This window comes from Caballeronia sp. M1242, assembly GCF_017220215.1.
In the GTDB taxonomy this organism is placed as follows: Bacteria; Pseudomonadota; Gammaproteobacteria; order Burkholderiales; family Burkholderiaceae; genus Caballeronia.
This window is the reverse complement of record NZ_CP071129.1, coordinates 2,100,874-2,158,002: the sequence shown is the minus strand read 5'-3', so window position 1 is coordinate 2,158,002 and position 57,129 is coordinate 2,100,874. Positions and strand designations below refer to the sequence as shown.

Sequence of the window (57,129 nt, the reverse complement as noted above, 5' to 3'; positions counted from 1 at the left end):
TGGTGCTTCAGAGACGACTAGAACAATATGCACCGAGCGTCTCTGCCAAAGCGGCCGTAGTCCATAACAACGGAAAACCCATGTCTTCACTCGTTGCAGCGCAGAGGCGCGGCATTTCGCTTGATCTGTCGGAAGCCATCGTCGGCGCTTGCTTGCTCTGTGGCCTGACGTTCATCGCACAATGGAAATACGGCTTCGGTTGGTCGGACGAGGGACTACTCTGGTACGCCTCGCAGCGGACTGCATTGGGCGAAGTGCCACTGCGCGACTTCTTCAGCTACGATCCCGGCCGATATTACTGGACCAGCGCAATATTCCGTTTGACAGGGCATGACGGTCTTTTCACGTTGCTCGCGTCCTGCGCCGCGTTCGGCGCCGTCGGACTTGCGGCGATATGGTTCGTCCTATGCCGTGCTCGCATGCGGGGCGGCTTGCGAATAGCATGTGCGGTGCTAATCGCTCTGGCGCTCGGCTATCCACGGCACAAGGTCTTCGAGCAAACGGCATCGCTCGTCTTGGTTGCGATGCTGTTCTTCGTGCTGCTTAGACCGAGGGCGGCAATGCGTTGGTCTGCTCTCGGCATCGCGACAGGGCTGGCGGCTATTCTGGGGCGCAACCACGGTGTGTTCTACGTTATCGCTGCTGTTTTCTGTATGGGCTTCTCGGCGTTCAGCGAGAAAAGGTTGCCCGGGATCAAGATCATCGCCGCCTACGCAGGCGGCGTCGTGCTCGGCTATTTGCCTCTGCTCTTGGCGATTCTGGCGGTGCCTGGGTTTCGCGATGCTTTTATGACGTCCGTGCTGTTCACCAAAGACTGGCAATTGGCCTTGCCCATCCCGTTTCCATGGCGGCTGGAGCTTCGACATCTGCCTCTCGTGGATGCATTGCAGGCGGAGTCGATCGGTATTGCGTGCCTGGTCTTCCCCGCCATCTACTGTTTCGGGATCGCGTCTGCTGCGTGGGCCGAGCGCAAGCAACAAGAGCGCGATCCGTCGATGGTCTTGTTGCTCGCGTCATCGCTTGCCGGCATTCCTTATCTTCAGCAAGCATTCGATCGCGCAGACTTCGGGCATATCGCACAGGCAACACTCCCCGTCTTTCCCGCAGCGTTTGCGGCCGCCAATTTCTATTGGTCCAACGCAAGACTGAGGAGCGTCGTTTCGGGAGCCGTCGTGGCCTTCGCTGTCTTGTGCGTGATCGCCTGGTTGCCGAGCGAGCCGGCAGTCGCGTACCGGCGAATGATGGCCGAGGCCCCCGATGCCGTCGAGTGGGTGCCGATCAGCGGGAAGCAGTTCGCAGTGCCCAAATACGAGGCGGACGTCCTTCGAGCGGTACGCAAAACCGTGCAGTCGTGCAATATAAAAAGCGACGAGTTTATGACCGCGCCGCATTTTCCCGGTATCTATGCGTACCTGAACGCGAAGGCGCCGTTCTGGGAGTTATATTATCTGTACCCTCGGTCGCCCGAATTTCAGCGCAGGCATATCGCGGCGATGTCGAGAACGCGGCTTATTTTGCTGGCTCCGGACGCGACCGTGGACGGTCTCGAGCGGCTTAAGCTGCAAAACACGTATGGCTTGCTCATGCGGGACATCGCGCAGCGGTTCACAGAGCTTCAGATACCGGGGCTACCGCAAGGCATGAAAATGGTCGGCTTGAACGGGGCGCTTCATTGCCAATAGAGATCGCATGAAGAGGCGTTAATCGCCGCCGCATTCGACGGATCAAGCAGCACAGGGCCGGCTCCATGGTCATGCGCTTACCGTCGAGAAAACTTCCACATGTGCGTCGCCTGATCAGTGCAGCCGCCAGAACCGCTTCGAGAATGCAGTCCAAAACAAGCACGGGCGTGAATCCCGACATCACTTCGCTAACCGTTTCGCTCGTGGTCTATCGGCCGAATGCGCAACTTCTGGAGCGCACCCTCAGTACATTGAACGCTGCGGCGCAAGGGCTGGGCGCGAAGTCGTCCGGCGATGGCATGCAGCTTTATCTCGTGGATAACGGCGGACTGGAGCGTACGCCGGGTTGCGTGATGCCGAAAGCCACCGTCATCCAAGGCCAAGGCAACGTCGGCTACGGCCGCGGCCACAATCTCGCCATCGAGCGCGCATCGAGCCGTTACCACTTGATCCTGAACCCCGACATCGAACTGGACGCCGACGCGCTCACTCACGCGCTGACTTTCATGGATGCGCATCCAGAAGTCGGGCTCCTCTCACCGCTGATCCTGGAAGAAGACGGCAGTCAACAATTTCTTTGCCGCCGCTATCCCACGGTTCTGGACCTTTTCATTCGGGGCTTCCTCCCGCGCAGCATGAGAAAACCGTTCGAAGCGAGGCTCGCAAGATACGACATGCGCGACGTCATCGGGACCAAGGACATCGTCTGGGACCCGCCCATCGTCAGCGGCTGCTTCATGCTCTTTCGCACCGAAGTCCTGAAAAAGCTCGGCGGCTTCGATCCGCGCTATTTCCTCTATTTCGAAGACTACGACTTGAGCCTGCGCACGCACGACGTCGCGCGCGTGGCCTACGTGCCGTCCGTGCGCGTGCTGCATCACGGCGGCGACGCGGCCGGCAAGGGCTGGACGCATATCAAGCTCTTCATCGCGTCGGCGTACAAGTTCTTCAGCCGCTTTGGGTGGAAATGGCTATGACCGGGCGCATTGCCGTCACGGGCGCCAACGGCTTCGTCGGCCGCGCGGTCACGCGTGCGCTGATTGACGCGGGCAGGGAACCGCTCGGCATTGTCCGTCAGGGAGCGGGGCCGCATACCGTTCAAATAGCATCGCTCGATGCCATCACGCCCGCCGTCTTCGAAGGCTGCGATTCGGTGATTCACCTCGCCGCGCGCGTGCATGTCATGCGCGACGCCGCCGCCGATCCGCTCGCCGCGTTCCGCGTGGTCAATGTCGACGGGGCGCTGAAGACCGCCGACGCCGCCCGTCGCGCCGGCGCGACGCGCTTCGTCTTCGTGAGCAGCATCAAGGCGCTCGCGGAGTTCGACCACGGCGAGCCGCTGAAGGAAACAGACGAGCGTCGTCCGCCGGACGCGTATGGCGTCTCCAAAGCGGAAGCCGAAGTCAGGCTCCAGGAGTTCGGCGCGCGCACCGGGCTCGAGATCGTGATTGCGCGTCCGCCGCTCGTGTATGGGCCCGAGGTGCGCGCCAACTTTCTGGCGCTGATGCGGGCCATCGCGAAGGGCATGCCGCTGCCGATCGGCGCGGTGACGGCGCAAAGAAGTCTCGTCTATGTCGATAACCTCGCGAGTGCGCTCGTCGAATGCGCGACGAACCCGCGCGCGGCCGGCCAGATTTTCCACGTGACCGACGGCGACGATCCGGGCGTCGCCGAACTCGCGCGCCGGCTCGGGCATCATCTGAAGCGTCCGGCGCGTCTCTTGCCCGTACCCGTCGGCCTGTTGCAAGCGGCGGGGCGGCTCACCGGCAAGACCGCGCAAATCGAGCGGCTCACCGGCAGCTTGCGTGTCGATTCGGCGCATATCCGCGATGTGCTAGGCTGGCGCCCCTCGTACTCGCTGGAGGCGGGTCTCGCGGCCACCGCCGCGTGCTTTCTCCAGCAGAGTGCGGCAGAAGGACGCTAGTTCCCGCCGGGTCGCGGCGAGTTAACGTCCCGTAACAACCGATAAGTGCCGGTAACACGCGGGTCAGCGCGGAACCGGCATCATCGGCTTAGCTTAAAAAACGTACACAAGGCCAATCGGGAAATGAGTGCCTCGCTGTTTCCTTTCCTCGTGCATTCGCCGTGGACAGCAGCCGTATGGGTCGCGGCTGCGTCGCTTGGAGTCTGCGCGTTGATTCTGTTTGCGCTGCTGCGCACCGGTCTCGCGTGGCGGCTCGCCACCGATATCCCGAACGATCGTTCGCTGCACACGCGCCCGACGCCGCGCGTCGGCGGCTGGGGCATCGTGCCGGTCGCCGTCATCGCGATGCTGCTGCTCACGCGGTCGATGTGGCTCGCCGCCGTGCTTGCCGCGGCGCTCGCCGCCGTGTCGCAGATCGACGACCGCCGCGGCCTGCCTGCGCGCGTGCGGTTCGGGGCGCATGTCGCCGCCGTCGCATTGTTGATCGGGCTGTACCCGGCTCCGGTGCCGGGGTGGGCGCTCGTCGCGGTCGGCTTTCTGATGGTCTGGCTCGTCAATCTTTACAACTTCATGGACGGTTCGGACGGGCTTGCGGGCGGCATGGCGCTCATCGGCTTCGGCGGCTACGCGGTCGCGGCGCTGTCCGGGCCCGTGCCGCAGATCGATCTCGGCATCGCGAGCGTGGCCATCGCGGGCGCGGCGGCGGGGTTTCTGCTCTTCAACTTCCATCCGGCACGAATATTTCTAGGCGATTCAGGGTCGATTCCTCTAGGATTCTTCGCAGGCGCACTCGGTTATTGGGGCTGGCTGAAGGGCACGTGGCCGGTCTGGTTCCCGGCGCTCGTGTTTGCGCCGTTCATCGGCGATGCATCGGTCACGCTGCTGCGGCGCCTCGCGCGCGGCGAGCAGTTCTGGCAGGCGCATCGCGAGCATTACTATCAGCGGATGGTGCGGCTCGGCGTCGGCCACGCGCGCACCGCGCTCGCATGGTACGCGCTGATGCTGGCGGGCGTCGTTCTCGCCAACCTCGCGCTCGCGTTTGCGCCGGTGGCGCAGTGGGTCGCCGTCGCGGGCTGGGCTATCGTTCTGGTGGTGGCGGGACTCGCAGTCGATACATGCTGGCGGCGCCAAGCGGCGCTTGCCTCCGAACACTCTCGAGGTAGTCGCGGATGATTCGATTCAAAGCTTCATGGCTTTCCGCAGGCGCCTTCACGTTCGACCTGTGCGCGGTCGCGGGCACCTGGCTTGCCGCTTATCTGATCCGCTTCAACGGCACCGTGCCGCATGACTTCCGGCACGGCGCGCTCGTCGCGCTCACGTGGGTGCTGCCCGTGTACGGCGTCATGTTCCGCGTCTTCGGGCTGTATCGCGGCATGTGGGTGTTCGCGAGCCTGCCGGATTTGATGCGGATTTCGAAGTCGGTGGTGGTCGGCGCGCTCGTCGTGATGATCGGCGCGGTGATGGCCCAGCCCACGCCCGTCATTCCGCGCTCCGTGCTGATCGTCGCGCCGCTGCTGCTGTTTCTGGCGATGGGCGGCGCGCGGGCGCTGTATCGCGCGGGCAAGGAGTTCTATTTGTATGGCGGGCTTGTCGGGCAAGGCAAGCCGGTGATCGTGCTGGGCGCGGGCACCGCCGGCGCGATGCTGGCGCGCGAACTCGCGCGGTCGTCGGAATGGCGTCTCGTCGGCCTGCTCGACGACGATCCCGCCAAGCAAGGCCGCGAAGTGCTCGGTCACAAGGTGCTCGGCTCGTTCAGCGACTTGTCGAAGGTCGCGGAGCAGTACAAGACCGACTACGCGATCATCGCGATTCCGTCTTCGTCCGTCGACGAGCAGCGGCGCGTCGCGACGCTTTGCGTGCGAGCGGGCGTCAAAGTCATGGTGCTGCCCGCGCTCAATCAGTTGACGCAAGGCGAGGGCGGTTTCCTCTCGCGCGTGCGCCAGATCGACCTCGAAGATTTGCTCGGCCGCGAGCCGGTGAAGATCGACATGCCGCACGTCGAGCAACTGCTGCACGGGCGTGTGGTGATGGTGACGGGCGCGGGCGGTTCCATCGGATCGGAACTGTGCCGGCAGATTCTGCGTTTCTCGCCGGCGCAACTCGTCGCCTATGATTTGAGCGAATACGCGATGTATCGCCTGATCGAAGAGTTGCACGAGAAGTTTCCGGACTTCTCCGTGGTGCCGGTGGTGGGCGACGCGAAAGACTCGCTGCTGCTCGATCAGACGATGGCGCGCTTCACGCCGCATATCGTGTTTCATGCGGCGGCCTACAAGCACGTGCCGCTAATGGAAGAGCAGAACGCGTGGCAGGCCGTGCGCAATAACGTGCTCGGCACGTTACGCGTCGCGCGCTCGGCGATCCGCCATGACGTGCGGCATTTCGTGCTCATTTCCACCGACAAGGCCGTCAATCCGACCAACGTGATGGGCGCGAGCAAGCGCCTCGCCGAGATGACGTGTCAGGCGTTGCAGCAAACCGCGCCGCGCACGCAGTTCGAGACCGTGCGCTTCGGCAATGTGCTGGGCAGCGCGGGCAGCGTGATCCCGAAGTTCCAGCAGCAGATCGCGAAGGGCGGCCCGGTGACGGTCACGCATCCGGAGATCACGCGCTTCTTCATGACGATTCCCGAAGCCGCGCAGCTCGTGTTGCAGGCATCGAGCATGGGGCGCGGCGGCGAAATCTTCATTCTCGACATGGGGCAGCCGGTGCGCATCGTCGATCTCGCGCGCGACCTGATTCGCCTCTATGGCTACAGCGAAGAGCAGATTCGCATCGTGTTCACGGGCTTGCGTCCGGGCGAAAAGCTCTACGAAGAACTGCTCGCCGACGACGAAACCACCACGCGCACGCCGCATCCGAAACTGCGCATCGCGCAGGCGCGGGGCGTGCCGGACGGGTTCATCGACGAACTGTTGCCGTGGCTCATGCAGCACCGCGTGCTGTCGGACGACGAAGTGCGCCGCGATCTGCGCAGATGGGTGCCGGAGTATCAGACCGCCGCCGCGCCGGTGCTGCAAAGCGTGCAGGTGACGAAGGCGAAGGCGGCGAACTGATCGTTCGACGGCTAGGACGGCTAGGACCGCTAGGACCGCGCCTCGCTTTCCTGAAATGTCGGCAAGCGCGCGTACAAATCCGCGACCCAGTCGATGAACACGCGCACGCGCCGCGGCTGATGCCGGTTCGCCGCGTACAGCACCGACACGACGCGCGGTTGCGCCGGATAGTCCGCGAGCACGCGGCGCAACGCGCCGCTTTTCAGATGCGGATCGAGCGTATAGCTCGAACTCTGGATCAGCCCGAGTCCCGATAGACCACACGCGATATATGAATCGGCGTCGTTGACGGCGATCTTGTACTTGAGCGCGACGGCGCGCGTTTCGCCGTCCACGAGAAATTCCCAGTTGCGCACGCGTCCGGACTTGTTGAGCACATAGCCCACGGCGAGGTGCCGGTCCAGGTCGTCGAGCGTCTGCGGCTCGCCGTATTGCTCGATATAAGCCGGCGACGCGCACGTGATCTGCGTATAAGCGCCGATGCGCTTCGCCACCAGTCCGACATCGCCGATCGCGCCTACGCGCACGACGCAATCCACGGCTTCTTCGACCAGATCCACCTGCCGGTCCGTGAGCACCAGTTCGATGCCGATATCCGGGTACGCCGCGAAGAACTCCGGCAGCGCGGGAATGATGGTGTTCTTCGCCATCACTTGCGGCAGACTCACCTTGACGTTGCCCTTGGGACTCAGCTTGGAGCGCGAGAGCGACGCCTCCATGTCGTCGACTTCGCCGAGCACGCGCACGCATCGCTCGTAATAGGCTTCGCCGTCTTCGGTGATGCTGATGCTGCGCGTCGTGCGATTGAGCAGGCGCGCGCCGAGATGCGCTTCGAGCGCCTGGAGCGTTCTCGACACGCTCGCGGGCGGCAGGCGAAGCGCGTCGGCGGCTTTCGAAAAGCTGCCCGCCTCGACCACGCGCGCGAACACTTTCATTGCAAGGAAGCGGTCCATCCCGAGATCCCGAATCGTGAATATGAGCCTGTAATCAACAGAGGATCATACTTGGGATCGTTTCCCACGCGCGAAGAAGGGATGCTCGGGCGCCGCAGCCGCGTCAGAGGCCGAGCCCCTTGCACAGCCACCACGAGTAATGTTCGATCAGCCGCTGAAACGGCGCGTGATGTCCGTAAGCGATGGACGACACCGCGAGCAGGCCGACGCCCGCCACGACGGCGCGCGGCATCTTGCGCGGCTGCTCGAACACGCGCACGAGCAGCATGGTCGCGATGGCCGCGCCCAGCAGCCAGCCCACGACGACTTCACTCGGCGTATGCGCGTCCTGGATGATGCGGCTTGCTCCGATCAGCGCCGCGAGCCCGAGACCGCCTGCCGCGCCCAGCCGATACCACCAGCCACCGAGACTGCCCGCGAGTAGTCCGCCCGCCACCGTGTAGATGGAAGCGGCCAGCATGGTGTGCCCGCTGATCATGCGAAAGTTGACCGCGGACAACTCCAGCCCGCAGCCCGCATAGAGAATCTTCGAGAGTCCGACGAGGCCCATGCCGAGGCCGAGCAACACGGCCCAGCGCACGGCAAGGCGCATGTCCACCGAGCGCAGCCAGAGCGCGCAGACCAACGCGAGCGGCAGTAAAAGCGCCGCATCCCCGAGATTCGAAAAAATCCACAGTACCCGTTCTTGCATACGTATCCGTTCTAGGTATCCGTCGATGTGACGATATTGTTATGAACTGTCCGCCTGCTTTCTGCGGCCGGCGAGCCGATATTCGGTCGGCGAAATCGAAAGGCGCTTACGGAAAATCTTTGCGAGGCCGTCGCCGCTGCCCGCGCCGCAACGCCGCGCAATCTTGTCCACCGGCAAGTCCGTCGCGGCGAGCAGCATGCAGCTTGCATCCAGACGCGCGCGCAGCAAGTATTCCGACGGCGTGAGCCCGATCTGCGCCTTGAAGCGCCGCAGAAAATTGCGTTCGCTCATGGCCGCGACGCGCGCCGCATCCGTGATCGAGATCGGCTTCACGTAGTTCTCGCGAATCCAGCGCGCGGCAGCATCGATTTTCTGACGCACGCCGACGCTGTCGGTGTCGTCGAGCACCATGGCGAGCTTCTGCCACGCGCCGGGAATAGACCGCTCCGAGACTTCGCGCGCCACGGCCGCGCCGTAATCGCGCTTGACCATCGAGAGCGCCGCGGCGATCGGGCCTTTCGGATCGTCGAGCGTGAGCGTCTGCTCGGCGATGCACAGCGCATTCGATAACGCCGGCGACAGCGCCGACGACAACGCCTGCGCGCCCGGCTCTTCGTTGAAATCAAGAGACCGGTTCTGCAGCGTCAAGTTCGCCGCCGCGAGAATATGCGCGCCTTCGCCGATGGCCTTGATGAACGGGATCTTCGGCGCGACGCGGCCCAACTGCTTTCTGAGGAGCGCGTCCTGCCGAGCCAGCCGCGCGCCCGCGCCGCCTGCGATGAAAAGCGCATCGCATTCGTTCATCCAGCGCGCTTCGATGCTTTCGGTCCAGATGCGCATCGAGCAGCTGCTTGCAATGCTGCCCCCCACGCTTGACACGAACTGCAGCGAATAGTTCGGCGTGCGCTGCGGGAAAGCGTGCGGCTCCCCACGTTCGACGCCGGCCGCGGGCAGGCGCACTTCGTTCGCGAGCGAGAAGACCTCGGAGATCGAACTGACTTCGACGAGCGAGAAGTCCTCGAAGATCAGAATGCCGATCCGCTTGGCCGTGTCGGCGGACGGCGCATGACGTTCGGGCGAGCGCACCGCTTCGAGCCTGCCCGTACCACTGGCGTACATCATCGACTTTCTCCCTTTTTCCCTTTCATCCCCTTTGTTCGCGAAAGAACGTCGAAAGCGGGAAAAGTAAGCACACATGCGACGCACTATACGCGGCAGCGAACAGTCGCCGCGCCGCCAGTCTGAAAATGACGATGTGTTGGCAGATGATTTCGATATCGGGCGAATAAGCTGATGCCACTCGTGTCGTCTGATGAAATCGGGCGATTGCGACTCTACGAAGAGGCGGCCGCATGCTCACACGGCGGCGCGCTGCCTCGTACAACAATTCATTAAGGTGAGCCGATGCTAAAAGTGCGCAAGGCGGTATTTCCGGTGGCGGGCCTCGGCACGCGATTCCTTCCCGCAACCAAGGCGAGCCCGAAGGAAATGCTTCCGGTGGTGGACAAGCCACTGATTCAATACGCGGTCGAAGAGGCGATGGCCGCGGGTATCACCGAGATGATCTTCGTGACCGGGCGCAGCAAGCGCGCGATCGAAGATCACTTCGACAAGTCGTACGAAATCGAAGCCGAGCTCGAAGCGCGCGGCAAGGAAAAGCTGCTCGAACTCGTGCGCGGCATTCTGCCGAGCCATGTGACCTGCATGTACGTGCGTCAGGCCGAAGCGCTCGGTCTGGGTCACGCGGTGCTGTGCGCGGAGAAGCTCGTCGGCGACGAGCCCTTCGCCGTGGTGCTGGCGGACGACCTGCTCGACGGCCAGCCGCCCGTGCTCGCGCAGATGGTCGAGGTGTTCGACCACTATCATTCGTCGGTGATCGGCGTCGAGGAGATCGACCGCAAGGATTCGCGCTCGTACGGCGTGATCGAAGGCAAGCCGTGGGACGACGGCCTCTTCAAGCTCTCGCGCGTGGTCGAAAAGCCGGACCCGGAAGTCGCGCCGTCGAACTTCGGCGTGGTCGGCCGCTATGTGCTGATGCCGCGCATCTTCGAATTCCTGCGTTCGCAGAAGCCCGGCGCAGGCGGCGAAATTCAGTTGACCGATGGAATCGAGACGCTGCTTTCGCAAGAGCAAGTGCTGGCGTACCGGTATCGCGGCAAGCGCTTCGATTGCGGCAGCAAGCTCGGCTATCTGAAGGCGACGGTCGAGTTCGCGCTGCGTCATCCCGAAGTGCGCGACGAGTTCTCGGACTACCTGCGCTCGCAGTTTGCGCCGGCGCCGGTTCCGGTGATCGAGCCGCTCGAGATTGAATCCGGTGATGCGGAAGACGAACTTCCGGTCGATGCCTAAGCCGTGTTGAATACGCTTCGAGGCGCTGATCGCGCCTCGAAGCGGTTATGCAGTTGCCGCGCAGCTGCCCTACGCGGTTACCCCACGCAGTTACCGGAAATACGCCTTCGTGTTCTCATGCACGTCATCGCGTGCCAGCAGTTCATCCGCGAGCAGCCACTCGTAGCCGCTATGCTGATCGAACCGTCCGATCGGCACCGAACCACTCAAGCTCATTGCGTAAGCCAGCACGATGTAATGCGTGCCGAACCCCGGCGTTCCCGCGAAATTGTCGTCGTAGCGATGCTCGAAGACGCCATAGAACCGCGCGGACGATCGCTCCGCGCTCGCCACACCCAGTTCGTTATGCACGATGCGCCTGAAGGCCGCATCGAGCGATTCGTCCTTCGCGATCCGTCCGCCCGGAACGAACCACGTATCCTGCGCGGGCCGGTTACGCCGCTGTCCGACGAGCACGCGCCGGTTGCCATCCGTCACGATCAGATCGATCGAAACGAGCGGCGCGAGCCGTACCACCGTCATGAAATCCGCTTCGCTCAACATCGCCATTGCGTTGGTCATTTGCTTTAATCGTTATGAATGTTGTTGCCGGTCCCCGCTGAACCGTCTCAGCCCGGCGCGGACAGTGTAGCGTGAGGGTGCATGCGGCAGGCCGCCGCAGCACTGGTATTAACCGACTAAAGATCGCTTAGTCGTGCCATCGACTTATTGGCCGACATAGCCCACTGGTTTCGTGACGTTGGCGCGCATGAGGTCGGCGTTGGTCGAGACCACATAGACCGGCGCTTCGGTGAGCTTAAGCGCTATGCGGCCGTCGCTATACGGCATCGTCGATGCGTTGCCCATCATGTCGAACACGGTCACCGTTCCCGACTTGCCCGGCGCATCGACGGCGAGGCTGTAGTTCACCGCACGCGTCGCGTCGAAACCGTTCGCGCCGGGCCACGAGGCGTTGCTGTGCGTCCAGAGCGCCGTGACCACCTTGCCGCCATTGAGCCGCTGGAACGCATACGCATACACGCCCTTGGGCGTGCCGTTGAGAAAGCCGAGCGTGGTCGTGCCGTCGATGATGCGCGTCATGGCGGCCACGGCCATGGCGGCCGGCTTCGGGCTGATGAGCTTCTGGCCGTAGCCGCCTTGCGCGTTGACGAGATCGAAGAACACGCCGTAGCCCACTTCGGGCGGATCGGCGGCATAGAACACGAAGCTCACATCCGCGCCTTCGCCGAGCAGCATCAGATGCGTGCGCGCGAGCACTGCGCCTTGCGCGTACAGCACGTTCCAGTTCGGCGTGTTCGGCCCGTACTTGCTGCCGATGTCGTAGCTCACGCCCGTTTCCGTGACGAAGAGCTTCGCGCCCGGCTTCACGACCTCGCTCATCGTGCGGCGCAGTTCGCGCATGGCGGCGGGCATCGCTTTGGCGGCGGTCGCCGGGTTCGCATCGAAGCGTTCCGGCGGATGCGACGGCGACGTGCCCACGTCGTAATAGCCATGCACGCTCACGCCATCCAGATACTTGCCGATGCCGAGCGGCGCAAGACGCCTGAGCCACGCCGCATTCGACGCGAGATTGGAAAGCGTCAGGCCCATCACGACGGCGTTCGGATCGCCCGCGTGAATGGCCTCGTGCGTGGCCTTGTACATCGCGACGAGATTGGCGTCGGAGTCGCGCCACGGCAGGCCGCCTTCATAGTCCGGCTCCCACGTCACCTGATAGTAGTTCTGTGTCTGTCGCGGAAACCAACGCTTGCGTACTGCATTGGATTCTTCCCCGACGCGCTTCATGTAGTCGCGGTAGGCATCGAGCGATGCGGGCGCGTAGCTGTGCGTGGTCGTCTTGGTCGGGCTCGCCCAGGCGGGAATGCCGTCGAGCTGAATGAGGCGCAACAGATCGCCAGGCTTGAAGAAGGGCGCGAGATTGTCCTTGGATGCGTCGAACGTGTTCGGCCCTTTCTCCTCCTTCATGTACCAGTTGCGGTTGTCGTTGACCCACGTGAGGCCGAGATCCGGATACAGCGGACGATAGCCGTCGCCCGAGCAGCATCCTTCGCCCGGCTTCAGATACGCCGCGCCCTGGCCGCCGAAGCGATGCTCATCCGGATGCGCAAACGTCACGGCGGGCAGCGCCGACGACACGTCGGGCAACACGCCGAACGTGGCGATTCCAGCGGGCCGCGTGCCCCGCATAGGCAACGCCTGCTTGCCCGATTCGAGCGACGCGCTGACCGCGAAGTAGCCCGACGCGCGAGACTTGCACGTGAGCGTGACCGTGGCGGCTCTCGCATCGACGGCGAAGCGGCCGCTTGCCTTTACCGTGTTCCATGCGTCGCGGATCTGCCAGTTCACCGTGTCGGCGGATTCGGCGCGCGTCGTGATCGCAATACGCAGCGGCGCGTCGAGCGGGAACATGCGTGTGCCGTCGCTGCCGGGCGTATCGGCTTCGATCATCGCAGCGTTCGCACCAGTGGCGGCTGCCGCGCTGACCGGCGATGAAGGCGCCTCGCAGCGGAACGCGGGCGTGTCGGACGCGGTGCGCTGAACGGCGACGGCGGGCAGCTCGCGCGGCAGGGCTTCGTCGGAGCTCGCCTTGTCGCAGCCGGTGATCGTCAGAAGGGCGGCGCTCGCAATCGACAGGCGACGCATACGCGGGTATCGGGTCATGGTACGAACGTTCGGGTAGTGGACGCGGTGAACGCGATGTCGCCCAACGATGGCGTCCGAGACCATGCGCGACCGTGCGCACACGCACGCGCGGATGGCCTTCGTCGGATGAAAGCGTCACGAGCGAAGCACGCATGTTCGATTGAACGCTCGTCGACATATCAGAACTGAAACAGCGTGCGCCTCGAGGTCGTTACTACGGCTGGCGAAAACGTCGGAAAACATGACCGATGAATTCTTAGTTGATGCGCGGGCTTCAAATCTCTTTCAAAGCCGCCCCTATCCGTCGGACAAACTCGCTGCTTTCAGCCGACGATTACTCGGCCGCCATGAACGTCGTTCTAAATCGTGTCCCGTGCGCCGCCGCAAGTAGCTAGCAATTGGCGGAAATGGACGAGCCGCGAGGCCCCGTCGGAGCGCTGCTTTGGGGCAACTAGCGTCGTTTGCGCCGCCGCAACGGACGGTAATAAAAAACGGCGGATTATGTCGTTTAATAATTAATCCGCCGATATTTTAACGAGCGATCGCTTTCTGTTTTCGGTGGCATTATAAAAAGGCGGTGAAGTTAATCGAGCATCTGGATGCGCACTAAATGTCTTTCGCGCAAATTGTTATCAGAACGGACTGCGCTCGCCGCGCATGAACCCGGAATTGCCGATTCGCGCTGTACATTGACGGCCCGCTGCTACGATCGATGTTTCACGAATGAATCAGTTTCTCCCGCCGGGAGACCTTGCAGGATGAGCGTCAAACCCGCTCAGGGCCGTCCGGCGGGGGTTTGCGGCCGGGTCGGTGTTCCATCGCACAGAACGCTATTTACACCGCATCAAAGAATCGTGTAACCGTTTGTATGATGAATCGGAAATTCTTTTCCGATTGGCTTTGATAAGCGCGGTCATCTGGATTCGAAAGGGGTTATCAATGTGCGCTCACCCTCATAACCGGACAGGTTTTGTGGTTCAGGCGCGAAAATCAGCCCACAAATAATCTGTGTCTGCTTATTATTCACACCAGCGGACCGATTCCGCCAACGTCTCGTTCCCATCGGTCACGGCAACCCGGCGAAGTTCGGGAAACGCCTTGATGCATCGCAATGGCCGAGTAACTCTTCCGCACCCTGGAAACAAAGCTGCAGAGGATGACCATGCCTTACGCCACACTCGAACCCGCTGTGATGGGTTGGACGCCTCCCTCGACGCGACCGTCGCAGGTCGAGGTCAAACGCATCGCGATTTTGCTGTTCGACGGATTCTCGCTTTTGGGCGCGGGAATCGTCGCTGAAGTGTTTCACATGGCCAACGAACTGTCGTCGTTGAAAACGCGAGCCGAATGCACCTATGACGTGCGATTCCTGTCCGTCGAAGGCGGCAACGTGGCGTGCGCCTCGTCGGTACGCGTCTGGACCGACGGGCTGGATGCGCGCCACTACGGCGGCTTCGACGCGCTCTTCGTTGCGGGCGGCCGCGGCGCGGAAGAAGCGGCGAAGGACGAGCGCATCGTCGAATGGGTGCGCCGCATGAATTCGAAGACCACGGTCGTGAAGGCGATCTCCGAAGGCCGCAAGGTGCTCGAAGCAGCGGGCATCGGCGGCGCGGGCGACGCTCAGGCGCGCTACGGCAACGCGATGATCCAGCTGCGCGACGACGCCTCCGCCGACGGCGGCGACCGCTACGAGTCGATGAAGGGCGCGCTCATGCTCGTGAAGCGCGATCTCGGCCTCGACGTATCGCGCAGTGTCGCCGAACGCCTGATGCCGGGCTCGGCTGCGAAGCTCGTGTCGATTCTCGGCGACAGCGGCGCGGCATCCGCGGGCGACAAGATTCGCGCGGCGGCGCGCTGGCTCCAGGACAACTGCGAGCGGCCCATTTCCGTGGTCGATGCCGCGCAGGTCGCCGCGATGAGCGAGCGCAACTTCCTGCGCCGCTTCAAGATCGAGATGGGCATCACGCCATCGGATTATTTGCTTCAGGCACGCCTCGCCGTCACCTGCGCGCTGCTCACCGACTCGGAACTGCCGGTGGACAAGATCGCGCGGCGCAGCGGCATGGGCAACGGCGACCGGCTCGCCAAGATTTTCCGCAAGCGTCTTTTGATCTCGCCGACCGAATACCGGATGCAGAGCCGGCGCGAAGCCAACGGCTAAAGCGCGGCACGGCATGGCAGGAGACAGAAGGTCGAAGGTACAAGAATGCGCGCCGCCTTGTGTGTGATAGCGGACAGGGGTGGCGCAAAGCGTCGAACATTTGGCCGGACCATCTTGGTCCGCGGGCCAATCATTCTCGGGCGGCCAGTGGCAGACAGCGCCGCGCACACGAACATGCAGGCAGGAGTCCTACGATGAGTAATGAGGCACGCACGGAAGGTGAGGTGATGGTAGGTAGGAGCGGTGAGGAGGCAGGCTCGGCCATGACGGCCGAGCCGTGCCGCCGGATCGTGCCGGTCATTCTCGCCGGCGGCTCGGGCACGCGCCTGTGGCCGATGTCCCGTGAGCAGTTTCCGAAGCAGTTGATCGGCATTGTCGGCCGCGACTCGCTTCTGCAAGCGACCGTTTCGCGCATGAAAGGCTTCAAGGGCGGCTTCGATGTCAGCGCCGAGCCGATCATCGTATGCGGCGAAGAGCATCGCTTCACGACGGAAGAGCAGACGCGCGAAAGCGGCGTGACGGCGCAGATCATCGTCGAGCCCGCGCGCCGCGATACGGCGCCCGCGCTCACGCTGGCCGCGCTCGCCGCATGCAAGGACGGCCGCGACGCGATCATGGTGGCCATGCCCGCCGATCACTCCATCGCGGATATCCCCGCGCTGCATCGCGCGATCGAGATCGCGGCGGGGTATGCAGAGCGCGGCATGATCGCGACGCTCGGCATTCCGCCGACGCGCCCCGATACCGGCTTCGGCTACATCCGTCTCGGCGATGCGCTCGAAGACGGCGCGCATCAGATTCAGCGCTTCGTCGAGAAGCCGGCCGCAGAAGTGGCCGCGCAATACGTCGCGGCGGGCACGTACTGGTGGAACAGCGGCATTTTCGTGGTGCGCGCGAGCGTGTGGCTCGCGGCGCTGCAAGCGCTCAACGCCGACATGCACGCGGCCTGCTGCGCGGCCCTGAGCGAAGGCAAGGCCGACGGCAAGTTCTTCCGTCCGAACGCGGGCGAGTTCGGCCGCGCGCCGTCCGATTCGATCGACTACGCAGTGATGGAGCACATCGGCACCGCGAACGCGCCGTTCGAAGGCGTGGTCGTGCCGCTCGTCGCGGGCTGGTCGGACCTCGGCTCGTGGGACGCCGTGTGGGACGCGATGGACAAGGACGACTCGGGCAACGTGGCGAGCGGCCGCGTGGTGTTCGAAGGCGCGACCTCCAGTTATGCGCGCTCGGAAGGCGGACGTCTCGTCGCTTGCGTGGGCACGACCAACATCATCGTCGTGGAAACGGATGACGCCGTGCTCGTCGCGGACCGTTCGCGCGTGCAGGACATCAAGGGCCTCGTCGCCCGCATCCGCGAGCAGCATGCGCCCGAAGCGGACACGCATCGCAAGGTGCGCCGCCCGTGGGGTTTCTACGATTCCATCGAGCATGGCGACCGGTTCCAGGTGAAGCGCATCGTCGTGGCGCCGGGCGCGCGACTGTCGCTGCAGATGCATCACCATCGCGCGGAGCACTGGATCGTCGTGTGCGGCACGGCGCTCGTCACGCGCGGCGAAGAAGAGTTCCTGCTGAGCGAGAACGAATCCACGTTCATTCCGCTCGGCGTGCGCCATCGCCTGGAGAACCCGGGCAAGGTGCCGCTCGAGATCATCGAAGTGCAGTCGGGCAGCTATCTCGGCGAGGACGACATCGTGCGTTTCGACGACAAGTACGGCCGCAACTGAGTAGCGCTTCGGGGGCAGTGAGACAGCTTTCTTGCAACGGCAGGCAGCACACCAAGACCGGCATGCGAGGAGGAGACAAACGTAGTCCGTTAGCTAGTTGAATCGTTCGGGGAAGAGACATGCGCGATTTACAAGGGTTGCTCGCGCGCCTGTTCGACGTCGCCATGATCGTCGGCGGCGCGGCGGTGGCGTCGCAGATCAGGTTCGAGTACATAGAGGCACATGCGTATTCGGCAGCGTTCGTCGCGTTCGCGGCGGCGTTTTCGCTTGCGCTGTTTCCGGGATTCGGCGTCTATGACTCATGGCGCGGCCGCAGCAAGGTGATGCTCGCCTGCCAGGTGTCGCTCGGCTGGCTGGTCGTGCAGGGCTGCGCGCTCGCGCTCATGTTCTCGCTGCATCGCCTCGACTACGTGTCGCGCCTCTGGTTCGCGTACTGGACGGCGGTGTCGGGCGGGCTCATGATCGCGGGGCGCCTCGCCATGCACGTCGTGCTGGCGCGCATGCGCAACGCGGGCATGAACCTGCATCAGGTGGCGATCGTGGGTTGCGGCAGGCATTGCAACTCCATCGTGAAGAAGCTGGACCGCGCGAAGAACTCCGGTTTCCGCGCGAGCGCCGCGCTGAACGTGGCGCCGGAAGCGGGCCGCCTCAACACGCGCGTTCCGGTGTACGAAGACCACGACGCGTTCGTGAACTTCGTGCGCACGCAGAACGTGCATGAGGTGTGGCTCGCGTTGCCGCTGTCGGAGGAGCGCACCATCCTGCGCTTCGTGAACGAGTTCCGCGACGACCTCGTGAACGTGCGCTTCATTCCGGACGTGCGCAGTCTCGCGCTCTTCGAAGCGGGCGTGACCGATCTGCTCGGCGAAACGGCGATCAACCTCGTGGCTTCGCCGCTGTCGCAAAGCGCGCTGTTGCAGAAGGAAATCTTCGACCGTCTGTTCGCACTCCTTGCGATCATCGCCGTGTCGCCGTTGCTGATCGCCATCGCCATTGCGATCAAGCTCACGTCACGCGGGCCGGTGCTCTTCACGCAACGTCGCAAGGGCGCGGATGGCCGCGTCTTCAAGATCTACAAGTTCCGTTCCATGCGTGTGCATACGGAACAGGCCGGCGTGCTTCGCCAGGCCACGCGCAACGATCCGCGCGTGACCCGTGTGGGAGCATTTCTGCGCCGTACCAGCCTCGACGAGCTGCCGCAGTTCTTCAACGTTCTGCTCGGCGACATGTCGGTCGTGGGTCCGCGTCCGCACGCACTGGAACATGACGACCTGTATCAGAAGGTCGTGTCGGGGTATATCCATCGTTACCGGATCAAGCCGGGCATCACCGGCTGGGCCCAGGTCAACGGCTTTCGCGGGGAAACTGATCTGATTGAAAAAATGGAAGGACGCGTCGCTCACGATTTGTACTACCTCGGTAACTGGTCGTTCGGACTCGATATGAGAATCATCGCCGCTACGATCTTCAAGGGACTACGCCACACCAACGCATATTGATGCAGGGGACGACCATCATGCACAACCAACAACAACCGGGCACCACATCCATGGCCGCCAATACGAACGTGTCGGGCGTCTTCCGGCTCTCGAGCCTGGCAGCGGCCGCTTCACTCTGCGTCATCTTCGCGGGCTGCGCGCTCGCGCCGGGCATGCACATGGACAAGCCGGCGGCGCTCGCCGAAACGTCCAACGACCAGGGCGAAACGACCTCGGCCGTGAACATCCCGATCACGCCGATCGATCTTTCGCTCGTGCGCAAGATGAAGGCGGCGCAGCCGACCACCTCGGTCGATCCGAACGCGAGCCTCTACGGCAAGGCGCGTGCATACACGCTCGGGCCGGGTGACGTGCTGCAGATCACCGTGTGGGACCACCCGGAACTCGTGGCCGCGGTCGGCCAGCCGCCGCAGCAGACGCGTCCCGCCGATGCCGCGCCCGGCTTCGTGGTGGATGCCGACGGCAACCTGCAATTCCCGTACGTCAACCGCGCGATCCATGTCGCGGGCAAGACCGAATCGCAAGTGCAACGCGAGCTGTATAACGAGTTGTCCAAAGTATTCGTGAACCCGCAGTTGACGGTGCGCGTCGCATCGTTCCGTGCGCAACAGGTCTACATCGACGGCGAAGTGCGCACGCCCGGCTCGCAGCAAATCAACGACATTCCGATGACGCTGACGGAAGCTATCGGCCGTGCGGGCGGTTTCGCACCAACGGCGGATCAAAGTCGTGTCACGCTTATCCGTGATGGTGTGACGTATCACATCAACATCGCCGGGATGACCGCGAAGGGCCGCAACCCGGCGGACATCCTGTTGAAGGGCGGCGATGCACTGCGCATCGACTCACGAGAAGACAACGGCGTGTACGTGATGGGCGAAGTGACGAAGCCGGCAACGGTGATCCCGATGCGCAACGGCAAGCTGACGCTCTCGGATGCGATCTCGCAGGCCGGCAGCTTCAACGCCGAGACCTCGGATCCGAAGGAGCTGTACGTGATTCGCAATGGCCAGACGGACAACCCCGAGGTGTACAAGCTCGATGCGCGTTCCCCGGTGTCCATGCTGCTTGCGAACAGCTTCGAGCTGCAGCCGAAGGACGTGGTCTATGTGGACAACAACGGGCTCGTCCGCTTCAGCCGTGTCCTGAACCTGCTGTTGCCGGCGATCAACGCCGGTCTGACGGCAGCGGTCATCACCAAGTAAAAGTAACCGCAAGTCTTCGATTCTTGCAGTATGACCGGCGCGCAGGGGCGCGCCGGAGACCTTGTGCGACATTCAAAGAAATAAGCGAGCGAGACCATGGCCATGAACTTTGATGCACGCTACTCGGACGTCTCGACCGGCGACGAGTTGCGATTATCCGACTATCTGGCTGCCGTATTCGGCAACTGGAAACTCGTGACGGTCGTCATGCTCGCGGTGGTCGCGCTGGGGACGGCCTACGCATTCATCGCGCCGCCGACCTACAAAGCGGACGCCCTCATTCAGGTCGAAGAGACCAACGCGAACAACAACGCCAACGCGAACGTCAACGCGGTGCAAGCCGTGTCGCAGATGTTCGATGCGAAGTCCACCACCGCCGCGCAGATCGAACTGCTGCGTTCGCGCCTCGTCGTCGACGACACGGTGCGCCGCCTGCACCTCGACATCAGCGCCGCGCCGCATTCCATTCCGGTGATCGGCAGCGCGATCGGCAACGTGTTCTCGATGCTGAACGTGACGCCGCCCGCGGGCTATCTGTCGCGCTTCGCATGGGGCAACGAACAGATCAGCGTGCCGCTCTTCGACACGCCGAAGGAACTCTACGACCAGAAGTTCACGCTGGTTGCAGGCGAAGACGGCAGCTATGCGCTGCAAGATCCGGAAGGCGTCGTGGTGCTGACCGGCAAGGTCGGCCAGGAAGCCACCGGCATGACGGCGCACGGCCCGGTCAAGCTGAAGGTGGAGAAGCTCGTGGGCGCGCCTGGCGTGCACTTCGACCTGGAACGCTTCTCCACGCTCACGACCATCGACAACCTCCAGCAGCGTCTGACCGTGGCTGAAACGGCGCTGCAATCGGGCATCATCAGCGTGAGCCTCGAAGGGCGCAATCCGAAGGAAGCGGCGCAGATCGTCAACAACATCGCGAACCGCTACGTGCAGCAGGATGCCGACAAGCGTTCGGCCGAAGCGGAACACACGCTGGCCTTTCTCGATCAGCAACTGCCTGTCCTGAAGAAGCAGCTCGACGATGCCGAGCAGCGCTACAACACGTTCCGCAATCACCAGGGCACGGTGGACCTGAGCGAGGAAAGCCGTCTGTTGCTGCAACAGATCGTCGATAACAAGACCAAGCTCACGGACCTGCAACAGCAACGCGCTGAACTGTCGCAACGCTTCACGCCGAACCATCCGTCGGTGCAGGCTCTGGATGCGCAGATCGCTTCGTTGTCCGGCGCGCAGACGCGTCTTGGCAAGAGCGTGTCGACGCTGCCCGATACCGAGCAAACGGCACTGCGTTATCTGCGCGATGTCCGCGTGAACACCGAGCTGTACACGAACCTGCTCAACAGCGCGCAACAGCTTCGCATCGCAAAGGCAGGGCAGATCGGCAACGTGCGCGTGGTGGACTACGCGCAGGCCGCCGACGATCCCGTCCGCCCGAAGCGCCTGCTCGTGATCCTGATCTCGGCTGGCGTGGGCCTCGTGCTCGGCGTGATCGTCGCGTTCATCCGCAAGTCGCTGTATGGCGGCGTGGAGCGTCCGGAAGAGATCGAAAAGCAACTGGGCGTGCGTGTGTTCGCCATCGTGCCGCGCAGCACGCAGCAACTGCGCCTGCAACGCAAGGTCGGCATGCGTCGCGAAGGTCTGCACGTTCTGGCCGCTCAGGCGCCGGAAGACGCAGCGGTGGAAGGCATTCGCGGCCTGCGTACGTCGCTGCAACTGCAAATGGCCGATGCGCGCAACAACGTGGTGATGCTCACGGGCTCGCGTCCGGAAGCGGGCAAGTCGTTCCTGTCGGTGAATCTCGCGACGCTCGTTGCATCCACGAGAAAGCGCGTGCTTCTGATCGATGGCGACATGCGCCGCGGCGACATCCACTCGCACTTCGGCGTGCGTCATTCGCCGGGTCTCTCGGATGTGCTGATGGGCGCAGACGTGTCGAGCGCGATCCTGCACGATGTACTGCCGGGCGTGGACCTCATCACCAAGGGCTCGCTGCCGTCGCATCCGTCGGAACTGCTCGCCAGCGATCGCCTCGGCGAAGTGCTGGAGCAACTGAAGCAGATGTATGACCTCGTCGTCGTCGATACGCCGCCTGTGCTGGCTGTCACTGACGCGACGGTCATCGGCAAGCACGCGGGCACGAGCCTTCTCGTCGTGCGCCACGGCAAGAATCAGGTGCAGGAAATCGGCGAGACGATGAAGCGCCTGCATCACGGGGGCGTGAGCATGAAGGGCGTGTTGCTCACCGACGTTCCGCAATCGAAGATTTTGATGGGCAGCACCTACGCCGGCTACTACGGCTACGAGAGCATCGCCGAATAAGGCGAGCAGAAAACAGAAATAACAATGATGGCGCGTCGCCGCGCGCCAACTTCAGACCGCAGAATAAGAGGTTAAACATGGACCGCAAAGTTGCTTTGATCACGGGTATTACGGGGCAAGACGGGTCGTATCTTGCTGAACTGCTTCTCGAGAAGGGTTACGAAGTTCACGGCATCAAGCGCCGTAGCTCGCTCTTCAACACGGACCGCATCGATCATCTGTATCGCGATCCGCACGATCCGGACCAGCGTTTGTTCCTGCATCACGGCGACCTGACCGATTCGACGAGCCTCGTGCGCATCATCCAGCGCGTGATGCCCGACGAGATCTACAACCTGGCAGCGCAATCGCACGTGGGCGTGTCCTTCGAAGAGCCGGAATACACGGCCAATGCCGACGGTCTAGGCGCACTGCGTATTCTCGAAGCAATCCGCATTCTCGGCCTCGAAAAGAAGACGCGCTTCTATCAGGCCTCGACGTCCGAGCTGTATGGTCTCGTGCAGGAAATCCCCCAGCGCGAAACCACGCCGTTCTATCCGCGCAGCCCGTATGCCGTGGCGAAGCTCTACGCTTACTGGATCACGGTGAACTACCGCGAAGCGTATGGCATGTACGCATGCAACGGCATTCTGTTCAACCACGAATCGCCGGTGCGCGGCGAGACGTTCGTGACACGCAAGATCACGCGCGCCATTGCACGCATGGCGGTGGGCCTTCAAGAAGATCTGTATCTCGGCAATCTGTCCGCCATGCGCGACTGGGGCCATGCGCGCGACTACGTCGAGATGCAGTGGATGATGCTCCAACAGGAACAGGCCGAAGACTTCGTGATCGCCACGGGCGTGCAGTACAGCGTGCGTGAATTCGTGCAGCACGCGGCCGCCGAACTGGGCGTGCATGTTCGCTTCGAAGGCGAGGGCGTGAACGAAGTGGGTATCGTCGATCGTATCGATAACCGCGACACCAAGTTCAAGCCGGGCCAGGTGATCGTCAAGGTCGATCCGCGCTACTTCCGTCCGACCGAAGTGGAAACGCTGCTGGGCGACCCCACGAAGGCGCACGACAAGCTCGGCTGGAAGCCGTCGACTTCCTTCGAGTCCCTCGTGAAGGAGATGGTCCGCGCGGACTATCAGATCGCCCGTCGCGACGCGCTCGTGACGCTCGCCGGTTTCAAGGCTCTCGAACATCACGAGTAAGCCATGAACAAGCACGCACGTATCTTCGTCGCGGGACACCGCGGCATGGTCGGCTCGGCGCTCGTGCGCCGTCTGAGCGCAGCCGGCTACGACAACATCGTGACGCGCACCAAGGCGCATCTCGATCTGACGGATCAGGGCGGCGTGAACCTCTTCTTCGAAGAAGAGCAGATCGACGTCGTGTTCCTGGCGGCGGCGCGCGTCGGCGGCATTCTCGCGAATTCGACGATGCCCGCCTCGTTCATCTACGAGAACCTCGCCATCGAAACGAACGTGATCCACGCGGCTTGCCGCTGGAACGTTTCGAAGCTCGTGTTCTTCGGGTCTTCGTGCATCTATCCGAAGGCGTGCCCGCAGCCGATCAAGGAGGAGTATCTCCTGCAATCCGCGCTCGAGCCGACCAACGAAGCGTATGCCATCGCTAAGATCGCGGGTCTCAAGATGTGCGAGGCGTACAACCGTCAATACGGCACGCACTTCGTCTCGCTCATGCCGACGAACCTGTACGGCCCGAACGACAACTACGACCTGAAGAGCAGCCACGTGCTGCCGGCGCTCATCCGCAAGGCGCACGAAGCGAAGCTGCGCGGCGACGCGACGCTGCCCGTGTGGGGCACGGGCTCGCCGCGTCGTGAGTTCCTGCATGTGGACGACCTCGCCGATGCAGCGACCTTCCTGATGGAAAGCGACGTCAACGAAGGCGTGTTCAACGTCGGCGTCGGCCATGACCTGACCATCAGCGAACTGGCGCACACGGTTTGCCGCGTGGTCGGCTTCGAAGGCGAGCTCGTGTTCGATGCGAGCAAGCCGGACGGCACGCCGCGCAAGCTGCTTGATGTCTCGAAGCTCGAAGGCATGGGCTGGAAGGCGTCGACCGGCCTCGAAGACGGCATTCGCGCGACCTATCGCGACTTCCTCGATCGCTACGCATCCATGCAGCCGGCGCCCGTCGCTGCCTGAAACGCGTCGCATCCAGTCAAGGGAGAACAAAAATGGCTTCAGTGACCATCTTTCATAACGTCGTCTGGTCGCGGCATAAGGGGGCGGTGCTGTCGGCGCTGCACAACATCGCGGGGTCCGGTTCCATCCGCTATTCGATGGTGCAGATCGCCGATACGGAGCACGACCGCATCGGCTTCTCGGATGTCGACTACTCGTATCACCGCTATCCGATGACCAAGCTGTACAGCGGCTGCTACGAGGACGTGCCGACGTGGCGCATGACCGTGCGTCTCGTGTGGGAAGTGCTCAAGGCGAAGTCGGATCTCGTGGTTCTTCCCGGTTATCACCGCCCCGAATATTGGGCGATGATGGCAGCGTGCATCGTGACCGGAAAGCGTCGCGCCGTGTTCTGCGATTCGACCGGACGCGACAATCCGCGCCGCATGTTGACGTCGATTCCGAAGCGCGTGTTCTTTGCGCTGTGCGACGGCTACTTCGCATTCGGCACGCGCAGCCGCGAGTATCTGATGTCGCTCGGCGCGAAGCAGGAGAAGATCTTCATTCCGTGCCAGGCCGCCGCGCTGCCGCGCTCGTTCTCGCCGGAGACGGTGGTGGACGATCGCCTGGCGCATCGGCAGGGCAATAAGCCGGTGTTTCTGTTCGTTGGGCGCTTGTCGGCGGAAAAAGGTATCGATACGCTCGTCGATGCGTTCAAGCAGTTGAGGAAAAACGTGCCGAATGCGGAATTGCGCATAGTCGGCACCGGTCCTCTCGGGGATGATCTGAAGAAGCAAGTGTCGGAAGCCGGTCTGCAAGACGCCGTGCATTTCCTGGGCAGCCTTCAGGACGAGCCGCTCTCGCGTGAATATTTCGGCGCCACCTGTATGGTGCTGCCGAGCAAGCGTGAACCGTGGGGTCTCGTGACCAACGAAGCGTTGAGTCACGGTTGCCCGGTGATCGTGAGCGAGAGTTGCGGCTGCGTGCCGGAGCTGGTGGTGGAGGGCGTGTCGGGCTATTCGTTCCCCGCAGGCGATGTCGCGAGCCTGCATCGGACGATGCTCAAGTCGCTCGAAGCGTTCGCAGATACGGCAGGCGTCGCCAAGCGTTGTACCGATGTGATTCAGCGTTTCGATCCGCCTTCGGCTGCGGCGAACATCGCGCGGGGTTGCGCGCTGTTGCTGACGAATTGACGGTTCGGTAGTCGGTGGAAATCACCAACGGGGAAGACGTCAAGGAGGACGAACGGAAAGGGGAAGGGTGAGACGCCGTCGGGTCGCGGTCTTCGCGTCCCGATGGCTGGCGCTTTGCGGGCGAAAGGGCACGTTCGGGGCTCAGGGCGCGATTGTCGGGCGAGGGACCACATGAGAATACTGATCTACGGGCTGAACTATGCGCCCGAGTTGACGGGAACCGGCAAATACACGGCGGAAATGGCGGAAGCGTTGGCCCAGAACGGGCACGACGTGCGCGTCGTTTGTGCGCCGCCGTACTATCCGGAATGGAAGATCGGCGATGGCTATGCAAGCTGGCGGCATCGCTTCGAAACGCGCAAGGGCGTGCGTCTGTGGCGCGCGCCGTTGTGGGTGCCGAAAAAGCCGAGCGGCGCGAAGCGCATGCTGCATCTCGGCTCGTTTGCGCTGGCGTCGCTGCCTGCGCTCATCGCGCATGCGCTGTGGCGTCCGCATGTCGTGATGACGATTGCGCCGAGCCTGATGAACGCGCCGGGCGCGCTCGCGCTCGCCCGTCTGACCGGCGCGCGGTCATGGCTACACATTCAGGACTTCGAAGTAGATGCCGCGTTCGATCTCGGGCTTTTGAAGAACGCGCGCGCGGCGAAGAGCGCGCTCGCATTCGAACGCTGGCTGATGAAACGGTTCGATGTGGTTTCGTCCATCTCGGACAAGATGGTCGAGCGCGCGGTGAAGAAAGGCGTCGCGCCTGCCGATGCCTTCCACTTCCCGAACTGGGTCGATACGACCGCGATCTACCCGATCGACGGGCCGAGCAGTTTCCGCAAGGAACTCGGCATCGGCGAGCACACGAAGGTGGTGCTCTATTCGGGCAACATGGGCGCCAAGCAGGGTTTGGAAGTGCTGGCCGAGGCCGCCGCTGCGCTCGCCGCACGCGACGATATCGTGTTCGTGTTCTGCGGCAACGGCGCGACCAAGAAGAAGCTGCAGGAACGTTGCGCCGATCTGCCGAACACGCGCTTCCTTTCGTTGCAGCCTATCGAGCGTCTCAACGAATTGCTGAACCTTGCGGACATTCACGTGTTGCCGCAACGCGGCGACGTGGCAGATCTCGTGATGCCTTCGAAACTCACGGGCATGTTCGCGAGCGCGCGCGCGGTCGTCGCGATGGCGCAGCCGGGCACCGAGCTGTACGAGGCTGTGGCCGGACGTGGCGTCGTGATCCCGCCGGAGAACGTCGAGGCATTGACGGACGCCATCACCATGCTCGTTCGGAATCCGGCGCTGCGTGCGCGCTACGGCGAAGAAGGGCGCCTGTTCGCGCAGGAACGCTTGTCGCCGCAGTCGGTGTTCGCGCGGCTCGAAGAACGTTTGAAGTCGCTGATCGGCGATACGGCCGACACCCGCTTGAGCGATGCCGTCGACATGTCCATCGCGCGCATTGCGGAGCACGCACCCATTCTGCCGCAGGTCGAGAAGATCGAGTAGCAGTCTTGCCGGTGATACGACGCGTTATTCACGACGCGCCGTATCACCGCGTCGTTTCATCAATAAGGCGACTTATAGATGTCCCGCGCCCGCGCAGCTTTCGCCGGCGCCTTCAGGCCATTGGCCGTCGGATAGAGCGTGGCGGCCGCGCCTTGCGGCATCAGCATCGCTTTGGCGTCGCCCTGGCGTCCCACGCGCCGCAGCTGCGCGCCGGCGCCCGGATTGCCCACGTATCCGTTCTGTTGCGCGAGCAGCTTGTCCGTCGGCGAGATGCCCTGCGCTGTTTGCGCATTGGTGATCGGCCCGCGCTGGCCGCCCCGGCCGTTGGTCGGCGCGCCGTATGGATCGGCATAGATATCCGGACTCCCAAGCAAATCCATTTCCGACGGCACGCCGCCGCCCGCCTGTTGCTTGCTGATGGCGGCATCGGCGAAGTTGCCCGCATGCGCGACAGACGATGCAGCGAGCGCGCAAGGCCCCAATGCAGCGATGAGAAGCGGCATGAGCGCCGCGCGTAGCTCGTGTTTCATGGTCTCTCCTGGCTGATTACGTTAAGCGTTATACAGAGCGCGTGTAGGCTTATCGGTACGCTACGTCACGCGGCTTGATCGTTCGAATGCAGCATAGAGCGATGCATCAGCCGCCAGCGCCAAAAGTCTTGCCGTTACGGCCAACCGTGCCGCACCGCACATGGCGCTTTTTAACGTTCACTGATAATCCGTTCACCGTATGCAGTCTTGAACGAAGAAGCGAGACGACACGGATGCGCGCACGCAATGCGCGCCGACATACAAGGCCAATAAAGAGTCGCTTGCGCGCAACGCGCAGCAGGCGGACAGCGAAACGGGCGGGGAACCATGGACAGAGCGATCGACGAGCGAGGCATCGGCGCGGCCGGCAGTGACGGCTTCGACGGCGTGCGCGAGGCATCCGCGAGACGCGGCAAGGTGATCGACCTGTCGCGCGCAGGCCCGGGCAATTTCGTGGCGAAGCGTAGCTTCGTGATCGAACTCGTATGGTTCTTCGTCGAAGCATGCTTCATCAATAACAAGCTCATACCGGTTTCGTTCGTGCGGGTCGCATTGCTGCGTGCGTTCGGCGCGCGCATCGGCAAGAACTGTCGGATGCCGCATCCCATCCGGGTGAAAGCACCGTGGAATCTGAGTGTCGGCGACAACTGCTGGTTCGGCGTCGATGCATGGATCTATAACCAGACCGATATTCGCATCGGCTCGAATGTCTGCATTTCGCAGGGGACGTTTCTCACGACGGGATCGCACGATGCCGCCGGCAACATGGACTTGCAGGTCGCACCGATCGTGATCGAAGACGGCGTCTGGATCACATCCAGGTGCGTCGTGCAGATGGGCGTCACCATTGGCCGATCGGCGCTCGTTACGCCGCAGTCGGTGGTGCATCGCTCGCTGGAAGCGGAAGGCGTATACGGCGGTAACCCGGTGCGCTTCATCAGGAAACGCTTCCCGGCGTGAATGGATATTGGCAGTCGAGAGTGCAGTGATCTTGTCGGGACCACACACCGGATGCGATCCTGCGACACCGCTTAAGCATAAAACAAGAAGGAGCACGGGGAATGTTCATTGACAGCCGCAGCCTTGACCAGGGCGCAGTCATAGAGACCACGGTTTGCATCGTCGGCGCGGGCGTGGCGGGGATCACGCTTGCACTGGAACTGGAAAAGCAAGGCATCGACGCGGTTCTGCTCGAAAGCGGCGGATACCGCGCCGACGACGAAACGCGCGACCTGTATCGCGGCGAAAACGTTGGGGTTCCTTACGAATTCGCCGATGGCTGCCGCAGCCGTTTTCTCGGCGGCAGCAGCAATTGCTGGGGCGGATGGTGCCGGCCGCTCGACCCGTGGGACTTCGAAAAGCGCGACTGGGTGGCCGACAGCGGCTGGCCGTTCGGGCTCGACGAGCTGCGTCCTTACTACGCGCGCACGCATGCGTTGTTGCAGCTCGGCGAGAACAACTTCGACCCTGCGTACTGGGAAGCGGCGATCCATCGCCCGGACGTGCGGCGCCATCCGTTCCCGAGCGGCAACGTGCGCGACACGATCTCGCAGTTCAGCCCGCCCGTGCGCTTCGGCAAGGTGTATCGCAAGCATCTGCTGGCCGCGAAGAACGTGCGCGTGTTCCTCTTCGCGAACGCGTTGAACATCGATACCGATGGCGATGCGCGTTCGGTCACGAAGATCGATGTCGGCACGCTGTCTGGTCGCCGCTTCGGGATCCGCGCCAAGGTGTTCGTGCTCGCGACGGGCGGCATCGAGAATGCGCGCCTTCTGCTGTCGTCGAACAAGGTGCAGGCAGCGGGCGTCGGCAATGGCAATGATCTCGTCGGCCGCTATTTCATGGACCATCCGCGGATCATGTCGGCGAACGTGCGCTTCAAGAAGGAATGGGCGCGCAACAAGCTCTACGACATCAAGTATCACTATCAGAACAAGGCGGTGTCCGCGCACGGCACGTTCATCTCGTCTCAGTTCGCGCTCACGCAGCAAGTGCTCGAACGCGAGAAGCTGCTCAACGCACGCGCATGGTTCTATTCGGTGTTCCGTGGCGAGAACACGAAGGGCTCCGAAGCCCTGATTCGCGCGAAGCAGGCGCTCCTGAAGAAAGACCAGCCCGGCTACAGCATGACCGGCGATGTCATGACCATGTTCGCGCATCCGGTCGATACCGCGTGCTTCGGCCTCGCGCGCTTGTTGCAGCCACGTCCGCTCATCACCGAAGTGAAGATTCAGACGATCGTCGAGGCGGAGCCGAACCGCGACAGCCGCGTGACGCTGTCCGCGCAGAAAGACTCGCTCGGCATGAATCGCGTGAAGGTGAACTGGCAGGTCACGGAACTGGTGAAGCGCACGTTCGACCGTACCGTCGCGCATATCGCGGCGGAACTGCAACGCGGCGGCGTGGCCGACGTGACGCTCGACGAGCCGCTCGAAGGCAAGCCGTGGCCCGCGCAACTCGAAGGCACGTGGCATCACATGGGCACGACGCGCATGCACGATTCGCCGAAGCAGGGCGTCGTGGATCGCAACCTCAAGATCCACGGCATGAGCAATCTGTATGTGGCGGGCAGCTCCGTGTTCCCGACGGTCGGCGCGAACTTCCCGACCATCACGATCGCCGCGTTGACGTTGAGGCTTGCGGCGCATCTGGGGCGCGTCATCAAGGGCGACGACACGATCGGCACGCTCGTCACGTCGTCGGGCACGCCGCTTCGTAACGAGACACCAGCCGACCTTCCGATGGCGGCTTCGGCAATGCATATGCGGGGAGACCTGGCTTAAAAGCCGGCGTTTGGGGAAAGGGGACGCCGCCGGTCGACCGACCGGCGGCGTTTTCTTTTGGCGAAACGGTCGTCGCTATAATCGCATTCCGTCTTCGCTCATCGCTCATTCGCCGTGAAAAAGCTCACCGTTCTCGCGCTTGCTTCGTTGTTGCTCGCTGCATGCTCGTCCGCCGAAAAGGAGGCCCAGCGTGCGCAAGGGTTCTCGTACTCCGAGCGCTCGCTCGATGTGGCGCAGCGCAATGCGACTGTCGCGTGCCGCGACGCCGCGCAATGCGATGCGATGTGGGCGCTCACGAAGCGTTATATCGAAGAGAATTCGAATCAGCCGGTGATTCGCGCGGATGCGGTGGCCATCGAGACGGATGTGCCTTCGCGTTCAGGCAAGCCCGTTTATTCGGCGACGCGCGTGGCAAAAGGCAATGGCGCGACGATTGCGCTCTATGCGCAATGTCGCGGCATGTATGGCCCGGAACGGGCGCGGGGTTCGGATTACGACGACTGCGCGAGCAAGATCATCGCGGCGCAAAACCGCTTCGCCACTTATCTACGCTCGGCTCAATAACGTTCGAAGGACGCGGACAGCATGCCTCGCGTGAGGCCGCCGTCGCGCTTGTTGGCCGTTTCCCGCAGCACGCGCGCGAGGTCCTTCGACATGGCTTCCACGTGAAAGCGTTGCATGAAGGTGGCGAGCGCCTGTTCGCGCATCGCGGCCGCGGCCTGCGGGTCCATGCGCAACCATGTCGACAGGGCGTCGATGGTGCCCTCGACCGTATCGCTTGCGACGATGCCCGCGCCATCCTCTTGCACTTCGCGCCAGATGTTGACCTTGTCCGAGATCAGCACCGGCAGCTTCGAGCCCAGCGCCTCGGCCACCGCGATGCCGAAGTTCTCCTGATGCGAAGGCAGCGAGAAGGCATCGCTCGTGCGGAACGCGCCCCACTTGAGATCGCCGCTCAGCATGCCCGTCCACGTCACGCGGTCATCGATGCCCAGTTCCTTCGATAGGGTGCGCAGTTGCGCGGCCCATTCGCTGTCGTCGGGGCCGGCCATCACGAGATGCGCGCGAGCGTCGATATCGCGTACGGCTGCGAAAGCCTTGAGCAGCAGATCGCAACCCTTCTTTTCATGGATACGGCCGAGAAACAGAATCGAACGCTTGCCGGCGAGCTGCGGGAACTTCGACAAAAACGCCTGACGCAATGCGGTCGAATCCGCAGGCGGTTGACGCGTGCCGAACGCCACCACTTCTTCCTTCGCGCGATACATCCTGAACGATTGGCGCGCGAGCAAGCGTTCTTCCTGCGTCGTGAAGAGCACGCGCCGCGCATCGCGCAGTACCCGATATTCGGCCCACGGCCAATACAGGCACTTCTTCAGATGCTTGAGCGGATACGTGCGCTTGAACCACGGATCGAGCATGCCGTGCGGGAACACGTAGTAGGGCACGTCGCTGTCGCGCAATGCTTTCCATGCGCCGAAGCTGTGGTACTGCCAGAGACCGTTGACGATCACCGCATCGAAGCGCGCGGCATGCTCCTTCAGCCAAGGTACGAGCCGCGGGCAGAGGCCATAGAAGCCGCGCGACGGGCCGAGCGCATGCAGACGCAGCGGAAAGGCGCCGAGATACGGCGCATCGGGTGCATCAAGCGAGACAACTTCGATTTCATGCCCCATCGACCGCATGCTGAGGCCGCTTTGCAGCACGCCTTCGGTTGGGCCGCCCGCACGCGGATCGACAGTGGAAAGCAGGTGCAAAATCTTCATGGCGAAACGATCCCCGATTCGTTAGCGTATTAGGCCCGCTGGCTTTTCGAAGCCTTTTATGCGGACGGTGCGAAGCTGCTCGCTCCCGGCGGCGCGTCGTGCCGGCTTTCGCCGTGATGCTCGTGTGCGAGTCCCGGTGCTTGCGCGGGTTTCAGTTCCGGCTGCGGGCCGTACGGACGCCATTCGGGGCGCCAGTCGGCGTGAACATCGTCGTTCGCGCGTCCGTAAGGCGTCCTGAACGAACGTCGATTCACCGACTGCGTGCGCATGGCATGAGCGATGCGCGCGAATGCCGCAACGAGCAGCCCGAGCGCCACGCCGAATACGATGCCCGAGAAGCGATTGCCGAGCGGATTGCCGCCGACGGAGGTGGCGGGCAGCGCGGCCACGACCAGCAACGCGCGGCCGAGCACCGGCAGATACATCGCATCGGGCGCGCGATTGCGCCACGAGCGGTACGCCATCGACCCGCGGTAGAGCGCCCACAGCACGGCGGCAGGCAATGCGATGCCGAAGAGAATGCCGCCGGCGAACAACTGATAGACCCAGAAGTTATGGCCCGCCGCCCATTCCTTGATCGCGTAAAAGTCCTTCTTCGTGAACTGGCCCGCGAGGTCCGGCAAGTAGGTCGGCGAATAGCGATAATCGTGACCGTAGCCCTTGCCGACGAGAACCGCGAGCGTGTCGGACGTGGTCTGATCGTACTGGTCCTTCATTTCGGCGAGACGCGTGATGGTCGTCGGATCGCGGCCCGATTCGGTGGCCTTCGCGAAGTTCAGGCGCTGCGACCAGTGCTCGGCCACGCCGGGGAAGAACGCGGCGGACGCGGCGACCATTGCGCCGAGCAGCGAGGCGATCATGATCGCGCGCAGCGCCGCCGTGAAGAGATGTTTGACGGACGGCGCGGCAAGCCACGTCGCATAAGCGAAGAGGAGCACGGTGCCGACGAGCAGACTGCGCGTCACGCTCAACAGCTCGATTACGACGGTCGCAAGAAAGAGCAGCACCGTGAACTTGGTCATGCGCTTGGCGATGACGAACTCATGCAGCAGAAGCCCCTGCAAACAAAGGAACGTGACCGACACGATGCGAAAACGCACGTTCTCCAGCCCGCCGCCCGTGGCCATGCCATAGACGAAGCTGAAGATCAGCGAGGCGATCATCGACCAGTACATCGCGCGTTCGAACTGCTCGAGGCGTTGCGAGTCCCACGGACGGCACGCGACGAGATAGCCGAGCAGCATGAGCGCGAAGGGCAGGATCACGCGCATGTAGTTGCCCGAATCATTGCCCTGGATCAATTGCGTCGCGATACTGCCGACGATGGTCAGCATGAAGAGCGACGTGACCCATGTGCGCAGCCGCGAGCGTTGCGCAAAGCGTGGCGCGATCAGCAGAAGCGCGCCGCCTGCGAATATCGCGGGAACGGTGAGAAGAATCTGGATGGCTTTGCTGGCCGTTTCCGCGCCCTTGAAGTCGAATGCGAGCGGAAGCAGAAATAGCCAGATCCAGACGACGGCGAACTTGTTGCGCATGGCGTTCTCTTTAGATGGCAAAGCTCGTCGAGCTTTACTTCTCGCGGTTGGATCCGCTTCGTGCCCTGGAAGCCTGGTGTCGCGTGTTGTGTGTTTGAATCAGCTTGAGCGACGGTCCCCGGGTACCCCGTATTTGTGGGTCGAATATATCAGCGGCCAAAAGCGCACGCCGTCGCGGCGGCGTTTTGCGACTAGCGTTCGGCGAGAAACGACGGTCGCCCATGTGCGCCGCGCCACGCTCGCTCAAGCGCCCTTTGTAGAGCACCAACGGCTATGTTGTCGATGCCGCATAGCGCGCGCGGCGCTGTCCGGCAACGATGCGATTCTGGCGGATCACGCCGCTATTCCGGAACGATTATGGTCATGCCGCCAATTGGCCCTCGCGGGTCAGTGGCGGCATTGACCAAATGACATCCGCGATGCGCGTGCGTGCGCCGATATGAGGACTCCCGGCGGCGAGGCATCCAATACAACATAAGCAACATAAGACCTTCGCAGACAGGGGGGAAGGCCATGAGCCTTTTCGGCGCCACACGCATGCCAGGACCCAATCGATCGATCGAGCTCGATTTCATCCGGGGACTCGCCATCATCGCAGTCATGGGGTATCACTTTCACTCATACCCGACCGGCAGCGCGTTCATTGCCGCGATCGAGTATCCGCTCAAGAGCTTCGGGCACGAAGGCGTGAATCTGTTTTTCACGTTGAGCGGCTTTCTTGTCGGCGGCCTGCTGCTCAAGCAGTATGCGCAGGAAGGACGCATCGACGCCGCGCGCTTCATCGTGCGACGCCTCTTCAAGATCTGGCCCGCGTACTACGCGCTGATTCTTTTTCATGTGCTGGTGGGACGGCATCCGACGAATACGTTCCTCGTGCAGAACCTCACGCACATGCAGAACTATTTTGGTTCGTCGATTGCGCAGACGTGGAGCCTCGCGGTCGAAGAGCACTTCTATCTGTTCCTGCCGCTGCTGCTCATCGTGTTCGCGCGGTGGCAGACGCGCATCAACACGATTCTCAGCGTGCTTGCGTCGATCTGCGTCGCGGTGCTGATTGCGCGGACCATCGCGGTCTATCACGGCGATCTGGAAGGCACGTTCTTCTATACGCAATACCGCATCGACAGCCTGTTGTTCGGGGTCATGCTCGCCGCGCTCTATTGGCTGAAGCCTGCGGTGTATCGCGGTATCGCAGAGAGAAAGGGCCTGTTGTTGGCCGCCGTCGCGGGGCTCGTGCTGTGGCTCGTGTTCGGCACGCGCAACGTGGAGCTGGACCAAAGCATTGGTTATACCGTGCAGGCCATCGGGTTCTGCGCGCTCATCGTGCTGACGGTCGAGTACTCGGGGCGCATTCGCGAGTCGCGGCTTTATCGGCTGATCGGGTGGATCGGCGTGTATTCCTATGGCATCTACCTGTGGCATTCGCTGGCGCTCGCACCGGGCGATATCCTCATCCGCAAGGCGGCCGCGCTGCATCTTCCGGCGATACCCGCGTGGGGCGTCATCATGGCGGCTCAGTTCGCCATTGCGATCGTGGTCGGGTACGTGACGACGCGTGCGGTGGAGTTCCCGTTCCTGCGCATGCGCGATGCGCTCTTCCCCGCGAAGCGGAAAGCGCAAACGCAGAAGGTGGTGGACGCGGTGGAAGTGGTCGGAAAGCAGGCTTGATGCGAATCAGCCGGTTCCTGCGATGATCGCAAGAACCGGCGTCATGCTGACTGCGTCAGGCGATCGCCTGGCGCAGTGTTTCTTTGAATTGTCCGAGCGTATTGCGCTCCAGCAGATGTCCGGCGACGACGGGCCGCTTGCGGCGCGCGAGAACATCGTCGAGCGCGCGATTGATCGAGCCCGGCGTGAGATCGTCGATCACCGGTCCTAGCTCGCCCGTGCGACAGAACCAACCGATCAGACCATCGGCCGTTGCAATGACCGGCTTGCCGAAGCGGAATGCCTGCACGAGCACGCCGCTCATGCCGTAGTGGCCTTTATAACCGAGCCAGACGACATCGCAGGCGGAGAAGAGGTCGAGCTCCGTCTCGCTCGAAATGAAGCGGTCCAGCACCATCGGCGCGGGCAAGAGCTTGCCTGCGGCTTCGCTCAACAGCGCGCGTACGTCCTTGTCCTGAGCACCCGCGATCACCAGCTTCGGCGTGTGCACGCCGTCCTTACGCTGCGCCAATGCTTCGATCAACTCGAAGATGCCCTTGCGGTCGTTGATCGCGCCATAGACGAGCACGTGCATGCCTTTCGACAGGCCGAGCCTGCGCCTCGCCGCCGATGGCTCCGCAGCATGCGCGTCAGGAAACGGATCGGCGAGATAGTCGATGCTCGTTCCGTGCGCATGGCCGCCGTTGCGCTTCCACCAGTCGGGCAGCGTCGGGTCGATAGTCAAGAGCGTCTTCATGCCGCCCACGCGAATGGCACGCGCAAATAGCCGCGACTTCACCGCATTGATAAGAGGCCGGCGCGGCGCGCGCACGCCGACGAGATGATGATGGAAGTTCGAGCGCATGGTGACGCCGACCCACGGCGTATTGCCGAACGGCGAGCGCAGAAACGGCAACGCGAGCAGAAAGTAGTCGACATACGGCACGACGACGAGCGCCACCTTGCGTTCGCGGCTCGCTACCGCATAGGCGTGTTTGAAGTTCGCATGCGCGCGCATATAGCTGATGGACCCGAGCCCCTTGCGCGTGCCGTGCTCCGGCGGCGCAACGAACGTGATGTTAAGCGCGTCGTTGCCTTGCTCCTGGATCTGCTTCACGAGCGCATGCCCGGCATTGCGCGGCTCGGTGACGATCAGGCAGCGCAAGCCCGCTTCCATATAAGCATTCGCGGCCCATTGCGCGTAACGCCAGCGGTGACCGCTGAAATCAGGCTCGATGATGAGAACGGTATCGTTCATCGTGAAGTGGCATCCGTCATGGTGTTTTCTAATCAGACATGGTGTGTCGTCGGAGATCGAACGTAACACCGCGCCCGCGCATTGAATGGCCATATTTCAGCGCTTATCCGCGTCGCGCGATGTGGTGAAGAACACCAAACGCCAACCGTCAACCCGCGATAACGCGCACCCTTGCCGAATAGTGCTACGCGTTGGCGTCCGCAACCCCGACGGCCACGCTATTTTTCCCACAGTCGCCTGAAAAGAAGCGCGGGCCTCGCGCGTACCTGTCATTCGGACAGGACGCGCGCGCGACGCGCAAGGTGGATCGCACGCGATACCGACATATCGCGGCGCCACGAATCGAAATACAGCAGTACGGGGAATGTGAGTGAGATCTGTCCGGCTATCCTTCTTGCCAGCACGCGCGCGGTTCGAGCACGATGCGGCCTTCTGGGTGCTCCTTCAACAAGTGGTCGTGCGCGGCTTCGTCGCGCTCAAGTTTCTCGCCATCGGCCGCATTCTCGGGCCTGAAGCGATCGGCGCGGTCAGCATCGCGCTGCTCGCGGTCGCGATCGCGGAAGCGTTGTCCGATACCGGGCTTGCACAGGCCGTCGTGCAGGGACGCGATGCGCCCTCGCAAAGCGAGCTCGGCGCGGTATGGGCCACGCTCGCGATGCGCGGCATAGTGATCGGTCTCTTGATCGCCGCGCTTGCGCCGTTCATGACGAGCCAGTTCCACTTGGGCGGCTCCATCGGGCTGATTCTGCTTGCCGCCGTATTGCCGATGGTGCGGGGCGTCGCATCGCCTGCGTACTTCACGGTGACACGGCAACGCGGCTTTCAGAAGCTCGCGGGCGTGGAGACGTCGGCCGCGTTCACCGACTGCGCTGTCGGCCTCGCATGCGCGTTGTCGGGCGCGGGCGCGTACTCGGTGCTGATCGGCCTCGTCGCGGGCGAGCTATTGAAGACGACGCTGACATGGACCGCCATGTCGCCGCGTCCGCCTATTCGCTTCTCGTTCGCGGGAATCTCGCATTACGTGAACTTCAGCCGCTGGATCTGGGCGGGCAGCGTCGTCAATCTTCTGCTGAACCAGTTCGACAAGGTCGTCGTCGCGAAGCTGCTCGGGCCGCTGCAATTGGGCGCCTATCAGATGTCGTCGAAGCTCGCGCAAATGTTGCTTGCCGATGCCGCCATCGCGATGTCGCAGTATCTGTTTCCGACTTTCTCGGAGCATCATCGGCGCGATGTCGCGGGGGCGCGCAAGCTCTTTCGCCGCTATCTGTTGCTCGCGGCGGTGGGGCTCACCGTGCTCGTCGTTGCATTGCGCGTCGCGGCCGAGCCGCTCTTCAATCTCGTGCTCGGGCCGGCGTGGCTGTCGGCGGTGCCGCTCTTCCGTATCTTCGTCATCAACATGGCGATCGGTGCGGTGATCGCGGTGCTCGTGTCGTGGCTGCGCGCGAGCGGCATGCCGAAGGTGGCGACGCATGCGTCCATCGTGCAGGCAGTCGTGCTGTGCGTGACGGTGCCCATCGCCACGCATCTGTGGGGCGTGACGGGCATCGCGTGGTCCATGACCGCGGGGCTTGCATCGGCAACGGCGTGGATGCTTTATCGCATCGTCAGAGAGGCTTGAAATGCGCATCGTACATCTCGTCCTGGCGCCGCGACTTTCCGGCGCCGAGGTATTGGCGAAAGACCTGGCGATTCATCAGCAAAGAAGCGGCGAGACGGTGGCCATTGCGTCGCTCATGCCGCCGCATGACGACTTCACCGCGCTGCAGGCGGAACTCGTCGCGAACGGCGTGCAGTGTCTCTTTCCGGACCGCATGCACGGACGCTTCGGCAAGCTGTTGGAACTGCATCGAACGATCCGCGCGTATCAGGCGGACGTGCTCTTCGCGCACGCGACCATTCCCGCGTTCTATGCGCGCATGTTGCCGCTCGCGGTGCCGGTCGTCTATGTGATGCACTCGGCGACCAACGACTTCGAGAGCCGCATGTTCCGGCGCGTCGAGCGCATGCTCTCGCGGCGGGCGCGCGCGGTCATCGCGGTGTCGCCTGCGAATATCGACGATTACGTCGGCGCGGTCGGGCGTCATCCTTCAATGACGCTCATTCCGAACGGCGTCGACATGTCCCGCTTCTCGATGCGTTCGGCGAGCACGACGGGTCACGCATCGCAGCAGATCTTGCAGATCGGGCGCTATACGTCGGTGAAGAATCAGCTTTCGACCGTGCACGCGTTCGAGCAAGTCGTTCAGCGCGTGCCGGATGCGCGGCTGCTGTTGTGCGGCGTGATCGAAGATCCGGCGTATCACGCGGCCGTGGGCGATCTGATCGAGAAGCTCGGGCTTTCGAAGAACGTGAGTCTGCAAGGTCCGCGTTCCGACGTGGCGGAACTGCTGTTCTCGTCGAATGTGTTTGCCATGCCTTCTCGGTCGGAAGGACACAGCATCGCGTTTCTGGAAGCGCTCGCGTCCGGCGTGCCTGTAGTCGCGAGCACGATTCGTCCGTTCAGTTTCGCGGCGGACTTTCCGAGCGTGCGCCTGTGCGATCCCGACGATACGAAAGCCTATGCGGATGCGCTCGTCGTCGCGCTCGGCCAGCCACGCGCGCACCGGCCGCTCAACGGCCTGACGCTTGCGGATACGGCCGCGCGTTATCTCGCCGTCGCGCGAGATGTGACGCAACGCTTGCCGCGTCCTGCGCCGGCCTGAAGCGGCAAGTTCTACGCGTCGCGGAGAAATGCGCAGCGCGCGCCAGCCATTCGATGCTGGCGCGCGTTTCTTTTTTCGCCTATGAAATAGCGTAGTGCCGCTCAATGGAGACACACATGTCCGATATGCTCAGCATCTCGACGCCCGATGGCGATTTCGACGCCTACGTCGCGTATCCGGCGCAAACGCCTGCGCCTGCCATCGTCGTTCTGCAGGAAATCTTCGGCATCAACGGCGACATGCGCGAAACCACCGACGAATACGCGCGACAAGGTTATGTCGCGCTATGTCCTGACCTGTTCTGGCGAATCGAGCCGAATGTGAATCTCACCGATCGCACCGAGGCCGAGTGGCAGCAGGCGATGAAGTACTACAACGCATTCGACCTGAACACGGGCGTCGAGGATATCGCCGCGACCATCGGCTTCGCACGCGGTCTGGAACAAGTGCAGGGCAAGGTCGGTTCGGTCGGCTTCTGTCTGGGCGGCCTCTTGTCGTTTCTGACGGCCGCGCGCACCGATATCGACGCCGCCGTTTCATACTACGGCGGCGGCACGGACCAGCACTTGAGCGAGTTGCCGAAGATCACGGCGCCGTTGCTCATTCATCTGGCGGAACAGGACGAGTTCATCGATGCCGATGCGCGCAATCGCGTATTGGCCGCCGTGCAAGGTCACGCCAACATCGAGGCGTACACGTATCCGGGCTGCCACCATGCCTTCGCGCGCCATCATGGCGCGCACTACGATGCGGCGGCAGCGAAGCTCGCGAACACGCGCACAGCCGATTTTTTCGCAAAGCACCTGAAATAAGGCACCAAAACGACAACGCCGCCCGAAAGAAGGCGGCGTTGTGGTCGTGCGCAATGGACTACTTCTTCACCGGATGCGGCCGGCGAAACACCATCCAGCGCGGCACCTTGAAGCGAACGATGCTGACATAGAGCCAGACGTATGTGGCCGCGAATACCACGACGAAGCAGAACAGATGCACCGTATGACGCCAGAAGAGCGTCGCGGGAATCACCGCGATGAGGCATAGCAACCACAAATAGGGTGAGGTCAGCGAGTTACGCCGCGTGAGTTCGCGCGCGTTCTGCACGCCGACGGCCCAGCGCATCAGCCGCTTGTAGACGAGCATATGCAGATGCACGCCGTCCGGAATGCCGGGCGACATGCCGCGAATGAACTTCTTGCGATAGATCGAGAAGCACGTCTCGAAGATCGGGTACATGAAGAGCAGCACCGGATACCATGCCGATACATCGCGGTTGCGCATGACGAGCATGATCGCGAGTTCCGCGAGCATGAAGCCGACGAAGTACGCGCCGCCATCGCCGAGAAAGATGAGGCCGGCGGGAAAATTCCAGATGAAGAAGCCCATCACCGCGCCCATCATGATGAGCGATCCCGACAGCACGACCGGATCGTGAACCTGGAACGCGACGTAAGCGAGCGACGCGAACATCATGAACGTGACCATCGACGCGAGGCCGTTAAAGCCGTCGATGATGTTCACCGCGTTGGCGAGCGCCGCGACGGCGAGCACCGTCACCGCGCAAGAAATGATTGCGTAGGAGAGCAGAAAATCGAGCGGCGGCACGCTGATTCGCGTCACCGCGATATCGAGCAGCGCATACGCGAGACCGGCAGCGGCCATTGTGCAGATGAGACGCACGAGCGGCGTCACGCGCTTGGTCAAGTCTTCCAGAAGCCCGGAGAGAAACGCAGGCAAGCCGCACGCGATGATGCCGAGGATGCCGCCCGACACGAGCGGATAACTCCATCGCAATTGCACGGCGGAGGCGGCGAGTCCGCACAGAATGCCGACGCCGCCGATGCGCGGAACCGGCCGCGCGTGAAACTTCTGCACGCCGGCGAGATCGGTATCGCCGAGCACGCCTTCCTGCAAGTGCGCAAAGCGCACGATCAACAAGGTCACGAAGAGCGAGACCAGAAAAGCAAGCGCGAAACTAAGCATGAAAGTAGACCAGTTGATGACAGCCGCCTCGCATCGCCGCTAATGGACGATGCGAGGCTCGGCGCCGCTTTATGCGAACCCTTGCGGGTTCTGCGACTGCCAGCGCCAGTGATCGGCACACATGCGCTCGATGCCGTGTTCCGCGCGCCAGCCGAGCAACTTCGCGGCCGCGGCGGGATCGGCGTAGCACGAAGCCACATCGCCGGGGCGGCGCGGCACGAGTTCATACGGCACGCGCTTGCCCGAGGCTGCTTCGAACGCCTTCACGACATCCAGCACGCTATAACCGTGGCCCGTGCCGAGATTGACGACGAAACTGCGATCGAGCGAGCGCAGTGCGTCGATGGCTGCAATGTGGCCGCGCGCCAGATCCACCACATGAATATAGTCGCGCACGCCGGTGCCGTCGTGCGTATCGTAATCGCTGCCGAATACGCGCAGCTTGTCCAGCTTGCCGACCGCGACCTGCGCGACATACGGCATCAGGTTGTTCGGAACGCCTGCCGGGTCCTCGCCGATCAAACCGCTTTCATGTGCGCCGACCGGGTTGAAGTAGCGCAGCGTCGCGATGCGCCACGACGGATCGGAGACTTCGAGATCGCGCAGAATCTGTTCGGCGATGAGCTTCGACTGACCATACGGGTTCGTCGCCGAAAGCGGAAAGCTCTCGTCGATGGGCACGCTTTGCGGCACGCCGTACACCGTTGCAGATGAGCTGAACACGAAGTTGCGGACGTTCCGTTCGCGCATCACGTTGAGCACCGCGAGCAGGCTGCCGATGTTGTTGCTGTAATACTCGATCGGCTTCGCGACCGATTCGCCCACGGCCTTCAGCGCCGCGAAATGGATCGCGCCGGTGATGGCGTGTGCGTCGAAAATGCGGTTCAGCGCGGCTTCGTCGCGTGCGTCTTCCTGATAGAACGCGACGCGCTTGCCCGTGATGCGCTCCACGCGGTTCAGCGATTCGGCGCGGCTATTGACGAGGTTGTCGATCACCGCGACGTCGTAACCCGCGTCGAGCAATTCGACGCACGTATGCGAACCGATGAAGCCCGCGCCGCCCGTCACGAGAATCGTGCCCTTGGTACCTTGTCCAGCGTCGTTCGGCGACATGTTGCCGTTCATCATGTGCTCTCCAGGAAGCGCAAATCAGAGTGAAATGCCGGTAATGGCGTGTATTGTGCTCTTGTATCGTTCGACGACGTTCTTCTCGTCGAATTCGCGAGCGACTTTCTCGCGGCCGCGTTGGGCCATCGCCTCGCGTTCTTCGATCGGCAGCGTCAGCATGCGTTCGAGTTGTTCCGCGAGGCTGTCCGCGCTTTTGACCTTGCAAAGCAGGCCGTTTACGCCGTGTTCGACCACTTCGCGGCAGCCGGGAACGTCCGTGGCGACGATTGGGCGGCCCATCGCGCAGGCTTCCATCAGCGTGCGCGGCACGCCTTCGCGATACGACGGCAGCACGACGCAATCGGCCGCCGCGACGAGCGGGCGCACATCGTTTGCTTCGCCCAGATACTCGACGATATTCTCACGTTCCCACGCCTCGACGTCCGTGCGGCTGATCGCGCTGGGATTATCCACGCCCACGGGCCCGAGCAATTGGAAACGCGCGTGCGGATAACGCCGGCGCAAACGCCGCGCCGCCTCGACGTATTCGGCGACGCCCTTATCCCACAGCAGCCGCCCGATGAGTATGAACACGAAGTCTTCGCGGCGCGGCAAGGGCACGAGCGAGAAGTCATCCAGATCGACGCCTTCTCCGTGCAAACGACGCGCACGCTCGGGATGCGCGAGCAGGTTCTCATCCACAAAAGCCTGATGATCGTCGCGATTGAGGAACCACACCTCGCGCGGAAAGCGGAACGCGAAGCGATAAAGACGCTTGGCGATCTGCGCGGTGCGGCTCTTCTGAATGAACACGTAGCCCAGACCCGTCGTCACCGCGATGGACGGCACGCGCGCCAACATCGCGGCAAGCGAGCCGTAGATGTTCGGCTTGATCGTGTAATGGAACACGAGATGCGGGCGCGTCGCGCGATATTCGCGGTACAGCGCCATCATCGTCCTGAGGTCTTCACGCGGGTTCGTGCCCTTGGACGCCACCGGCAATTCGACGCAACGGCAGCCCATTTCGATGAGCGGCTCGAACGTGCGGTCGCGCGGCGCGATGATCGTCACCTGCGCGCCGCGTTCGGTCAACATGCGCAGCACGCCGCGACGATACGTGTAAATGGCCCACGCCGTGTTGCACACGAGGGCGATGCGTAGGCTGGACTGGGCTTTGTTCATCCGGTGCTTATGGTTGTGTCGCGCGATGCCGCCGGTCTCATGCCGGCGACGATGCCTTGAAGAGCTTCGCCTTGAGTCCGCGCAGCGCGCGATAGGGCAGCAGCAAGTGAGCGATGCTTTTCGCGACGCCGATCCAGTCGAACGGATTCGCCGCACGGAAGTAACGCAATTGCAGGCGCAGCGTTGACAGCGCTTGTGTCCGGCGCTTGGTCGCGCTGATGCCCGCTTCGTTCAGTTCGTAAAAGAGGCCGAATTCCGGCAGATTCGCGCCGTCGTAGCGCGTCATGAGACGCAGCACCAGATCGAGGTCTTCGGCCGCGCGATAGTCCGCGCGATAGTTGCCCACCTCGCGCACCGCATCGACACGCAGCATCAGCGACGGATGCGCGAAGCACGAGCGCGCGAGCATGGCGCGGCGAATCGCAGCCGTATCGGTGGGCGGCCTAAGGTCGAAAAGCGGCGCGCCGTTCGTCGCGACGACATGCGTCCACATGCCGAGCACCGCCACATGCGGATGCGCCTCCAGATACGCGCGTTGCTTCGCGAGGCGGCCGGGCGTCGCGAGATCGCCCGCATCGATGCGCGCCGCGTAGCGGATGCCGCGTTCAGCGAGCGCGTCGATGCCCGCTTGCAACGCGCGCTCGATGCCGACGTTCTTCGCCATGCGCAGGATCTCCACGTCGAGTCCGTCGATGACAGGCGCGGAGATCGGCGGCGTGCTGCCGTCATCGACGATCAACACGCGCACCGGCGACGCCTCGCGAAACGACGCGAGCGTGCGTTCCACTTCGGACTGGCCGTTAAACGCGGGCATGAGGATGGCGACATCGGATAGGGCGTTCATGCGCGCAGCCGGAATCGAATGTAGTAGAAGTTGACCGACGCCGCCGCGAGATAACCCGCCGCCAGACCGACGAGCGCGCCGTATCCGTTGAAGCGGGGAATAGCCCACGCGTTCACCGCGAATGCGACGGCGAGCGCAAGCAGCCACTTCGACAACAGCACGTATCTGGCCTGAAACTTCAGCACGACGAGATTGCCGATGGCCTCGATGCCCGCAGGTACCGAGAGCCACACGGCCCAGCGAAAAATGCTCGCCGCGCCCGCATAGTTCGGCCCGAACACGCGCGCGATGATGAAGCCCGCGAGCGCATCGAGAACGGCGGCGCCCGCGATCATCAGCGCGGCGGTCATGGCGAAAAGGCGCAGCAGGTTGCGCTTGAGGCGCGGTGTTTCCTGCTCGCGATACACGAACGCCGGCGCGATGGTTTGCGAAAGCATCAGCGCGAGCGCGATCCAGTTCTCGTTCAACTGTTGCGCGGCCGAATAGAGCCCAAGCTCCGCAAACGACACGCGATGCGCGAGCATCAACCGGTCGAGCTTCAGGAACAGATACATGCAAATGAGCCCGAGCCAAAACACGGTGCCTGCGCTCGCGAAGTGCCGAAAGAGCGTGCGATCGAAGCGCCAGCCGAGCGTGCCGCCATGACGTCGCATGTAATAGACGACGAGCGCCGCGCCGATCACCGCGGCTTCCAGCGCCCACAGCCAGCCGAAGCTCGACGCGCGCGCGGCCATGCGCACGAGCAGATACACGAGCGCGGCCTTTGCGATGGCCGTGAACATGCTCGCGATCAATTGCGGCTTGCTGTAGGTCATGCTTTGCAGCCACGCGTTGATGACGCCGATGAACGGCTCGCGAAACAGCATGGTGACGGCAAGCCCCGCGAGCATCGCGCCGACGAGCGGGTCCACGCCGCCTACCGCGATCCATGCCCACGTCAGCAAGAGCGCGACGACGGACACGCTCATGCGCAGCACGAACGCGCTGCCGAGCACTGCGCCGGTTTCGGCGGGCGGCTTCGCGACGATGGTCGGCACCAGAATCTCCGCGCCGCACACCCATGTGATCGGCGCGATGACGAGCAAGAGCGTGTTCGCGTATTGCCATTTGCCGAACGCATCGGGGCCGAGATAGCGCGCGAGCAGGCCCGAAATGACGATGGCGACAGCAATCTGCGTGAGCCGTTCCAGCCCCAGCCAGACGATGTTGGTGAGCGCGCGGGCGACGTCCGGATTGCCCGAGCGCATGAGCATCTTCATGCGTGTCGTCCGTCCGGGCGCTCAGGCACGCAGCGTGCTACTGGAACCTGTTCGCTGTGCAGTAGCGTGCGGGGACGCGTATCACCGTGAATGTGGGTCAAGTTTTGTGCGTTTGCGCGCGAACGCGCCTCATTCGTCGGGCAGAAGGCGAAAGAGCGTATAGGCATTGGATTAGAATGAATGCGCAGGCTTGAACCGCGGCGCGCAACGTCGAAGGCGCTGAAAGACAGCGATTATAAGTGCGAACGGAAAGGCTTCCTTCGCACGAGCTTTCAAACTGGCTTGCCTGTTTCGCGATGCTCGAATACGCATGCGCAGCATTCGTCATGTCATGCCTCGCAGTCGTTCGCGCGCATGCTGGTGTGGTCGGGCGCGCTCATATCGTCACGACCTGCACGCCCTTATGGCTGCATCGCCGAGAATTCATCAATTAATACAGAAGAGGTAGCCATCTCATGAGCCAAGTATCCCAGTCCATTTTCAAGGCGTATGACATTCGCGGGATCGTCGGCAAGACGGTCGATAGCGATGTCGCGAAGAGCATCGGCCGCGCGTTCGGCAGCGAGATCCGCAAGCAGGGCGGCGATTCGGTCGTCGTCGCGCGCGATGGCCGGCTCTCCGGTCCCGAACTCGTCGGCGCGCTCGCGAACGGCCTGCGGGAAGCGGGCGTCGACGTGATCGATGTCGGCATGGTGCCCACGCCCGTCGGCTATTTCGCGGCGAGCGTGCCGCTGCCTTTGTCAACGGGCGAACGGCGCGTGGATTCGTGCATCGTCGTGACGGGCAGCCACAATCCGCCCGATTACAACGGCTTCAAGATGGTCCTGCGCGGCGCGGCCATCTATGGCGAGCAGATTCAGGGCTTGTATCAGCGTATCGTCAATGACGACTTCAGCTCGGGCGAAGGCAGCTACACCGAGTTCGACGTATCGCAGATGTATCTCGACCGCATCGTGTCGGACGTGAAGCCGGTGCGCGCGATGAAGATCGTCGTCGATACGGGCAACGGCGTCGCGGGCGGACTCGCGCCGCGTCTTTTCAAGGCGCTCGGCTGCGAACTCGTCGAACTGTTCACGGACATCGACGGCAATTTCCCGAACCATCACCCGGACCCGGCGCATCCCGAGAATCTGCAGGACGTGATTCGCGCGCTGAAGGAAACGGACGCCGAAGTGGGCTTCGCATTCGATGGCGACGGCGACCGTCTCGGCGTCGTGACTAAGGACGGTCAGGTGATCTACCCCGATCGTCAGTTGATGCTGTTCGCGCAGGAAGTGCTGTCGCGCAACAAGGGCGGCCAGATCATCTATGACGTGAAGTGCACGCGCAATCTCGCGAAGTGGGTACGCGACCAGGGCGGCGAGCCGGTGATGTGGAAGACGGGCCACTCGCTCGTGAAGGCGAAGCTGCGTGAAACGGGCGCGCCGCTCGCGGGCGAGATGAGCGGCCACGTGTTCTTCAAGGACCGCTGGTACGGCTTCGACGACGGCCTGTACACGGGCGCGCGCATGCTCGAAATCCTGTCGCGCGTGGACGATCCGAGCAAGCTGCTCAACGACCTGCCGAACTCGCTGTCGACGCCGGAACTGCAATTGAAGCTGGAAGAGGGCGAGAACTTCGAACTCATTTCGCGTCTGCAGAAATCGGCGAAGTTCGAAGGCGCGGACGACGTGCTGACGATCGACGGCTTGCGCGTCGAATACCCGGATGGCTTCGGTCTCGCGCGTTCGTCGAATACGACGCCCGTGGTCGTGATGCGTTTCGAAGCGGATAGCGAAGAAGCATTGAAGCGCATTCAGGAAGACTTCCGCCGCGTGATTCTGGCGGAGAAGGCGGACGCGAAGCTGCCGTTCTGATCGGGGCTTTGCGAAGACGGCGCGATCGGGAGGTCGCGCCGTTTTTGTTTGCTTATTCGGGGTAGAACGCGGGCGAGAGGATCTGGTCAGCCGACCACGGAAGTTCTTCCGGAAAGACATCCAAGCCCGTTTCTTCAGCCGCTTTGGACACGGCATCGGCCCATGTACCTACGAGCCAATCCGGGTCGCGCAATGAAGCATTCAGGCTGGGCGTCTTTTGCAGGGCCACGCCCACGGCGCGGCGCTGTTCCTTGATCGTGCGTTGCCAGCTCGAACCACGGCGTCCCGGCTGATATTGCCATTTGAGCAAATGCGCCAGCAGCACCGCCATGCGGCTCGATAGTTCTCGTTGCTCGCTCTTGCCCACGTCCTCGATTTCCTCTGCGATATGTTCCACGTCGATGGCCGAGAAGTTACCAGCACGCAGCAGTGCTGCCTGCTCGCGCGCCCATGCCACGACGTCCTGTTCGTAACGCGTTCCCATCGCGTACTCCTTTCTTGATCGGATATTCGGTTCAGCTTCACCGGTCATCAGCATGTTACCGACTTTTTTGCCGCGAAAGAGCTTCCCCGACTCGTGAACCACCCCGCCTCCCAACCAACCCGCGCTAAAATCCCCGCTCCCGTTTCCTCTTCGTCGCGCGAGCCAGCGCCTCTTTCTCACAGCGTGCAAAAGATCCTGATCGTCCGGGTGTCGTCGCTTGGCGACGTCGTTCACAACATGCCGGCCATCGCCGACATTCGCCGCCGCTATCCCGATGCGCAAATCGACTGGCTCGTGGAAGAGAGTTTCGCGAGCCTCGTCGAACTGGTCAGTGGCGTGCGCCGCGCGATTCCGTTCTCGCTCAGACGCTGGCGCAAGGGTTTCGCGTCCGCGGCGAACTGGCGCGAGATCGCCAAGTTCCGGCGTGAACTGGCGGCCGAGAAGTACGATCTCGTCATCGATTGCCAGGGGCTCATCAAGACCGCATGGGTCGCGAGCTGGGCGCGCGGGCCGCTCGTCGGACTTGCGAATCGCACGGACGGCGCGGGCTTCGAATGGCCCGTGCGCTTCTTCTATGACCGGCGCGTGCCGATCGAGCCGCGCACGCATGTCGTCGAGCGCACGCGCCAGCTCGTCGCCGCCGCGCTCGATTTGCCGCGCCCGCAGACGACCGACGACATCGACTTCGGCATCGACACGCGCCGCGCCGCGCTCGCCGTGTCCGCGCTCGGGCTGAATCTGCCGGTGCCCTACGTCACCTTCGTGCACGCCACGTCTCGCGCGGACAAGCAATGGCCTGAAGCCGCGTGGATCGAACTGGGACAGGCGCTCGTGACGCGCGGCGCGTCCATCGTCCTGCCGTGGGGCAGCGAGGCCGAGCGCGCGACGAGCGAGAAGCTCGCGAAGGAGTTCGGCGCGGCAGCCATCGTGCCGCCGAAGCTCTCGCTGCCCGCCGTGGTCGGCCTGATCGACGGCGCGGCCGCGACCGTCGGCGTCGACACGGGCCTCGTTCATATTGCCGCAGCGCTGAAGCGGCCGACCGTCGAGTTGTACAATTTCTCGACCGCATGGCGCACAGGCGGTTACTGGTCGCCGAACGTGATCAACCTGGGCGACGCGAGCCGGCATCCGACGCTCTCGGAAGTGAAGGCCGCGCTCGCAGGTTTCGGCCTGCTGTAACGCGTCGGGTCAGTCGCCTTGGCGCCGTGCGCGAGCCAACTCAAGTTCGAGAGCACATGACGGAATCTCAAATCATCGAAGTGACTTCGTGCGACTGGCAGGGCAAGAACCTGTCGGTGCCGCGCGAGGCGCTGCTTGCCGGCGTGGAAGACGGCAAGGTCCTCTATTTTCCCAATCTGCGCTTTGCTATCGAAGGCGGCGAGCGCGCGCTGCTCGACCCGAAAATCGCGGACCCGAAGCGCAAGAACATCAGCCTCGCGCCCAACGGGGGCGCGCTCAACGGCGTGCTCGGCGACAACGTGATGCAGTCGGCGGTGCGCTCGCTCATCGCGCGGTATCAGGCGAATGCGCGCTCGCTCATCGACGGCCTCTTTCCCGAATACGACGGCAAGCTGCGCGTCGCGCCGACGAGTCTGCGGCTGCATCAGGTGGAAACGCGCGAAACGTCGTGGCGCAAGGACGACAGCCGCCTGCACGTCGATGCCTTCCCGTCGCGCCCCAACTACGGCGAGCGCATCCTGCGCGTCTTCACCAACGTGAACCCCAACGGCACGCCGCGCGTGTGGCGCGTCGGCGAGCCGTTCGAGCAGATGGCGCGGCGCTTTTTGCCCGACATCAAGCCGCAGGCGCCGGGTTCGGCGTGGCTCATGAATCTGCTGCACATCACCAAGAGCAAGCGCAGCGAGTATGACCATCTGATGCTGCATCTGCACGACGCGATGAAGGCCGACCTCGATTATCAGAAGTCCTCGCCGCAGGAAACCATGCCGTTTCCGCCCGGCTCGGTGTGGGTCTGTTTCTCCGACCAGACTTCGCACGCGGTGATGTCCGGCCAGTTCATGATGGAGCAGACCTTCTTCCTGCCCGTGAAAGCGATGGCGCGGCCCGATCACGCGCCGCTCGGCATCCTCGAACGGCTCAAGGGCAGGGCGCTCGTTTGAGCGGCGCTCGTTCCGCCCCGTCCGCGCCCGCTGCGCCGCTCTCGGCTGTCGTGCTGAGGGCGATCTATCGCGCGATGTGGTGGATCGTCGCGCCGCTCGCGGTGCTGCGGCTTCTGATCCGCTCGCGCAAAGAGCGCGGCTATCGCGAGCATATCGGCGAACGCTTCGGACGCGGCCCCGCGCGCCGCGCCGACGATCTCGCGCCGCTCATCTGGGTGCATGCTGTGTCGGTCGGCGAGACGCGCGCCGCGCAGCCGCTCATCGAAGCGTTGATGAAGGCGCACCCCGAAGCGCGCCTCCTCATCACGCACATGACGCCGAGCGGCCGCGCGACGGGCGTCGAGCTGTTCGGCAATCGCGTGATGCGCAGCTATCTTCCGTACGACCTGCCGCATCTCGTGCGGCGTTTTCTGCGCGCGTGGCGGCCCTCCATCGGCATCGTGATGGAGACGGAAGTCTGGCCGACGCTCATCGACGAATGCCGTCGCGCCGACGTGCCGCTCGTGCTGACGAATGCGCGCATGTCGGAGCGGTCGTATCGGCGAGCGGCGCGCTTTGGGCGTCCGGTGCGCGAAGTGTTCGGCGGCTTCTCGCGCGTGCTCGCGCAGACGCCTACGGACGCCGAACGGCTCACCGCGCTCGGCGCGCGCAACGTGGCCGTGCTCGGCAATCTCAAGTTCGACATGACCGCGCCGCCCGAACTCGTCGCGCGCGGGCAGGCGTGGCGCGCGGCCATCGGCGAGCGGCCCGTCTGGGTCGCGGCGAGCACGCGCGATGGCGAGGAATCCCTCGTGCTGCGCGCGTTCGCCGCTTTGAACGTGCCGAACGCGCTGCTCATTCTCGTGCCGCGCCATCCTCAACGTTTCGACGAAGTCTCCGCGCTGATCGCGACCGTGGGCATGACGAGCGCGCGCCGTTCCGTGTGGGCGCCCAAGCCCGTGGCGGCGGGATCGGGCGCGGACGTGCCGCCGCCGTTGCCGTCGAGCGTGCAGGTTTTGCTCGGCGATTCGATGGGCGAGCTCGGCGCCTACTATGCAGCCGCGGACCTCGCGTTCATCGGCGGAAGTCTGCTGCCGCTCGGCGGGCAGAATCTGATCGAAGCGTGCGCCGCGGGCGTGCCGGTGCTCATCGGGCCGCACACGTTCAACTTCACGCAGGCGACCAACGACGCCATTGCGGCGGGCGCGGCGTTGCGCGTCGATAGTCCGCAGGCGCTTGCTCAGGGCTTGCGCGAGCTCTTCAACGACAAGGCGCGTCGCATCGCGATGAGCGCAGCGGCGGCGGCGTTCGCGGCGCGGCATCGCGGAGCGACGGAACGGACGGTGGAAATCCTCAGCGTCATGCTGGAAGAGGAGAGTGGGCGGCTCGGTCAGGCCGACTCCATGCGGTTCGTGGAATGACGCTTGCGAAACGATGAATGGATCGATCGCCTATGCAGCACAGGCATGAAGCGCACGGTCGGTCGGAAACACGCGACCGGCACACGCGGATCGATCCGCATGCGAGATAAGCATCGTTTCAACGTTGTGCGAACGAAGAGGACTCCAGCATGAAGACAGCTCCGCCCACCAGCAAGACCGAGCAGGACGTCAAGGCAGAAAAGCAGTCCGGCAAGCCTGCGACGACGAGCAGCAGCAAGCCCGCAAGCGGCCAGCATGCGGCGAATCACACCAAGGCCGGGAAAGACCACGGCGCGGGCGGCGGCGCGAAGCAGCGGCACGGGCCGCGCTGAACTGTTTCGCTGAACTGTTTTGTTAGCCGGAACTGCGCGGCCGCTGGCGACACCGTTCGCCGGTGGCCGCGCGGCATTCAGCCGATGAGCAGGCCCTTCTTCTCGATGAACGCAATCACGCTATCGAGCCCTTCGAGCGCCTTTAGATTGCACATGACGAACGGCCGCTCGCCGCGCATCTTTTTCGCATCCGACGCCATGACGTCGAGATTCGCGCCGACGTGAGGCGCGAGGTCCGTCTTGTTGATGACGAGCAGATCCGACTTCGTGATGCCCGGCCCGCCCTTGCGCGGAATCTTCTCGCCGCCCGCCACGTCGATCACGTAGATGGTCAGGTCCGAGAGTTCGGGGCTGAACGTCGCGGCCAGATTGTCGCCGCCCGATTCGATGAACACGATATCTGCATCCGGGAAGCGCGACACCATGCGATCCACCGCTTCGAGATTGATCGACGCGTCCTCGCGAATCGCGGTATGCGGACAGCCGCCCGTTTCCACGCCCATGATCCGCTCGGCGGGCAAAGCGCCGGCGACGGTCAACAGACGCTGATCTTCCTTCGTGTAGATATCGTTGGTAATGGCGACGAGATCGTAGCGATCGCGCATCGCCTTGCAGAGCATTTCGAGCAGCGTCGTCTTGCCGGAGCCGACCGGTCCGCCGACGCCCACGCGCAGCGGCGGCAGTTTCTTCGTTCGACGAGCGGCGGCGGAATAAGCGGGAGCGTTCATGCGATATCGGTTCTAAGCAGAGAAGTTACGAGCGAAAGAGCCGCGAGTATTGCGACTCGTGCCGCGCGGAAAGAATGCCGAGTTGCGGCGCGAATGTGTTGATCTCATCGGGCGATGTAACCAGCGCGCGAGCCACCGCTTCGTCTATCGGCCCGCGCAATGCGACGATGATGCGCTGGCCCGCGAGTTGACCGAGCGGCACGGCTTTCAAAGCAGCGGCCGCCTGATTCTCGACCCAGCTGAACGCATACGCGGCAAGCGCGGCGTCGGGCGCGGCATCGTGTGCATACGCGGCGAATGCGAACGCCGTCGGTTGCGCGATGGGCTTCATCGCGGCGAGCGTGTCGCGGCGCGCCGCATCGCCCCATTCGAGCGATGCGCACAGTTGCGCGAGGGACCATCCCATCTGCTCGGTTTCGCGTCGCAGTTCGGTGGACTCGCGGCTCGTGATGTACTCGTCGTTCGCATGCGCGAGCGACGCTGCATCGTGCGCGCGCCAGCGTTCCATTTGATGCGCGATGAAAGGCAGTTCGCCGCGCGCCAGCACGTTCGCGAGACCGCTTGCGATCCACTCGCGCGTGGTGTCTGCATCGCGAATGAAGCCGTGTTCGATCGCGGCTTCGAGCCCCTGCGAATAACTGAACGCGCCGACAGGCAGCGCCGGCGACGCGAGATGCAGGAGCGCAGTGAGCTCAGTCGTGCGCATGACCGTGGTGGTGATGGTGTCCGTGCGCGTGGTCATGCGAATGATCATGTCCGCATGACGAATGATCGTGCCCGTGATGCTCGTGATAGACCTTCTGCGCGAGCGCATAGTCTTCGCTGAAGGTTCCGTCATGACCATGCTTATGGCCGCCGCCATACGCGCCGGTCTCCGGCTGGAACGGCTGCGATTCACGCGTCACGGTGGCGCCGAGCCGCGCGACCATGTCTTCGAGCACGGCATCGGCTTCGAGCTTCAGATGATCCGCGTGAATCTCCACGGGCGTGTGCCGATTGCCCAGGTGATAGGCCACGCGCATCAGCGTGAGCGGGTTCACCGCGCGCACGACGAGCACGTCTTCGGCCGCTGCAATGATACGCACGAGCCCGCCGTCGTCGGCCACGAGAACATCGTCGTTCGCGAGCACGGTGCCGCGCGGCATCACGAGCGCGACTTCCTCGCCATTGTCGAGCGTGGCGGCGAGGCGGCTCTTGCAGCGCGCGTCAAAAGCGAGCGTCAGCGTGGGCGCGCGCTTGATGAGTACGGAAGCGAGTTTGGCGGTAAGACGTTTGTCGATGGTACGCATGAGACGATCAGAACAGGAAGTAGCGTTGCGCCATCGGCAGCACGGTGGCGGGATCGCAAGTGAGCAGTTGTCCGTTCGCGATCACCTGATAGGTCTGCGGATCGACGCTGATGGACGGCTGCCATGCATTGTGAATCATGTCGGCCTTCGTCACATTGCGGCAGTTCTTCACGGCGACGACCTGTTTCTTCAGGCCATAACGATCGGTTATACGCGACTCCATCGCCAGTTGTGACACGAACGTGAGCGATGTCTTGCCGAGCGCGCCGCCGCGCGTCGCGAACATCTCGCGGTAATGCACCGGCTGCGGGGTCGGAATGGACGCGTTCGGATCGCCCATTTGCGCGAGCGCGATCATGCCGCCCTTGACGATCATCGCGGGCTTCACGCCGAAGAACGCCGGCTCCCAGAAGACGAGATCGGCCCACTTGCCCGGCTCGATGGAACCGACTTCATGCGCGATGCCATGCGTGATCGCTGGGTTGATCGTGTACTTCGCGACATAGCGTTTCGCGCGGAAGTTGTCGTTGCGCGCGTTGTCCTCCGCAAGCGCGCCGCGCTGCACCTTCATCTTGTGCGCCGTCTGCCATGTGCGGATGATGACTTCGCCCACGCGGCCCATTGCCTGCGAGTCGGACGACAACATCGAGAGCGCGCCGAGATCGTGAAGAATGTCCTCGGCCGCGATGGTCTCGCGGCGAATGCGCGACTCCGCGAACGCAATGTCCTCCGCAATCGACGGGTCCAGATGATGGCACACCATCAGCATGTCGAGATGCTCGTCCAGCGTGTTGACGGTGTAGGGCCGCGTCGGATTGGTGGACGAGGGCAGCACGTTCGGTTCGCCGCAGACCTTGATGATGTCCGGTGCATGACCGCCGCCCGCGCCTTCGGTGTGATACGTGTGGATCGTGCGGCCCTTGAACGCGGCCACCGTCGTTTCGACGAAGCCCGCTTCGTTCAGCGTGTCCGTGTGGATGGCGACTTGCGTGTCGGTATCGTCGGCGACCGAAAGACAGTTGTCGATGGCCGCAGGCGTCGTGCCCCAGTCCTCGTGCAGCTTCAAACCGATGGCGCCGGCTTTCACTTGCTCGATGAGCGGCTCGGGGAGGCTCGCGTTGCCCTTGCCGAGAAAGCCGAGGTTCATCGGCCAGCCATCGGCGGCTTGCAGCATGCGTTCCATGTGCCACGGCCCCGGCGTGCAGGTCGTCGCGTTCGTGCCCGTGGCGGGGCCCGTGCCGCCGCCGAGCATCGTCGTCACGCCGCTTGCGAGCGCCTCGTCGATCTGCTGCGGGCTGATGAAGTGGATATGCGTGTCGATGCCGCCCGCCGTCACGATCATGCCTTCGCCCGCGATCACTTCGGTGGCCGCGCCGATCGCAATGGTCACGTTCGGCTGAATGTCGGGATTGCCCGCCTTGCCGATCGCGAAGATGCGCCCGCTCTTGATGCCGATATCGGCCTTCACGATGCCCCAGTGATCGAGAATCAGCGCATTGGTGATGACCGTATCGACCACATCGGCGGACGTGCGTTGCGACTGGCCCATGCCGTCGCGAATCACCTTGCCGCCGCCGAACTTCACTTCCTCGCCGTATGTGGTGAAGTCGCGTTCGACTTCGATGATGAGATCGGTGTCCGCAAGGCGCACGCGGTCGCCGGTGGTCGGGCCGAACATTTCCGCATATGCGCGGCGGCCGATGCGTAGCGTCATGTCGTTGATGTCCTGATCAGAGTGGGCCCATTACGAGGCCATTGAAGCCGTACACGTGACGATCGCCCGCGAGCGCGACGAGTTCGACCGTGCGTTCCTGTCCCGGCTCGAAGCGCACGGCAGTGCCCGCCGCGATATTCAGCCGAAAGCCGCGCGTCTTCTCGCGGTCGAAGAGCAGCGCCGTGTTGACTTCGTAGAAGTGGTAGTGCGAGCCGACCTGCACCGGCCGGTCGCCGCTGTTCGCGACGACGACGGACACGGTCTCGCGGCCTGCGTTGAGTTCGTGCTCGCCGTCGTCGATCAAGTATTCGCCGGGAATCATCGCGTGCGTCTCAAGGAATGGGATGGTGGACGGTCACGAGCTTCGTGCCATCGGGGAACGTGGCTTCGATCTGTATGTCCGGGATCATCTCGGGCACGCCTTCCATGACGTCGTCGCGCGTGAGCAGCGTGGTGCCGTAATGCATGACTTCGGCGACGGTCTTGCCATCGCGCGCGGCTTCCATCAACGCTGCGGAGATGAACGCGACGGCTTCCGGATGGTTCAGCTTGAGGCCGCGTGCGCGGCGCCGTTCGGCGAGCAGCGCCGCCGTGAAGATCAGGAGCTTGTCCTTTTCGCGAGGCGTGAGTTTCATGAACTTGTTGTGTAGGCGATGGGCTTCGTCATGCTAGCACTTGCTTTCTGTTTTTGGACTGCTTTGTGAGCGAGCTTTCAGCGGGCTTGTCATTGAATGAAGCGTTGCAGCTCGACGCTCGCGGGCCGTTCGAAGATCTGTTCGGGCGCGCCGGACTCCCACACGCGTCCCTGATGCATGAAGACAACCTTGTCGCTCACGTTGCGCGCGAACCGCATCTCGTGCGTCACCATGATGAGCGTCATGCCATCGCGCGCAAGGTTTTCGACGACGGCCAGCACTTCGCCGACGAGTTCGGGATCGAGCGCGGACGTGATTTCATCGCACAAGAGCACGCTCGGATTCATCGCCAACGCGCGCGCAATGGCGACGCGTTGCTGTTGTCCGCCGGATAACTGCTCCGGATAGGCATCGAACTTGTCGCCGAGGCCGACGCGTTCCAGCACGGTATGCGCGGTCGCGCGCGCCTTCGCCTTATGGATCTTCTTGACGACCGTTTGCGCGAGCATCACGTTCTGCCCGGCCGTGAGATGCGGAAAGAGATTGTATTGCTGAAAGACCATGCCGACCTTGAGCCGCAGCGCGCGCAAGTCGGCGCGGCGCGCGTCGATATGCTCGCCGTCGATTTCGATCGAGCCTTCGTCGATGCTCTCGAGACCATTGAGCGTGCGCAGCAGCGTGCTCTTGCCCGAGCCGCTCTTGCCGATGATGGACACCACTTGCCCGCGCTCGACCGAGAAGTCGATGCCCTTCAGGACCTGATTCGAGCCGAAGTGCTTGTGCAGATTGCGCGTTTCAACGAGCGGCATGCCATTTCCTTTCGAGCGTGCGCGCATAGCGCGTCAGCGGATAGCAGAGAACGAAGTAGATGATCGCGACGAGGCCATACACGAGAAACGGGCGGAACGTCGCGTTCGATATCATCGTGCCGGCCTTTGTGAGTTCCGTGA

At 63.2% G+C, this 57,129-nt stretch carries 51 protein-coding genes (2 of these 51 cut by a window edge); 28 read left to right on the top strand and 23 right to left on the bottom strand.

Going from position 1 to position 57,129, the window contains the following annotated elements; all coding sequences use genetic code 11:
• The 6 genes from JYK05_RS10035 to JYK05_RS10010 form a co-directional block, all read left to right on the top strand.
• A protein-coding gene (locus tag JYK05_RS10035) for a GtrA family protein (RefSeq protein WP_175944748.1) crosses the window boundary here: on the top strand, nt 1-21 show its 3' end. Its footprint begins 411 nt before the window's first position; 21 of the gene's 432 nt are visible here — the last part of the coding sequence; its start codon lies off the left edge, out of view; its stop codon occupies nt 19-21.
• A 59-nt stretch (nt 22-80) separates the two neighbouring features.
• Nucleotides 81-1,682: a hypothetical protein gene (locus JYK05_RS10030; protein WP_206466813.1), complete on the top strand. Its 1,602-nt coding sequence runs from the start codon at nt 81-83 to the stop codon at nt 1,680-1,682.
• A gap of 143 nt (nt 1,683-1,825) precedes the next feature.
• Nucleotides 1,826-2,659: a glycosyltransferase family 2 protein gene (locus JYK05_RS10025; protein WP_175944746.1), complete on the top strand. Its 834-nt coding sequence runs from the start codon at nt 1,826-1,828 to the stop codon at nt 2,657-2,659.
• Nucleotides 2,656-3,606, top strand: a complete 951-nt coding sequence (locus JYK05_RS10020; protein ID WP_206466811.1) for an SDR family oxidoreductase — start codon at nt 2,656-2,658, stop codon at nt 3,604-3,606. The genes JYK05_RS10025 and JYK05_RS10020 overlap by 4 nt, the downstream gene beginning before the upstream one ends.
• Before the next feature lie 123 nt (nt 3,607-3,729).
• Nucleotides 3,730-4,779 (top strand): glycosyltransferase family 4 protein, encoded by a 1,050-nt coding sequence (locus tag JYK05_RS10015; RefSeq protein ID WP_206466809.1) that lies wholly within the window; start codon nt 3,730-3,732, stop codon nt 4,777-4,779.
• Nucleotides 4,776-6,662: a nucleoside-diphosphate sugar epimerase/dehydratase gene (locus JYK05_RS10010; RefSeq protein ID WP_175944743.1), complete on the top strand. Its 1,887-nt coding sequence runs from the start codon at nt 4,776-4,778 to the stop codon at nt 6,660-6,662. Before JYK05_RS10015 ends, JYK05_RS10010 begins: the two co-directional genes overlap by 4 nt.
• A 29-nt stretch (nt 6,663-6,691) precedes the next feature.
• On the opposite strand, the gene JYK05_RS10005 is transcribed toward JYK05_RS10010, so the two are convergent.
• The 3 genes from JYK05_RS10005 to JYK05_RS09995 form a co-directional block, all read right to left on the bottom strand.
• Nucleotides 6,692-7,615: a LysR family transcriptional regulator gene (locus JYK05_RS10005; protein WP_206466808.1), complete on the bottom strand. Its 924-nt coding sequence runs from the start codon at nt 7,613-7,615 to the stop codon at nt 6,692-6,694.
• A gap of 103 nt (nt 7,616-7,718) precedes the next feature.
• Nucleotides 7,719-8,306 carry a phosphatase PAP2 family protein gene (locus JYK05_RS10000; protein ID WP_175944741.1) on the bottom strand — a complete coding sequence of 196 codons (588 nt, stop codon included), beginning with the start codon at nt 8,304-8,306 and terminating at the stop codon, nt 7,719-7,721.
• A 39-nt stretch (nt 8,307-8,345) separates the two neighbouring features.
• Entirely contained in the window at nt 8,346-9,428 is a 1,083-nt protein-coding gene (locus tag JYK05_RS09995) for a GlxA family transcriptional regulator (protein WP_206466807.1), read from the bottom strand.
• A gap of 282 nt (nt 9,429-9,710) precedes the next feature.
• On the opposite strand from JYK05_RS09995, the gene galU reads away from it, so the two are divergent.
• Nucleotides 9,711-10,655, top strand: a complete 945-nt coding sequence (gene galU, locus JYK05_RS09990; protein WP_241269798.1) for a UTP--glucose-1-phosphate uridylyltransferase GalU — start codon at nt 9,711-9,713, stop codon at nt 10,653-10,655.
• A 90-nt stretch (nt 10,656-10,745) separates the two neighbouring features.
• Here galU and JYK05_RS09985 read toward each other — a convergent pair whose 3' ends face one another.
• Nucleotides 10,746-11,198 (bottom strand): GDP-mannose mannosyl hydrolase, encoded by a 453-nt coding sequence (locus JYK05_RS09985; RefSeq protein WP_206468276.1) that lies wholly within the window; start codon nt 11,196-11,198, stop codon nt 10,746-10,748.
• Nucleotides 11,199-11,360: 162 nt separating this feature from the next.
• Nucleotides 11,361-13,316: a hypothetical protein gene (locus JYK05_RS09980; RefSeq protein WP_241269797.1), complete on the bottom strand. Its 1,956-nt coding sequence runs from the start codon at nt 13,314-13,316 to the stop codon at nt 11,361-11,363.
• A 1,144-nt stretch (nt 13,317-14,460) separates the two neighbouring features.
• Here JYK05_RS09980 and JYK05_RS09975 point away from each other — a divergent pair.
• The 9 genes from JYK05_RS09975 to JYK05_RS09935 all read left to right on the top strand — a co-directional run bounded on the left by JYK05_RS09975 (nt 14,461) and on the right by JYK05_RS09935 (nt 27,028).
• Nucleotides 14,461-15,459 carry a GlxA family transcriptional regulator gene (locus JYK05_RS09975; RefSeq protein WP_175944737.1) on the top strand — a complete coding sequence of 333 codons (999 nt, stop codon included), beginning with the start codon at nt 14,461-14,463 and terminating at the stop codon, nt 15,457-15,459.
• 263 nt (nt 15,460-15,722) lie between these two features.
• Entirely contained in the window at nt 15,723-17,183 is a 1,461-nt protein-coding gene (locus JYK05_RS09970) for a mannose-1-phosphate guanylyltransferase/mannose-6-phosphate isomerase (protein ID WP_241269796.1), read from the top strand.
• A 119-nt stretch (nt 17,184-17,302) separates the two neighbouring features.
• Nucleotides 17,303-18,682, top strand: coding sequence for an undecaprenyl-phosphate glucose phosphotransferase (locus tag JYK05_RS09965; RefSeq protein WP_206466806.1), 1,380 nt, complete (start codon nt 17,303-17,305; stop codon nt 18,680-18,682).
• A gap of 50 nt (nt 18,683-18,732) precedes the next feature.
• Nucleotides 18,733-19,887: a polysaccharide biosynthesis/export family protein gene (locus JYK05_RS09960; protein ID WP_206468273.1), complete on the top strand. Its 1,155-nt coding sequence runs from the start codon at nt 18,733-18,735 to the stop codon at nt 19,885-19,887.
• A 96-nt stretch (nt 19,888-19,983) separates the two neighbouring features.
• Complete coding sequence (locus tag JYK05_RS09955) at nt 19,984-22,212, top strand: polysaccharide biosynthesis tyrosine autokinase (protein WP_206466805.1); 2,229 nt, start codon at nt 19,984-19,986, stop codon at nt 22,210-22,212.
• Between the two features lie 77 nt (nt 22,213-22,289).
• Nucleotides 22,290-23,408, top strand: a complete 1,119-nt coding sequence (gene gmd, locus JYK05_RS09950) for a GDP-mannose 4,6-dehydratase (protein ID WP_175944732.1) — start codon at nt 22,290-22,292, stop codon at nt 23,406-23,408.
• A gap of 3 nt (nt 23,409-23,411) precedes the next feature.
• Nucleotides 23,412-24,368, top strand: a complete 957-nt coding sequence (locus JYK05_RS09945) for a GDP-L-fucose synthase (protein ID WP_206466804.1) — start codon at nt 23,412-23,414, stop codon at nt 24,366-24,368.
• A gap of 32 nt (nt 24,369-24,400) precedes the next feature.
• Complete coding sequence (locus JYK05_RS09940) at nt 24,401-25,540, top strand: glycosyltransferase family 4 protein (RefSeq protein ID WP_206466803.1); 1,140 nt, start codon at nt 24,401-24,403, stop codon at nt 25,538-25,540.
• Nucleotides 25,541-25,711: 171 nt separating this feature from the next.
• Nucleotides 25,712-27,028: a glycosyltransferase WbuB gene (locus JYK05_RS09935; protein WP_206468272.1), complete on the top strand. Its 1,317-nt coding sequence runs from the start codon at nt 25,712-25,714 to the stop codon at nt 27,026-27,028.
• 59 nt (nt 27,029-27,087) lie between these two features.
• Here JYK05_RS09935 and JYK05_RS09930 read toward each other — a convergent pair whose 3' ends face one another.
• Nucleotides 27,088-27,558 (bottom strand): hypothetical protein, encoded by a 471-nt coding sequence (locus JYK05_RS09930; protein ID WP_175944728.1) that lies wholly within the window; start codon nt 27,556-27,558, stop codon nt 27,088-27,090.
• Between the two features lie 327 nt (nt 27,559-27,885).
• Between JYK05_RS09930 and JYK05_RS09925 the strand changes: the two genes are divergently transcribed.
• From JYK05_RS09925 to JYK05_RS09915, 3 genes are all read left to right on the top strand, one after another.
• A complete protein-coding gene (locus tag JYK05_RS09925; protein WP_206466802.1) occupies nt 27,886-28,518 on the top strand; it encodes a DapH/DapD/GlmU-related protein in 633 nt (210 codons plus the stop codon).
• 101 nt (nt 28,519-28,619) lie between these two features.
• Nucleotides 28,620-30,341: an FAD-dependent oxidoreductase gene (locus JYK05_RS09920; RefSeq protein WP_206466801.1), complete on the top strand. Its 1,722-nt coding sequence runs from the start codon at nt 28,620-28,622 to the stop codon at nt 30,339-30,341.
• A gap of 114 nt (nt 30,342-30,455) precedes the next feature.
• Complete coding sequence (locus tag JYK05_RS09915) at nt 30,456-30,905, top strand: hypothetical protein (RefSeq protein WP_206466800.1); 450 nt, start codon at nt 30,456-30,458, stop codon at nt 30,903-30,905.
• Here JYK05_RS09915 and JYK05_RS09910 read toward each other — a convergent pair.
• On the bottom strand, nt 30,899-32,107 hold the full coding sequence (locus tag JYK05_RS09910; RefSeq protein ID WP_206466799.1) for a glycosyltransferase: 1,209 nt from the start codon (nt 32,105-32,107) through the stop codon (nt 30,899-30,901). The genes JYK05_RS09915 and JYK05_RS09910 overlap by 7 nt on opposite strands.
• 56 nt (nt 32,108-32,163) lie before the next feature.
• Nucleotides 32,164-33,642, bottom strand: a complete 1,479-nt coding sequence (locus JYK05_RS09905; RefSeq protein WP_206466798.1) for a hypothetical protein — start codon at nt 33,640-33,642, stop codon at nt 32,164-32,166.
• A 513-nt stretch (nt 33,643-34,155) separates the two neighbouring features.
• Here JYK05_RS09905 and JYK05_RS09900 point away from each other — a divergent pair.
• Complete coding sequence (locus JYK05_RS09900) at nt 34,156-35,310, top strand: acyltransferase (RefSeq protein WP_206466797.1); 1,155 nt, start codon at nt 34,156-34,158, stop codon at nt 35,308-35,310.
• Nucleotides 35,311-35,365: 55 nt separating this feature from the next.
• On the opposite strand, the gene JYK05_RS09895 is transcribed toward JYK05_RS09900, so the two are convergent.
• Nucleotides 35,366-36,547: a glycosyltransferase gene (locus tag JYK05_RS09895; RefSeq protein WP_206466796.1), complete on the bottom strand. Its 1,182-nt coding sequence runs from the start codon at nt 36,545-36,547 to the stop codon at nt 35,366-35,368.
• A 370-nt stretch (nt 36,548-36,917) separates the two neighbouring features.
• Here JYK05_RS09895 and JYK05_RS09890 point away from each other — a divergent pair, with 370 nt between their 5' ends.
• The 3 genes from JYK05_RS09890 to JYK05_RS09880 all read left to right on the top strand — a co-directional run bounded on the left by JYK05_RS09890 (nt 36,918) and on the right by JYK05_RS09880 (nt 40,061).
• On the top strand, nt 36,918-38,165 hold the full coding sequence (locus JYK05_RS09890) for an oligosaccharide flippase family protein (protein WP_175944720.1): 1,248 nt from the start codon (nt 36,918-36,920) through the stop codon (nt 38,163-38,165).
• A 1-nt stretch (nt 38,166) separates the two neighbouring features.
• On the top strand, nt 38,167-39,249 hold the full coding sequence (locus JYK05_RS09885) for a glycosyltransferase (protein WP_206466795.1): 1,083 nt from the start codon (nt 38,167-38,169) through the stop codon (nt 39,247-39,249).
• A 116-nt stretch (nt 39,250-39,365) separates the two neighbouring features.
• Complete coding sequence (locus JYK05_RS09880) at nt 39,366-40,061, top strand: dienelactone hydrolase family protein (protein ID WP_206466794.1); 696 nt, start codon at nt 39,366-39,368, stop codon at nt 40,059-40,061.
• Between the two features lie 58 nt (nt 40,062-40,119).
• Here JYK05_RS09880 and JYK05_RS09875 read toward each other — a convergent pair whose 3' ends face one another.
• The 5 genes from JYK05_RS09875 to JYK05_RS09855 all read right to left on the bottom strand — a co-directional run bounded on the left by JYK05_RS09875 (nt 40,120) and on the right by JYK05_RS09855 (nt 45,621).
• Nucleotides 40,120-41,229, bottom strand: coding sequence for a glycosyltransferase (locus JYK05_RS09875; protein WP_206466793.1), 1,110 nt, complete (start codon nt 41,227-41,229; stop codon nt 40,120-40,122).
• 69 nt (nt 41,230-41,298) lie between these two features.
• Nucleotides 41,299-42,357, bottom strand: a complete 1,059-nt coding sequence (gene galE, locus JYK05_RS09870; protein WP_241269795.1) for a UDP-glucose 4-epimerase GalE — start codon at nt 42,355-42,357, stop codon at nt 41,299-41,301.
• Nucleotides 42,358-42,378: 21 nt separating this feature from the next.
• Nucleotides 42,379-43,518 carry a glycosyltransferase family 4 protein gene (locus tag JYK05_RS09865; RefSeq protein ID WP_206466792.1) on the bottom strand — a complete coding sequence of 380 codons (1,140 nt, stop codon included), beginning with the start codon at nt 43,516-43,518 and terminating at the stop codon, nt 42,379-42,381.
• A 37-nt stretch (nt 43,519-43,555) separates the two neighbouring features.
• On the bottom strand, nt 43,556-44,362 hold the full coding sequence (locus tag JYK05_RS09860; RefSeq protein WP_206466791.1) for a glycosyltransferase: 807 nt from the start codon (nt 44,360-44,362) through the stop codon (nt 43,556-43,558).
• Entirely contained in the window at nt 44,359-45,621 is a 1,263-nt protein-coding gene (locus JYK05_RS09855) for an oligosaccharide flippase family protein (RefSeq protein ID WP_206466790.1), read from the bottom strand. Before JYK05_RS09855 ends, JYK05_RS09860 begins: the two co-directional genes overlap by 4 nt.
• 455 nt (nt 45,622-46,076) lie before the next feature.
• Here JYK05_RS09855 and JYK05_RS09850 point away from each other — a divergent pair, with 455 nt between their 5' ends.
• Complete coding sequence (locus JYK05_RS09850) at nt 46,077-47,477, top strand: phosphomannomutase/phosphoglucomutase (RefSeq protein ID WP_206466789.1); 1,401 nt, start codon at nt 46,077-46,079, stop codon at nt 47,475-47,477.
• Nucleotides 47,478-47,529: 52 nt separating this feature from the next.
• Here the strand turns inward: JYK05_RS09850 and JYK05_RS09845 are convergent, their stop codons facing one another.
• Complete coding sequence (locus tag JYK05_RS09845; RefSeq protein WP_175945273.1) at nt 47,530-47,961, bottom strand: DUF29 domain-containing protein; 432 nt, start codon at nt 47,959-47,961, stop codon at nt 47,530-47,532.
• A 129-nt stretch (nt 47,962-48,090) separates the two neighbouring features.
• Here JYK05_RS09845 and waaC point away from each other — a divergent pair, with 129 nt between their 5' ends.
• From waaC to JYK05_RS09825, 4 genes are all read left to right on the top strand, one after another.
• Nucleotides 48,091-49,140 (top strand): lipopolysaccharide heptosyltransferase I, encoded by a 1,050-nt coding sequence (gene waaC, locus JYK05_RS09840; RefSeq protein WP_347879170.1) that lies wholly within the window; start codon nt 48,091-48,093, stop codon nt 49,138-49,140.
• A 56-nt stretch (nt 49,141-49,196) separates the two neighbouring features.
• The gene (locus JYK05_RS09835; protein WP_206466788.1) at nt 49,197-50,081 is read left to right on the top strand and encodes a Kdo hydroxylase family protein; all 885 of its coding nucleotides are present in this window, start codon (nt 49,197-49,199) and stop codon (nt 50,079-50,081) included.
• Between the two features lie 50 nt (nt 50,082-50,131).
• Nucleotides 50,132-51,481, top strand: a complete 1,350-nt coding sequence (gene waaA, locus JYK05_RS09830) for a lipid IV(A) 3-deoxy-D-manno-octulosonic acid transferase (protein WP_206468270.1) — start codon at nt 50,132-50,134, stop codon at nt 51,479-51,481.
• Between the two features lie 149 nt (nt 51,482-51,630).
• Nucleotides 51,631-51,813, top strand: coding sequence for a hypothetical protein (locus tag JYK05_RS09825; RefSeq protein ID WP_175944707.1), 183 nt, complete (start codon nt 51,631-51,633; stop codon nt 51,811-51,813).
• A gap of 77 nt (nt 51,814-51,890) precedes the next feature.
• On the opposite strand, the gene ureG is transcribed toward JYK05_RS09825, so the two are convergent.
• From ureG to JYK05_RS09785, 8 genes are all read right to left on the bottom strand, one after another.
• Nucleotides 51,891-52,541 carry an urease accessory protein UreG gene (gene ureG / locus JYK05_RS09820; protein ID WP_206466787.1) on the bottom strand — a complete coding sequence of 217 codons (651 nt, stop codon included), beginning with the start codon at nt 52,539-52,541 and terminating at the stop codon, nt 51,891-51,893.
• 25 nt (nt 52,542-52,566) lie between these two features.
• Entirely contained in the window at nt 52,567-53,247 is a 681-nt protein-coding gene (locus JYK05_RS09815) for an urease accessory protein UreF (RefSeq protein WP_206468269.1), read from the bottom strand.
• On the bottom strand, nt 53,234-53,830 hold the full coding sequence (ureE, locus tag JYK05_RS09810; RefSeq protein ID WP_206466786.1) for an urease accessory protein UreE: 597 nt from the start codon (nt 53,828-53,830) through the stop codon (nt 53,234-53,236). Before ureE ends, JYK05_RS09815 begins: the two co-directional genes overlap by 14 nt.
• Nucleotides 53,831-53,837: 7 nt before the next feature.
• Nucleotides 53,838-55,544 (bottom strand): urease subunit alpha, encoded by a 1,707-nt coding sequence (gene ureC, locus JYK05_RS09805; protein ID WP_206466785.1) that lies wholly within the window; start codon nt 55,542-55,544, stop codon nt 53,838-53,840.
• Nucleotides 55,545-55,560: 16 nt separating this feature from the next.
• A complete protein-coding gene (locus JYK05_RS09800) occupies nt 55,561-55,866 on the bottom strand; it encodes an urease subunit beta (protein ID WP_206466784.1) in 306 nt (101 codons plus the stop codon).
• A 10-nt stretch (nt 55,867-55,876) separates the two neighbouring features.
• On the bottom strand, nt 55,877-56,179 hold the full coding sequence (locus JYK05_RS09795) for an urease subunit gamma (RefSeq protein WP_008342482.1): 303 nt from the start codon (nt 56,177-56,179) through the stop codon (nt 55,877-55,879).
• Between the two features lie 89 nt (nt 56,180-56,268).
• On the bottom strand, nt 56,269-56,988 hold the full coding sequence (locus JYK05_RS09790) for an amino acid ABC transporter ATP-binding protein (RefSeq protein WP_175944697.1): 720 nt from the start codon (nt 56,986-56,988) through the stop codon (nt 56,269-56,271).
• Nucleotides 56,975-57,129, bottom strand: the 3' end of a protein-coding gene (locus tag JYK05_RS09785; RefSeq protein ID WP_206466783.1) for an amino acid ABC transporter permease. 496 nt of this gene lie beyond the right edge of the window; the window shows 155 of its 651 coding nt (coding positions 497-651); its start codon lies off the right edge, out of view; it ends in the stop codon at nt 56,975-56,977. Before JYK05_RS09785 ends, JYK05_RS09790 begins: the two co-directional genes overlap by 14 nt.

What these genes read in the sequence shown, in the direction of transcription:
- JYK05_RS09965 (WP_206466806.1), top strand. Translation starts at nt 17,303, where the DNA reads ATGCGCGATTTACAAGGGTTGCTCGCGCGCCTGTTCGACGTCGCCATG.
- JYK05_RS09975 (WP_175944737.1), top strand. Translation starts at nt 14,461, where the DNA reads ATGCCTTACGCCACACTCGAACCCGCTGTGATGGGTTGGACGCCTCCC.
- JYK05_RS09910 (WP_206466799.1), bottom strand. Translation starts at nt 32,107, where the DNA reads ATGAAGATTTTGCACCTGCTTTCCACTGTCGATCCGCGTGCGGGCGGC.
- JYK05_RS10010 (WP_175944743.1), top strand. Translation starts at nt 4,776, where the DNA reads ATGATTCGATTCAAAGCTTCATGGCTTTCCGCAGGCGCCTTCACGTTC.
- JYK05_RS10025 (WP_175944746.1), top strand. Translation starts at nt 1,826, where the DNA reads ATGCAGTCCAAAACAAGCACGGGCGTGAATCCCGACATCACTTCGCTA.
- JYK05_RS10020 (WP_206466811.1), top strand. Translation starts at nt 2,656, where the DNA reads ATGACCGGGCGCATTGCCGTCACGGGCGCCAACGGCTTCGTCGGCCGC.
- JYK05_RS09875 (WP_206466793.1), bottom strand. Translation starts at nt 41,229, where the DNA reads ATGCTTAGTTTCGCGCTTGCTTTTCTGGTCTCGCTCTTCGTGACCTTG.
- galE (WP_241269795.1), bottom strand. Translation starts at nt 42,357, where the DNA reads ATGATGAACGGCAACATGTCGCCGAACGACGCTGGACAAGGTACCAAG.
- JYK05_RS09945 (WP_206466804.1), top strand. Translation starts at nt 23,412, where the DNA reads ATGAACAAGCACGCACGTATCTTCGTCGCGGGACACCGCGGCATGGTC.
- JYK05_RS10000 (WP_175944741.1), bottom strand. Translation starts at nt 8,306, where the DNA reads ATGCAAGAACGGGTACTGTGGATTTTTTCGAATCTCGGGGATGCGGCG.
- JYK05_RS09935 (WP_206468272.1), top strand. Translation starts at nt 25,712, where the DNA reads ATGAGAATACTGATCTACGGGCTGAACTATGCGCCCGAGTTGACGGGA.
- JYK05_RS09825 (WP_175944707.1), top strand. Translation starts at nt 51,631, where the DNA reads ATGAAGACAGCTCCGCCCACCAGCAAGACCGAGCAGGACGTCAAGGCA.
- JYK05_RS09790 (WP_175944697.1), bottom strand. Translation starts at nt 56,988, where the DNA reads ATGCCGCTCGTTGAAACGCGCAATCTGCACAAGCACTTCGGCTCGAAT.
- JYK05_RS09955 (WP_206466805.1), top strand. Translation starts at nt 19,984, where the DNA reads ATGGCCATGAACTTTGATGCACGCTACTCGGACGTCTCGACCGGCGAC.
- JYK05_RS09905 (WP_206466798.1), bottom strand. Translation starts at nt 33,642, where the DNA reads ATGCGCAACAAGTTCGCCGTCGTCTGGATCTGGCTATTTCTGCTTCCG.
- JYK05_RS10015 (WP_206466809.1), top strand. Translation starts at nt 3,730, where the DNA reads ATGAGTGCCTCGCTGTTTCCTTTCCTCGTGCATTCGCCGTGGACAGCA.
- ureC (WP_206466785.1), bottom strand. Translation starts at nt 55,544, where the DNA reads ATGACGCTACGCATCGGCCGCCGCGCATATGCGGAAATGTTCGGCCCG.
- JYK05_RS09985 (WP_206468276.1), bottom strand. Translation starts at nt 11,198, where the DNA reads ATGTTGAGCGAAGCGGATTTCATGACGGTGGTACGGCTCGCGCCGCTC.
- JYK05_RS09970 (WP_241269796.1), top strand. Translation starts at nt 15,723, where the DNA reads ATGACGGCCGAGCCGTGCCGCCGGATCGTGCCGGTCATTCTCGCCGGC.
- JYK05_RS09815 (WP_206468269.1), bottom strand. Translation starts at nt 53,247, where the DNA reads ATGCGCACGACTGAGCTCACTGCGCTCCTGCATCTCGCGTCGCCGGCG.
- JYK05_RS09865 (WP_206466792.1), bottom strand. Translation starts at nt 43,518, where the DNA reads ATGAACAAAGCCCAGTCCAGCCTACGCATCGCCCTCGTGTGCAACACG.
- JYK05_RS09885 (WP_206466795.1), top strand. Translation starts at nt 38,167, where the DNA reads ATGCGCATCGTACATCTCGTCCTGGCGCCGCGACTTTCCGGCGCCGAG.
- JYK05_RS09855 (WP_206466790.1), bottom strand. Translation starts at nt 45,621, where the DNA reads ATGAAGATGCTCATGCGCTCGGGCAATCCGGACGTCGCCCGCGCGCTC.
- JYK05_RS09980 (WP_241269797.1), bottom strand. Translation starts at nt 13,316, where the DNA reads ATGACCCGATACCCGCGTATGCGTCGCCTGTCGATTGCGAGCGCCGCC.
- JYK05_RS10030 (WP_206466813.1), top strand. Translation starts at nt 81, where the DNA reads ATGTCTTCACTCGTTGCAGCGCAGAGGCGCGGCATTTCGCTTGATCTG.
- JYK05_RS09860 (WP_206466791.1), bottom strand. Translation starts at nt 44,362, where the DNA reads ATGAACGCCCTATCCGATGTCGCCATCCTCATGCCCGCGTTTAACGGC.
- JYK05_RS09925 (WP_206466802.1), top strand. Translation starts at nt 27,886, where the DNA reads ATGGACAGAGCGATCGACGAGCGAGGCATCGGCGCGGCCGGCAGTGAC.
- JYK05_RS09920 (WP_206466801.1), top strand. Translation starts at nt 28,620, where the DNA reads ATGTTCATTGACAGCCGCAGCCTTGACCAGGGCGCAGTCATAGAGACC.
- JYK05_RS09895 (WP_206466796.1), bottom strand. Translation starts at nt 36,547, where the DNA reads ATGAACGATACCGTTCTCATCATCGAGCCTGATTTCAGCGGTCACCGC.
- JYK05_RS09960 (WP_206468273.1), top strand. Translation starts at nt 18,733, where the DNA reads ATGGCCGCCAATACGAACGTGTCGGGCGTCTTCCGGCTCTCGAGCCTG.
- ureG (WP_206466787.1), bottom strand. Translation starts at nt 52,541, where the DNA reads ATGAACGCTCCCGCTTATTCCGCCGCCGCTCGTCGAACGAAGAAACTG.
- JYK05_RS09940 (WP_206466803.1), top strand. Translation starts at nt 24,401, where the DNA reads ATGGCTTCAGTGACCATCTTTCATAACGTCGTCTGGTCGCGGCATAAG.
- JYK05_RS09835 (WP_206466788.1), top strand. Translation starts at nt 49,197, where the DNA reads ATGACGGAATCTCAAATCATCGAAGTGACTTCGTGCGACTGGCAGGGC.
- JYK05_RS09845 (WP_175945273.1), bottom strand. Translation starts at nt 47,961, where the DNA reads ATGGGAACGCGTTACGAACAGGACGTCGTGGCATGGGCGCGCGAGCAG.
- JYK05_RS09800 (WP_206466784.1), bottom strand. Translation starts at nt 55,866, where the DNA reads ATGATTCCCGGCGAATACTTGATCGACGACGGCGAGCACGAACTCAAC.
- JYK05_RS09995 (WP_206466807.1), bottom strand. Translation starts at nt 9,428, where the DNA reads ATGATGTACGCCAGTGGTACGGGCAGGCTCGAAGCGGTGCGCTCGCCC.
- JYK05_RS10005 (WP_206466808.1), bottom strand. Translation starts at nt 7,615, where the DNA reads ATGGACCGCTTCCTTGCAATGAAAGTGTTCGCGCGCGTGGTCGAGGCG.
- JYK05_RS09900 (WP_206466797.1), top strand. Translation starts at nt 34,156, where the DNA reads ATGAGCCTTTTCGGCGCCACACGCATGCCAGGACCCAATCGATCGATC.
- JYK05_RS09930 (WP_175944728.1), bottom strand. Translation starts at nt 27,558, where the DNA reads ATGAAACACGAGCTACGCGCGGCGCTCATGCCGCTTCTCATCGCTGCA.
- JYK05_RS09795 (WP_008342482.1), bottom strand. Translation starts at nt 56,179, where the DNA reads ATGAAACTCACGCCTCGCGAAAAGGACAAGCTCCTGATCTTCACGGCG.
- JYK05_RS09850 (WP_206466789.1), top strand. Translation starts at nt 46,077, where the DNA reads ATGAGCCAAGTATCCCAGTCCATTTTCAAGGCGTATGACATTCGCGGG.
- galU (WP_241269798.1), top strand. Translation starts at nt 9,711, where the DNA reads ATGCTAAAAGTGCGCAAGGCGGTATTTCCGGTGGCGGGCCTCGGCACG.
- ureE (WP_206466786.1), bottom strand. Translation starts at nt 53,830, where the DNA reads ATGCGTACCATCGACAAACGTCTTACCGCCAAACTCGCTTCCGTACTC.
- JYK05_RS09880 (WP_206466794.1), top strand. Translation starts at nt 39,366, where the DNA reads ATGTCCGATATGCTCAGCATCTCGACGCCCGATGGCGATTTCGACGCC.
- gmd (WP_175944732.1), top strand. Translation starts at nt 22,290, where the DNA reads ATGGACCGCAAAGTTGCTTTGATCACGGGTATTACGGGGCAAGACGGG.